The sequence below is a fragment of the Mucilaginibacter corticis genome (assembly GCF_007558865.1).
GTDB lineage: Bacteria > Bacteroidota > Bacteroidia > Sphingobacteriales > Sphingobacteriaceae > Mucilaginibacter > Mucilaginibacter corticis.
The window spans coordinates 977607-1035277 of the sequence record NZ_VLPK01000001.1; the positions used below are offsets into that span (position 1 = coordinate 977607).

Consider the following 57671-nt stretch of genomic DNA (forward strand, 5'->3'; position numbering starts at 1 on the left):
AACAAGCCGACTCGGTAACCGTGCGGGGCAAGGTGATCGATATAAAGGGACAACCTGTACCAAACGCCTTGATTGTACTGGCCAACGGGCTTTATAAAACCAATACAGACCAGTTGGGCTTTTTTAGCTTTAACCTGCCTGTAAAGGATGGCACCGAGCTACCGGTGAACATTTACCGGGATAACAAACTGCGCTACAACAATACACAGATCTTTTCGCCCAAGGTACCGCTTACCCTTCAGCTGACCAGGTTATGAGAGCGATAGCCGGCATACTTGGTTTTTGTATGGCTGCCTTAAGCGGTTACGGGCAAACTATTGTTTTTACCGGGCAGCTGTTAAACAACAATACCGTAGTTAAAAACTATACCGTCATCATTAACGGCAAGCCGGCCACAACTAATGATTCGGGCGTGTTTACCACCGCCATCAGCAGCAGCGCCACACAATTAGATATCAAGGCATCCGACAAAAGCTATATCATAGCTTACCCCACAAACGGCAGGGTGTTGGTGCCTAAAGATCCTTCACTGTTAACCCAGATCGTGCTGGAACCCTTTCAGTCAAACGGACAGCTCAAGAATTACCTGGCGTCTGTGTCAGGCCTAAAAGAAGCTGCTAAAAAAGGGCAATCGGCAACCAAGGCTTTGCAGGCAAAGATCGACTCGTTAGCCGCCAGCCTGATAAAAATCGGTTACACTAATGACGACTTGCGTGCAGAACGCGAAAGGCAGGATGGCATTGACCTGTTTTATCCCGAGATCAGCAGTGCGTTGCAGGATTATATTTACCAGGGCCAAATGTTAATGAGTGCGTTTAAAACTATTAGTACAGATGCTTTTAAAAATCCAAGTGCGCTTACACAATACGGGCAAACACAAAACTCATTTAACCAGGCATATGAAAAATTGTATTCTAACTATCCTACTTATTCAAAAAAAATGGATGATTACTGGGGGGACCCGGCACTCACTGCAGAATTTGGAGGCATAGTTGATACATTATTATACGGTATCGGCAAAAACAAGATACAACCGTTAAATGATGTTAAAAATCAGGTTAATCAGTATTTTCAGAGCAAGCTATCTAATAAAGACAAGAATAATCTTAAAACTAAAATCCAAGCCCAGATTACAGCACAAATTCCAGGGATTACCAATCAGCTAAACGTGACGGATCAACACATAAAACAATTTCTTGACAGATTAAAGAATTAATATTTGTTAAATTTAATAACACAGATTATGAAAAAGCTAAACGTCTCATATTATATCATCTTAATAGCAATTGCAACTTTCTTTATTGCAGGTTGCAGCAAAGACAGCGACAGCGGAACAGCTATTTTTTTAGGCGATCTTGCTGGTTTCTGGCAAAGCGGCAATGACTCGTTTACCTTCCAGCAGGATAACGGACAGCTTGATGGCTCCGGTGAGATCGGCGGCAGAAGCGGTGAGGTTACAAACGGCGTATTCAGCAAAACAACAGTTACTTTTAACCTGGTATTTGATGATGATAAATCGGTTAGAAGCTACAAGGGTACTATTGACAAAACCAAGAAGATCTTAACGCTAACCTCATCAGCCGGTAAAAGTACGTTTACCAAGCAGTGAGTTGATGTGTTATTTCTTTAGTTAGTTTAAGCCCTTTGTTGTGATAAGATAATCCATCTATACAGCAAGAATGTCCATTGGGTATTAACAATTGGTTTACCAGTTTTAGCCTTTGCCTAATGCCTGTAACCATTAAACCAATTGTATCCCGATGAAGAATCTTATCTTTTGTTTTGCAGCAGTGCTTTTTGTTGTGCCCAACAGTAAGGCGCAAACAACCATCTCATTAAATGCGAACGATAACGGGCGGGTTTTTGAAGGCATTGGCGCGGTAAGTGCCGGGGCGTCCAGCCGTAACCTGGTTGATTACCCCGAAAAGCAACGTGCCGAGGTGCTTGACTATTTGTTTAAACCAAAATTTGGCGCAGGATTTCAGCATTTAAAAGTTGAAATAGGCAGCGGCGAAAATTCAACCTGCGGCGCCGAACCTTCGCATGCCATAACGCGCGACGAGTTGCTTGATCCCAAACCCCGCGGCTATGAATTTTGGTTAATGGCCGAAGCGCGTAAACGGAATCCGCAGGTGATACTGGATTGTCTTCCCTGGGGTTATCCTGCCTGGGTGGGTAACCGTTTTTCGCAGGCATCTGCCGATTGGTTCGTGTCGTTCCTTGAAACTGCAAAAAAACACTATGGGCTGGATATTAACTGGATATCGGCAGCCCAAAATGAAAACGGAACCGATCTGAATTGGATAGCCAATAATTTGCGCCCTGCTTTAGATGCACACGGTTTTTCAAAAGTAAAGCTGCAGGCGCCAGATGATGACAGCGAATTTTGGCAGGTATTTGATAAGTTAGAAAAAGACCCAAAGCTTGACAACCAGATCAGCGCTGTAGGTTATCATTACGTGGATGGACGTGAGCCCTGGGAAATAGACCAAAAGACCGGCCATAACGCCACTGAAAAAGCCAAAGCCTCGGGCAAACCGCTATGGGCAAGCGAAGAATGGAGCCAATCGGGACAGGAATGGGGCGGCAAAGGCGCGCTTTACCTGGCACGTGTGATGAATAAATTATATACCCGCGACCGGATCACAAAATTTGAGATCTGGTGCCCTTTTGATGGTATTTATGACCAGATCATTTGGGCAAGCACCGGTGCGCTGCAGGCCGACTCGCCATGGAGCGGCCATTATACCGTATGGCCTTCGGTATGGACCATTGCACATACCACACAATTTGCAGAACCGGGCTGGGTGTATATGGATAATGCCTGCGGACAATTTGACGCGGCTACCTGGCGCGGCAGCTATGTTTCTCTGCGCGACACAAAAACCGGCGACTGGTCGGTTGTTATGGTAACCGGCGAAAAGAAAAAGGTAAAGCTAAATATCGGCAAAGGGCTTAAAAACGGCACTGTCTATTTATGGAAGTCAACCGAAAAAGAGCAATTTATCAAACAAAAACCGCTTAAGCTAAACAAGGGCTCTGTAGAGGTTGAATTGGATGGCGATGCGGTTTATACCTTAACCAGCACTACCGGGCAAACCAAAGGCACATTTGGCACACCGCCTGCAAGCAAGCCGTTCCCACTGCCTTACAAAGATGATTTTAGCAGCTATAAACCCGGCGAAACACCTAAATATTTTTCAGATCAGAAAGGCACATTTGAAACTTATCAATACCCCAACGGCGGCATGTGTTTGGCACAAGTGGTACCGGCCCAAGGCATTTTATGGTATGGCAACTGGTTGCTAAAACCGCATAGCTTATTTGGCGATATCAACTGGAAAAATTACAGCATTGAAGGCGACGTTTTACTTGATGGCGGTGATGTTGAAATAGGCGGGCGCTACGCCGAACGCGATAAACTGGGTTTTCGCTGGATCCTTACCCGCGACGGGCGCTGGCAACTTAACTGGCAATACACCACCCTGGCATCGGGGCAGATAGCAAGCTTCAATCCGGCAGACTGGCACCACCTGCGTTTAGAAATGAAAGGCGACCAAGTTACCGGCGTGGTAGATGGTAAGAAACTGGCATCTGTAACCAATCAATCAGGAGCAAAAGGTATGGCCTTTATTGCCAGCACCTATGACCATAACCTGTTTGACAATATCCATGTTGAGCCGGCAGAATAAGGGCAAGTAGTTATGCAATATTTATCACCATTAACTACCAACTGTTAGCCCTTCGCTGGGTGCTTTACCGAACCGCTTTTTAAATGAATGCGAAAAGTGCGACAGGCTTTCAAAACCCAGATCAAGATAAATGGCCGATGGCTTTTTGTTCTTGTCCTCTATTAAGTGGCGCGCCTCGGTTAGTCGTTTTTCCTGCAACCAATGCCGCGGCGATGTGTCAAACATTTTTTGGAAATCGCGTTTAAACCCGGCCAGGCTTCTGCCTGTTAGCTGCGCAAATTTTTCGACAGGGATGTTGAAATGAAAATTGCTGAGCATAAATTTTTCCAGGTCTATTTTATACGGTTCCGAAAAATCAAACAAGAAATCTTTCACTTCAGGCAGGGCGTGCAGCAGTAACAGCACCGCTTCCCTCACTTTAAGTAAGCCCACAGTATTTGCTATTGTTTCGTCAGAATGGCGCACATAAGGGAGTACGGATTGAAAGAATGCCCGCAGAAAATCATTCCCCGGGATAAGGATATTGGGCGGCCCGCTATATTTTTTACCGGCTTCTATTTTTTCTTCCAGGGCTATCTGCCTCAATAGGTCTTCCTTTAGGCAAATAACAATAGTTTGATAATCCTCGCCGTTCAGGGGTGTTTTGGTAATTTCTCCCAGTTGGTTCCTGCGGATCAGCAGCATTTGCCCCTGCTCCATTGAAAAGGTTTCGTTGGCAGTCTCCATAGAAAAGCGGCCCGAAACCTGCATTACCAGCGTGCTGTGTTCTAAAAAAGCCACCTTATCTTTTCTTACCGACGAATGATAAGAGTAAAATACAACACCCGGAATTATTTCAGCTGGATTGATCATTAAGTAAAGATATAAAAGAGGCGGGGCTAATTTGTAAGCCCCGCCTTATATTATCGTTGCAGGTAAGTGCCGCCCAGTATGGCGCCCGGCGCAAATTCCGTGTTCAGCGTATTCAGCTCTTCTGGGCTTAAAATTACTTCCATCGCCTGTATATTCTCCGGCAAACGCGGCCTGCGGCTCATGCTTACTAATGGCATAATATGGTCGCCCTGCGCGTTCACCCAGGCAATGGCCAGCTGGGTTGGAGTCAATCCTTTTTCTTTTGCCAATGCTTTTAACACTTCAACTTTCTCCAGGTTCTTGATCAGGTTATCGCCCTGGAAGCGCGAGAAATGGTTATGGTAATCATCAGCCGCCAACGGCGCTTTCATGTCGCCGGTAAGTAAGCCTTCGGCGGTATTTGCAAATGCAACTACGCCAATGCCCAGTTCTTTTGCTGTGGGAAGCAGGTCGCTTTCTATCTGGCGGTCGGCCAGCGAATAGCCGATTTCCAAAGCGCTTACCGAGTGTATGCTATGGGCTTTGCGGAGTTGGTCGGCTGTTATTTCTGATACACCAAGATAACGCACCTTGCCCTCTTTGATCAGGTCGGCAACGGTACCTATCACATCTTCAACCGGCACGCTGTTATCCAGTCGGCAAGGCTGGTAAAGATCAATGGTATCAATACCTAATCGCGTTAGCGAATAATTGATAAAGTTTTTAATCGCGATAGGGCGCAGATCCAGGCCCAGCCATTGGCCGTTGTAAAAAATAGCGCCAAACTTTACGCTGATAAAGGCATCGTCCCTGCGGCCTTTAATGGCTTTGCCCACCAGCATTTCGTTGTGGCCTGCGCCGTAAAAATCGCCTGTGTTTAAAAAGTTAATGCCGTTGTCTAAAGCTGCCTGTATGGTGGCAATGCTTTCACTTTCGTCATTAGCCTTGCTTCCCCATACTGACGACATGCGCATACAGCCCAGGCCAAGTTTAGATACAAGCGGGCCATTATTACCCAGATTTATTTTTGTTATATTTTTCATAACTGATATTTTGTCTTTTAACAATACAAAGATCAGCCGTTTTGTTTAAGCGCCATATCTTTCACGGCTCAATTTACTTGCTTGTATGGCTCAATGAGGAGGCGTTTATTTTGCGCTGTCAGCATAAACCAGCGCCTCGTCTACACCTTTCGCATAGTTTTTAACGGAATAGGCAATAGGTACATCCGGCCTGAGCGGTCCGTCATAGCCTTTCCAGTTTTCCCAATAATGGGTAGAATAGCCGATTGCAATTTTTGTATGGGGCAGATTGAAACCCCTAACCTCGCCGTAATGGTTAACTGTGCCACTGGTAGGCTGGCCCAACAAAATGGCGTTGGTGTTCCGTTTAAATTCTACCGCGTTCATTAGTGCCGATGAAAAGGTTTGTTTGCCGATCAGCACAAAAAACTTCCCGTCAGTGTTCAAATAGCTTTTTGTAATGCGCTCGGCAAATGGAGTTAAAACACCCGAGTTGCCGCCGTCATTATCCCGCAGGTCAACAATAAGGCGTTTGGGCTTATTGTTGTCGATGACGTTAAAGAGACTATCGTTAAATTTCGCGAACGGGCGCCCATCCTGTTCCTGGCAGTTGTTGTAGTTAAAATAAAGTGTGCCGCTTTGCGGATCATAAGTGTACCAATAATTTCCTTTGGATTGTTGAGATGTCAGTTTGTTTTTAGATACAAGCGTGAGATTTGCGGCATCATTGCCGTTTACGGATCTGATAACACGTTTAATTGTTTTACCATCAGGACTTGTCAGATCAAAAGTGGTTTCGTCAATGCTGCCGCTCAACCGCAGGCCTTTCAGCATAGCCGGATTATTGATAAAATGCAGGAACCTTGAATCAAAGAATGAAAGGTTTTCGCTTTGGATAATTTCTTTAAACCGGCTGATCACATCCGTTATGGGATGACCGTTTACGCCGGTCAGCTTATACAGCAGGATATCGGCGTTGGCACTGTCTGTCGCTGTAACATAGATCCCTTCGGTAAATTTGTTAAACCTTACGGGGGCTATTTTGGTAAAAACCGGCTCAATATGCGTGTGCTCATCGCCTATGGCGACAACAAGTTTAAACAGCTCAACTGTAAATGTTTCGTAATCAGGGCTGGATAGACGGGAACCGATCTCATCGATCTTTTTATCAAAATCAGCCTTCGGGATCTTTGCATATAAATTAATATGCCTTTTGGGTAAAGTGTCTTTTAAATATTGCAGGTCTGCCAGGTAATCGGCCTTTGATAATCGCTGGCAAAAACCCGGCACACTGCTCATAAAGATCAAACAAAAAATGAGCGCTTTTTTCATAGTATACCTGCAAGATACTAAACAAGTTAAATACTAACAGCCAACATTTAAATAAACACGCTCTCTAAGTTTTTGCAGATGACGCAACTACCAGCTTACCTCGCCGCCATCTTTAAAAAACTTCGCGGTGGTTCCCGGCAGTGGTTGTGTAGCCAGCTCAACTATCGGTATCGCGCCTTGTTCTATAGTTTTTGCACCCTGGAACTGGTTAAGGTCTGTAGCGGTGTACCCCGGCGTGACGCTGTTAACACGGATACCGTCATTGTAAAGCTCATTGGCCAGCATTACCGTAAACGCGTTCAGCGCGGTTTTTGAAGCGCCATAGGCATTGTATTTATCCCTGTTGGTGTTTCGCCCAGCCTCGATACGCAGGGCTATAGAACCAACCTCGCTGGAGACATTGATAATAGCGGCTTCCGTGGATTTCCGCAGCAGCGGCAAAAACGCGCGCGTGGTTTGCACCGTACCAAAAAAGTTGGTGTCGAAGATGTCGCGCAGGTTTTCCATATCGCCGTTAACAAAATCCTGAGGCATATTGCCTGCAATACCGGCATTGTTGATCAAAATATCTAAAGCGTCGATCTTTGTTTCCAGCTCTTCTTTAGCCTGCTGTACCGAGTTATTATCGGCTATATCAATTACAAGCATTGCGACATTGGTAATACCCTGCCCATTCAGTTTTTTAACGGCATCAAGTCCGTGTTGTTTATCGCGGCTGCCTAAGTATACAAAGTAATTAAGTTGCGCCAGTTGTTTCGCGGTTTCAAATCCTATACCCTTATTGGCGCCGGTTATCAATACTGTTTTCATGGTTATTATTATTTCAGGACAAAGAAACACGATCAATGCCTATGCCACAATGCACTATCAAGGGTAAGTATTGGATTAATCGCCGGAGTTTACCTTTCAGCGGCTTTTGATTATATTTAGGCATTAATCGCTTTGCTATGAAAAGACTTTTGTTGGTATCAGCATTTATCGCTACGTTTTTGCTGGGATATGGATTCAGCCGTTTAATCCATGTTGCAGATAACCGCCCGCGGGTAACGGGCATAGGCGGCATCTTCTTTAAAGCTAAAGACCCGGCGGCACTCAGGGCATGGTATACCAAATACCTGGGCATCCGCACCAATGCTTACGGCGCCAACTTTGAATGGCACCAAGGCGCAGACAGTACTAAAAAGGGCTTTACAACCTGGACTCCGTTTAAAGAGACCACCAAATACTTCCAACCGTCTGACAAGCAATTCATGATCAATTACCGGGTAGAAGGCCTGGACCAGCTACTGGCCAATATGAGAGCCGCGGGTATTGTGCCCACAGACAGCGTGCAAAAAGTAAGCTACGGCAGTTTCGTCCACATTATGGATCCCGAAGGCAACAAGATAGAGCTTTGGGAACCCAATGATGTGGAATATGCTAAAATGGGTACGGCAAATACCAAATAGCTATTCTTTCGACGCCACCACAACAACGTCCTTCGCCCTGATTGCCGGTATCACCTGTAAGTTTGATAGCTTACCTTTTTCAACATGCCCCGCCACGGTGGTGTTGCCCGGCGCGTGCAGTTTAAAGTCGGCGGTCCAGTCGGCAGGCCATGCCGGGGTTAGCTGGATGCGTTTGCCGTCGCACTGCATCAGCATGTTTTGAAGCGTGATCATACCCGCGCCGCCGTTATCAAAATCGGGGATCCAGTCATGGCTGGTGCTCCAAAACCATGGGAAAAGTTGGTTGCCATAATTGGTAAACTCGGCAATGGCGGCTTTCTTTGCCACGTTGGTTAACCCTAAGATAGATGCCTGGGTACCGTCCTGTCCCCAGCAGGTGTTTTGCGGGAAGATGCGGGCGGCAAATGTGTTAAGCGCCAGTTCAAGGTTTGGTTTACCTACACCGTATATCCGATAAGGGAACGCTACATATAGCTCGGGGTTTTCACTGTTCTCTGTTTTACCATACTTTTCAGAAGGCAGAATAACGGTCTTGCCGTCCGCGTCACCTTCGCCGAAGGCGGGAGATTTGCCCCTGACGGTTTTACCCATCGGCAACGGCGGCAGGTCACGTAGTACGCGCGACCAGTTATCGCGCTGTTGTTGGGTAGTCAGCTTATGCGGCAGCGCCAGTAAGCGCGGGATGACACTCATCAGCCCGGCAATGTCCGGAGTTGGGTTTGCGGCGGTAAGCTGGTAGGTCTCTAACGACTGTATGGGCGACATATAGATCTTGCCCTTGGCATCTCTTTGCCAGTGTTTATCATAAAAGGTAATGATGGCATCGGCAAAAGGCACTGTCGATTCTTTTACAGCCGCTTTATCGCCATAGTAATCATATTGGTCAAGCATCTCGGCAATAACCTCAAGCGTACCCTGGATATGGTAGCGCTGCCAGCGGCTGTCTATCTGATTGGTTGGGTTGTTCGTGCCAAAATCTTCCATTCTTGGCACCCCAAAGAACTCCATTGTTTCGGGGAAGCTTGCGCCGCCATGCTGGTAATATACACGGTTACGTGCTATGGCAAAATCCAGCCGCTTCAGGTACATGCCAAACCAGGGTTTAAGCAGGTCGTTGTCGCCGGTCATTACCAATGGCCAATACAGCAGGCGGTTGTTCTGGTGCCAGTAGCTCTCGCCCCACTCGCGGAAATCGGCGTTGTGCTCTTTAGCACTTTGTTTAACGCCTTCGGCCATATCATGGCCTACGGTAAACAGGCCGCCGTTAAACTTAACAGCAGATTCGCCGCGCGATGATGCCGCCATCATATAACGCTGCATGGCATAGCCCTGCGATACCTTTTGCGCGTCGCCGGTGCCGGTTACGTGGATCCAGCTGCGGTTCCAGAAGTTGGCCCACCATTGCTCATGCGCCTTACGCAGGCTACTGATATCCTGTTTTGAGATGGCATCAGTCAGTGTATTGACCTGTTTGTTCCAGTCGGCGGGCGATGCTGTTTTGGTATCGGCAAGGGCCACAATATCAAGCCGTAGTTGTTTTGCGGCTTTTGCCGATTTTAACGTGCGGTCATCTTGTTTAACAAGCCCCGGGCCGTTCATCAGGGCGCCAAAGCAACGCTGATAAAGCGGATCAGGGTATTTACTGATCAGGCTTTCCAAATGCTGTTGCTTCAGCACGTAAGGGTAATAACTATCGGCATTGTAATGGCACCAGGCTATGCGGTTTTGTTTTACCGGGAAGATAACATCGGGCTTTAGTTTCGGCTGGCGGTCGCCGGCCATTATGGCTGCAAGGTCGGGCCCGGTGGCCGAGAAATCCGCGGCGGCCTCTGTCTTGCGCCAGATCTCGGCTGCGGCAGTAAGCGTGCCGGCACCGGAGAGACTGGCCTGTACGTGCACCACCGGGTGATTAGCGTCTATCCATACCCATACCTTATTGTTGCCGCGTTTAAGTTCAAGCATGCCGCTTTCCAGGCGCAGCACGTGGGTAAACCCGGTGCTGTCTGCAAAGGGGTTGGGGCTTAACTTTACCCTTACGCGGCCTATTTTAAGGAGATTGCCGGTCTCTGCCCAGGCGTTTGATTTAGCGATGAGCAGCAGGATATCGCCGTTCTTCTCTGTCCAGACATTGGCGGCGATGTCGCCATTACCTAAGGGCATCGAGCTGTTCTCGTCATTGCCAAGGCTATGCCATTCTACATTGTTTGACGCGGCCATGGCTGTAGCCGAGGGCTGCCTTACCTGCGCTTGCGACAGCGTGGTTTTAATAAGAAACAAACTCAATAACAAAGGCACAAATTGTCTGTTCATGGCTGAAAAGGTAAATGGGTTTATACTGTTAAAGGTGTTATGTTAACACCAATTGGTCAATACCAAAAATAGATGATTTATAAGCTGTTATTGTTGCGGGGTGCAACAATTTTGACAATTATTTATGCTAAGTTATAAGCAACTTTAACATAAACAGTAATGCAGCATGCAAATAACACAGCCCTGCAGCAGGTGTACCAAACTGAATGTGTCCCGATGATACAACTTGATACACCTGTTTTTGTAACGCGCTGGTAATTAACAAACTGACTTTTTGAAATTGCTTTCATGATACAGTTTGGTACAGATTTTCTGACTTATAAGTAGTTTTTGGCAAGGACGTTTTCTGACGAAATGGTGCCACCATAAATTTGGAAAATGGTGTCTGAAGCGATCATCATGTAAGCCAATCCGGGGCGTTTAGGCGTTTGCGCTCTTGGCTTGCCCCGCTATGGCCGCGGAGGCCTTTGTTCTTTTCCTTGATGAAAAGAACCAAAAATCAAGTCAGCAAAGAGGCTTCTTTTGCCGCACAGGCCTTTGCCCGGCAAAACTGATAAAACCACGGGCTGCATAATTTTGCCGCAGCCACTCTTGCCCAACGCTCATGGCAAAAAGACGCTATGCCCTTTCCGCCCGCAAGCCCAAATGTTTTATCATTTTTCACCCGAAGCTTTTTTGCTGACACTTTGGTTATGAACAATAACTGCGTATTTGTACAGAATTAAAAGAAGCGCAAAGGCCTGTCAGGGCGCGCGGCCGGAAGTCTGGCCTGTGCAGTGGCAGCGATCGGCCTGACTTGATTTATTCACTTGTTTTTTCTTTTTTTAAGAGGTGTTCATGAGGTCGCTACGCTTAGTTTTTTGGTTACTTTTTGTATCAAGACAAAAAGTGACAAGGCCTCCGCGGCCATAGCGGGGCAAGCCAAGCGCGCAAGATAAACTGATAAGGCAGGCTTTTGCCCGACGTGCTTGCGTCGGCTTGGGTTTATTCGTTTACTATTAATCCCTTGTTTTGCGCTTTAAATAAATAAGAACATTCCGATTTATTAATTTCATCTTTCTTTTCTTGGTATACCGACAGTACGCTTGCAGATACGCCGATGGAGCCAACAATAAGCCCGGCGATCGGTTTAATTGGAGTGGTCACAGCGCCAATTAAAGACAAGGATTGAAATAATTTTGGTGTTTCTAACTTTAGCAATGATTCGAAAGAACTTAAAAATGTCTTTATTTTATTACGATGATATAAAGCATTAAGCGTATTCAACTCCTTTTCAATATGTTCTTTTAATTCAATCTGATATTGTAACGCATCTTGCTGAGATTCGGATTTTTTGAGCTTGTCTTGAGTGACCGTCAGTAACTTTCTAAATTCAATTAAATCGTTTCGATGAGCTTTTTTGAATTTAATAATTTCTTTTAGTGAAGTTCCCGGAACTGGCACTGGAAGGCAATTACTCAGTATAAAATTCATCGCGGGGATTTTTTGCCCGGTAGACTGAAATGCAATATCCTCATATGTTTTTTTGTCGGTAGAAGGTATGACCAATGCGTCTTTGGTCGTTTTTGCTACGTACTGCGCAAGTATCCCCATATAAAAAGTCCCAACTATTTCGTCTGTTACAATTGCCCCATTGGTTTGCTTAGTTATAAACCCCTTGTCTTTTAAATGTTGCTGGATATTGTAGGTTAGCTTTTGATTGTATAGCTCATAATATCGCTGGTCCGAGATATAACTAGGCCGAACCATCCGACGTTCAAACTCAATAGAATTTGTAGTATCTATAAAAAATCTCTCAAATTCTTGAAATTCTTCTGTGTATTGACTTAATAATTGCTTAATAAAAACCGGCTTATATTGCTTTTCATCTATTAGAAACTTAAGTGTATCAGTAAATCGCGTATCATTAATCCGCTCATAAGGAACAATAGAAGAAACTGTATCTGTATACAATAGCGCTGAACATAACCAATTGTCTGTAGGAATATCTATTGTGGGATAATACAATAATGTTCGGTCCATACCTAAAAGTGATTCGGTTAATGATTTAATTAATTGTAAATCTAAATAAAAACAATATAATTGCTCATCGAAAACTCATCAAGGTATTAATTAAATTAGTCTTAACTAAATTTCTTATTTATGAATATCGATGATAAAATATCAGTGTTTGTACCAAGAAGCAAAAAACTACTCTCAACGTAACCACTAATGAGTAATTCAGACTAATAAGCTGTAGTCTATGGCTATCAAACAAAAAACCCCTCAGAAATAATCCGAAGGGTTTAAAAATGTGCTTATATAACCTATTTTATGGCTATTTCTTCGCGATCTTGTATAATTTGCCGTTATCTGTAGCTGCATAAATAGCTCCGTCTTTGCCGGTGGCCATGCAACGCCAGCGTTCGCCTTTATCAGCCAGTAAACGCTCTTCGCCTACTACTTTATTGTTTTCAATAACCAGGCGCGCAATGTGGTTACCGCTCAGGCCGCCTACAAACATGTTGTTTTTCCACTCGGCTATATTGCCTGTATAAAACATCATGCAGCCCGGGGATATTACCGGGTCCCAATAGTAAACCGGCTGTATGGTGCCTTCTTTTTGTTGGATACCATCGTAAACCTTTTCGCCACTGTATTCAATGCCGTAAGTAACATAAGGCCAGCCGTAATTACCTCCCGGTTTAATTAAATTAACCTCGTCGCCTCCGCGTGGGCCAAATTCTGTTTCCCACAGGTCGCCGGTAACGGGGTTAATAAAAAGGCCGTCCGGGTTACGGAAGCCATAAGCATATATTTCAGGTTTGGCATCAGCCTTTCCAATAAAAGGGTTATCAGCAACCGGCTTTCCTTCTTTGGTGATGTGGATCATCTTACCGGTGGTAGTACCTAGGTCTTGCGCCTTAACCCGGATATCATTAGCCTGGCGGTCGCCTGAGCTTACAAACAGGTTACCCTGCTTGTCAAACACCAACCTCGACCCAAACTGGCCAGCACCTTTATAGCGCGGGAAAGCTTCCCAGATCACCCTTACATCTTCCAATTTAGTTTCATCGGCAGATAATTTTCCTTTTGCTACGGCCAGCGTTGCGCCTTCGCCCGGTTGGGCATAGGTCCAGTAGATCATCCGGTTTTTAGCAAAATCCGGATCAATATTTACATCCAGTAATCCGCCCTGGCCCTGAAACTGTACCTCGGGGAAACCTGTAATGGTTTTAACAATTTGCCCTGCGGTAGTTACAATCTGCATTGTCCCCGGTTTACTGCTGATCAGTAAACGTCCGTCGGGCAAAACATGCATGCCCCAGGGACCCTTTAGCGTGCTGTTGATAACGGTAACGGTATAAGGTGTTTTGGTGGTGACGCTGCCGATACGGGTTTGCCCCTCGAAAGCAGGTTTATAGTCGCTGTTAGCTTTGTTTTTTTCTACCGGTTCGCCTGTTTGGGCCGAGGCCGCAAGAGTTGTTAAAACAAGCATGGCCCCTATTGACAAAGGCTTATAAATTTTTGATAGCATAAATGATCTGATTAATGTTCAACGTAATTTACAATGTTGAATGGTATATGTTTGATTATCACCTTTTTTTTACAAATAGCGGATATTGGTTAATAAGGTACATTAGCTTTTACACACAGGCTTTTGCCCGACATCCTTGTGCCGGCCTGGGATTATCAACTGAGGTAAGCTTAGTTAGCCCCAAATAGTAAATAAGTTGTTGGTTGTTAATTAATTATCTACCTTGTGTATATTCAATAAACCAATATCTTATGAAACCGCAACATCACTTATTCCTATTGATGGCATTTGCCATCTGTGTACAATCCTGTAAAAAGAGTTCAAAGAACAGCGGGCCTTCTACCGCTAAAGTAAAGTATCTTACGCAAGCAATCACTATTACAACTTCATCTAATGGCCCTACTTACAATTCGATAACTACTTACACATACAATGATAAGAAACGATTGAGCACGACGAAGCAGGCAGTCCAGGGAAGCAATGGACAGATCAATATAAGTACTTATACTTACAATGGGGATCAACTATACTCGATCCACGTGACATATAATGGGATAGTTTCAAGTGATAAAGTATTCGCTTACAATAATGATGGTACGCTCAAAACAGTCATATTAACAACCTATAGGAATGGCTCAGTATTCAATACTGTGGAGTACGGCTATGTTTACAAGGATGGGAAGGTTTCCGAAAGGCATCACGAAATGAATTATGAGTTATTTACCTATGACAGCAATAATAACCTGATCAAATCGGATGGCCACGGACAATTCAGCATAGTTGTTACTTACACCTATGACAATAAGAAAAGTTTGTTTACCGGTTTGACTACCAAAATGGAGTTAGGCGGTATAGACATAGACCCTGCAGGCGATCGTTATAATACCAATAATGTAGTGCAGCAATCTATAACCGTTGATTCAGGGACCACTAATACCAGTAGTTTTGTTAACCTTGTTTATGACAGCGATGGCTACCCAACCGGTGGCACCACAGGTGACGCAACCAATGGCAGTAAGATTAGTTATACCTATAGCACACTTGACTAATGCGCTAAATATCCCTGCTGTTCGAAGTTTTTCAACTTCGAACGATTATGCCTGTAGTCTGTGATTACCGAAAACAAAAAGCCCCTCAGAAATTAATCTGAAGGGTTTTAGCCCGGCAAATCGTGCCGTTATTTATCGTACATTTTTTGATAGTATTCGTCGGCCATTCGTGCTGCTTCAAATGCGGGCGCTACATCCGCGGCAGCTTTTTTGACTATGTTTAGCCATTGCTGCTGATCATGGTAATACATAGGTATAACACCCTGCTCCAACATATCCATCAGGCTTTCGTTTTCCAGTTTATCCGCATCGGGCGATCCCTTAGGCGCGGGTTCAATAACAAAGCAGTTTTCTTTGTCTTTAGCAAATTCTGGTACCCAGCCATCCGGTAAAGAAAGGTTGATAGCGCCGTTCATTGCCGCCGTCATCCCGCTGGTGCCTGATGCCTCGCGATACATTCTTGGGTTATTCAGCCAAACATCGGTACCTCTTTTTAATAATGCCGAAAGCTCAAGCTCATAACCAACCAATACCGCACAGTTAGCAATGGGTTTTGCCCGTTCTATAATATGGTTAAACAGGTCGATAGATCCATGATCCTCGGGGTAAGGCTTTCCGGCCCAAATGATCTGCACCGGGGTTTCGGTGTTGTTTATCAGTTTTAAAAATCGCTCCCAATCATACATGGCCAGGTCGGCACGTTTATAGCCTGCAAAACGGCGTGCCCAAACAATGGTAAGTACATCCTCATGAAAAAGTTTGCCGCACTGGTTGGCCACCTCTTTAAACAATTGTTTTTTCAGCTCCTTTTTTCGGGTGCTTATTGCTTCGTCGTTACCGGCTTTAATAGCATCATCTAACAGGGTATCTTTCCAGTATTTTTTATTTTGCGCATTTGTTATCGCTATGATCTCGCAGATGCCGGGATAACTGCTCCACATTTCTCTTGACACCTCGCCATGTAATTGCGAAACGCCGTTAGCTCTTTTGGCAAATTTGAGCGCGGCAAGCGTAAAGTTAAAGTTAGGGTCGTTCATCCCCAGCAAAGACCTTACCTCATGTTCCTGCAGGTGGTAAAAAAACGACATGGCGCTTAACTCGCTGAAACCATGCTCTTCGTTACCGGCCATCTCGGGTGTGTGGGTTGTAAAAACTACGCGCTTTTTGATCTCATCCAGGTTTTGATATTTAGCATACAGGTAAAAGTTAAGCGGTACGGAATGCCCCTCGTTCATATGATAAATATTTGGTTGGATACCAAGCGCGTCAAGCAACATGGCGCCGCCAATACCCAATATCATGCTTTGCGCCATGCGGGTAGGCTGATGCGGATCATACAAGTGCTGGGTAATGGTGCGCGACAAATAATCATTCTCCGGGATATCTGTGCTCAACAAAAACAACGGAGCCGAGCCAAAGGTGTCCGGTTTTAAAAGATAAGCCTTAACGTGCACCGGCGCGTTATGCACCTGCACGGTAACCATAATCCCGGTATCTTCAAGAAAAGCGTACTCCTTTTCAACATAAGCGGGTTTCATCAAGGCGTTCTCGTCGCGTTCCTGGTCGTAATAACCATATTTCCATAAAATGCCCACCCCAATCAGGTTTTGCTTTAATTCATAAGCACTGCGCAGGTGCGAGCCGGCTAAAAAGCCCAGGCCGCCGCTATAAATTTTGAGCGCCTGATCGATAGCAAACTCCATGGAAAAGTAGGCTACGGCGGTTTTGTATTTAGGGTCGATGTTATAGGTAAAAATAGCGTCTTTACTGATCATGAGTTTAGATTTTAATACCGGTAAGATAACAGCAGATCAATAACTGGCGATTGGCTGTATATTATGATTATATAAACAATCCATTTAAAATAACAGACGCCGAACAGCGTATTTTGTTTTTCGGAATAAAGCAATTTAAAACCCTTCAGATATGACCTGAAGGGTTTTAAATTGTTGGAGCTACCGGGTTAGAACCAGTGGCCCTCTGGCTTGTTAACGGATAAGCGGGGCATCTACCCGTCTACATCTGGAGTATCTTCGCAACTTTACGGTCTTAATTGATAAACTGAATAATAAACCCGCCTTTAACCGGTAGCGTGTATGACCAGGCCGAACTGACAGGATACGTTTGCACGTTAAATTCCATCAGTTTATCTTTTCCTTCTGATATTAATCTGAATTTAGAAAAGCCCTTGCCCCATTTTTTGAGATCAAGTTTAATAGCTTGCGCGCTGTTGGTGCCGTTTATCCCCACAATATAATGAAGCGCGTCTTTTTGCCGGTAAAGCACTACTGATTTACCAGGGTCGGCTATGATACATTCTGTTTTATCCCAGGTGGCAGGCATGTCTCTGAATAAATTTTTAACCTCGTCAGGGAGTGCATCAAATACCTCTTTTGAATCCGCAAAATGAATTATCCCTGATGTATAGATCATGGCCATAGCAAGTTCATGCACGGCAGTATTTAAACGTGGAAATTTTCTTATGGTTAACGCAAATGGTGTATAGTCAACCGGGCCTGCCACATTCCTCGTAAAAGGCAGTACTGTGTTTTGCTCTGCAGCTTTGTCCGGGAATCGTGGTTCATAAAAATAGCTTTCTGTACCCAATATGGCTTCGGCCGTTACATAGTTTGGCCATGTTCTTTGCCAGCCCCTCGGGGCGGTAGTGCCATGAAGATCAATCAATAGGTGTTCATTGGCGGCGTCTTCAAAAACGGATTGTATAGCGGCCATTACTTCCTGCCTGTCTGAACACCAGAAATCTATCTTAACCCCAACAACTCCCATTTCAGCCAGCTGTTTAAATCTTTCCTTCCTTTTTTCCGGATCAAAATACTGCGATGAATAACCCCAAACCAATGGTTTAACCCCTTTAGATAAAGCATGGTCAATAATCTTTCCCTCTTTGTTAGCTTTTTCCCACCCGGCATCAAAAAGCGTGTACTTAAAGCCATATGAGGCTGAGAGGTCTGTAAATTCATTATAAATTTTTGGCGTAAAATCATCGGGGTGAGACCACCAAGACCATGCGGCTTTACCCGGTTGTATCCATGAAACATCTTTGATTTTTGAGGCAGGCGCCAGATCTGTGATCAATGTTGACAGCAATATATCTCCGGCCCGGTCGCCTATAATAATAGTCCGCCATGGCATGGTCCATGGAAGGGTTGACTGCGGATAAGCATGTTCTTTTTCGGCTAAAGGAAGGGTATACTTCTCATCCTTTTCAGCAAATGCAATCCGGTAGATCCCGCCTTTAGAATCCGGCTGTAAGTGGCAGCCGGGGAATGAACCATCCGTACCTGATTCTGAAATCAACACCCAGCTTTTATGATCATTTACATTAAACAGAGCAGGCATACACCAACCAACTGCAGGGTTGCGTGAGTTAGCAACGGGGTCGCCCGAATTTACAGGCAGGTAAAAATCTTCATATCCCGGTGTATATGGCCCCGCCTTATCATAGGGTTCCATCCAGCCATTTGAATTTTGTGTTATATGAAAACCTGTAAGCTCATCTTTTATTGACCTCATGTGTTTTTCCGCATCCTGAAACCGGTAACGAAAAGCTACACCTTCTTTTCCGGCAACAAGATCCAGTATCATCAACGCCCCTTGTGCGTTTTTTAAAGTTATACTTCTGTGTTCAAGAACATGGTCTACACTTTTGTTATTAGCAACAATTAATTGATAATGCTCTCTTGTTTCTTGAACGGGCGAAACTTCAACTACTGACAATGCCGATGTAAAATCCTGATCGTCGCAACTTAAACCAAGCGGGGAGTCGGCAATTATTATTTTATTTCTTCGGGTTACGTTATAAGACAACTTTCCGTCTGTGGTTAGCGACAACGTAATTTTATTAAGGTGATCTTTAGACGCTAAGTACAGCTCCTTTGTTTGTGCAAAGCTGTTTGCAGTTAAAAAAAATGCTTCAAGCGCTAATAAGCAATAAATAAATTTGTTTTTCATATGTTATTATCAAAGCGAATATTAATCAGGTTTATCTAAATAATGAAGCGATGAAATTATAGAATTGCCATTTTAAAAAAATGGACGATGTAACTAAATCCATGGACGTTATTACCATGGTAAACTTTACGTGAAATTGTTTCATCCTTTGACCGGTGCTATCCGTAACGATATAAACAAAAAACCCCTTAGAAATTGATCTGAAGGGTTTAAAAAGTGTGGGAGCTACTGGGTTCGAACCAGTGACCCTCCCGATTATAAATCGGGATGCACTGTACCAGCTATTTTTGTTCTTTTATTAATTTTTCAATAATCTTACGGCTTTTCCATCCTTTAATCTGGCGCTCTCGTTTTATTGCATCACTCTTTGTTGGATGTTTTTCGATCCATTTATTTCCCAATCCAACACACCACCCGTAAAACCCTTGTGATTGGTGTTGTGTTTAATAAGTCTTTTAGCAACATCCTCACAGGAGCCTACGTAATATTTGTCTTTTGTGGGCGAATAGATTATGTAGACGAAATACATGTTGAGAAAAAGATTTAAACAGAAAAGCCTGACATTTCTATCAGGCTTTTTGTGGGAGCTACTGGGTTCGAACCAGTGACCCTCTGCTTGTAAGGCAGATGCTCTGAACCAGCTGAGCTAAGCTCCCTTGCTTTTGGGACTGCAAATATAGGCGGATTGCACAATTCTTCAAAATAAAAATTAAATAATAATGCTATTTGTTGATTTACAGGCATATACATTGCATTTATTGATCATTGTTTAACCAATCGCACTACCTGCCCGCCCCCGCAACCAAGCGGAGCAGTTAAAATATCCCCGTTTTTAAGTGTACTATTTTGTTTGGTGAGGTGATTCGGGTCTTTAGTGGTTTCGTTATCATCCTGGTAAACCTCTGCTTTGTAGGTTCCGTCAGGCAGGAAATTTAACGGGATGGTTAATTTACGCGGCTGGCTGTTATTAATGGTGCCTATATACCAGTCGTTACCATGGCGGCGGGCAAGGGTAAGGTATTGGCCGGGTTCGGCATTTAAAACTTTGGTTTCATCCCAAACGGTCGGCACATTTTTCACAAAATCAAAGCCGGGCTGTCCTTCATAAGCCTGCGGATAGTCGGCAACCATGTGCAGGTAACTTTCCATCACCACATACATGGCCAGCATATGGCAGCGCGTACCAATCATCATCGGCCTGATAAAATGTGTTTTAAAATCGTTGGGCGGTACGGCCCTGAAGCCCCCTAAATGGTAATCTGTAGGGCCGGCCAAAAGGCGGGTAAAGGCAATATCCAAATCATGCTCTGGCGAAATACCTGTTGTGCGCCATTTATTGTTCTCGTAATTATAACTTCCTTCGCGGGTAAATTCGTTGGGATATGTCCGGCTTAAGCCGGTTGGCTTATAAGCACCATGAAACTGAATGAACAAGTGGTGCTGTGCTGCTTTCTGCAAGATCTCTTCCTGGATCTTTACCATCAACTGATCGTCGCGGTTTAAAAAGTCAACCATCATGCCCTTTATACCCCATTTTTCAAATTGAGTAAAAGCGCTGTCCAGCTGCGGGTATAGCGCATGCCAATGTACCCAAACATGAATACCTACGCCTTTCTGTTTTGCATAATCACAGACCCTTTGCATATCCAATGAGCCTACGGGTTTGGTCACATCGGCGTAAGTACCAGGTTCGCCATAGCCCGGCCAGTTATTGCTGTACCAGGCAAACCCGCCATAGCCAATTACCGAATGATATTCGATATGGTTACGCGCGCAAAAATCAATGTAGTATTTGTTAGTCTCAAAATTTACGCCCGGCATAAATGAGGTGTCGGGCAATACATCCCCATTCCACCAGTGAAACGATGTTTTACCGGGCTTTATCCATGATACATCTTTAATTTTTGAGGGCTCGTTTAAGCTGGTCAGGATATTTGACTCTATCAGCGCGCCCACCCTGTCGCTGATCATCATTACCCGCCACGGAGTATGGTGCGGGATGATAGCCTTTACCTTAATTTCCTGCTGCCCCGGCAATGGCGAGAGTTTGCTGATCAGTCCGTTATTGTGTTTGCCTAAATACATACCGGAATAATCGCGCAGGTTGGCTTCGGTAACAGCCATGTACACTTTACCTGGAAACTCGAACAGGGCCGGCAGGTCAACCAGTTTATTTTCTTTTAGCTCGTTAAAGGACATTTTATCATACAGGCCCTCGTGGGCGCTGATATAATTATCAAATTGCAATACACGTAGTTGCGGGTTGCCTGCTATATTAAACTCGGTGTTCTCGTCGGTTAAGGTATAGGCAGTCCAGTTTTTTTGCTGCGGAAACTCATAACGAAAAGCCAGCCCGTCATTAAATGCCCGCACTACTATATTGATGGTTCTTTTAGCCGCTGCTGACTCAACCAGCGGAATTGTAACTTCCTGGTAGTTGCTGTTAACGTGTTTGGTTTTGCCCAGCACAAGGTCATACTGCTCGTTGCCGGTTTTATAGATTGGTTTAAGCATATTCAGACCGGCAGCAAAATTACCGCTGTCTTTAAATGCCAGACCCAGGCCGGAGTTTTGAATGAGTTGCTTGCCTTTATAGCTTACCTGGTATACGGGCTTCTGTTTGGTTACCGTAAATGAAAACAAGATGTTTCCATCCGGCGATTTAAGCGTAACACGCTTTTGCGCCATAACAGGCAAGCTTATAAAACACAGGGCAACCCAGTACAGATTTTTAAACAACTTCATCAGGAAAAATATAATTGGTGGTTACGCTAATGTATCAAACAATTTTAACGTGGCGAAATTGTATATACAAGTTCAGGCTATAATTTGCCTCCTGAACAGGGAAAGCATTTATATTGAAAAACTTTTATATCATATTGTCTGTCTATGACGTTTCATGAAGGATTTTAAATATGTTTGTTTCCGCTAAATCATCATCCTTTTGTAACAAATTTAGTTTTTTGTAAAAAATTGGTGATATAAACCCTTAACTCTCAACAAAAACCTGTTTTTATTGCTATCTTTCCAATCAAATGTTATGCGTAAACGTTTTTTACTTTCAGGCTTACTAATAGCCGCTACATTTTTAACAGCTTCGGCCCAATCAACTGTTAAGCCCGAGGACAACCGCTTTACAAAAGTGGTACTGGCTCAACGTATAGAAGAGCCTATGCAATTTCAAATTTTAAAAGACGGTAAAGTGATCTATGCCGAGCGCAAGGGCAAGCTAAAATTGTATGACCCGGCCACTCAGAAGATCTCTATCATCCATGAATTTGCCGTGAGCACCAAGTATGTAAGCCAAACCGGCGAAGTAAGCGAGGCCGAAGATGGTTTGCAGGGTGTGATCTTAGACCCGGATTTTTACAAGAACCACTGGATCTACATTTACTACTCGCCTGCCGGTAACGACCCTAAAAACTCTTTAGACAGGTATACCTGGGATGGTAAAGGCCCGCTGGATGAAAGCTCACGTAAACACCTGTTAGATGTTGTTGTACAACGTTACGAATGCTGCCACGTTGGCGGCGGTATGGTGTTCGATAAAAACAAGAACCTTTATTTAAGTACAGGTGATAACACCTTCTCGCGCGCGTCTGACGGTTTTAGCCCGCTTGATGAGCGCCCGAACATGTCGCCTGAGGATTCGCAAAAAGGCGCGTCAAATACTAACGACCTGCGCGGAAAAATCCTGCGCATTCACCCGGAAGCTGATGGTACTTACAGCATCCCGGCAGGAAACCTGTTCCCGAAAGGAACACCAAAAACACGTCCCGAAATTTATACCATGGGTAACCGTAACCCATGGCGCTTAACTATAGACAGTAAAACCGGCTGGTTATACTGGGGCGAGGTTGGCCCGGATGGCAGTACCGACGATTTTCAAAACCGCGGCCCGCAATCATACGACGAGTTTAACCAGGCTAAAAAGCCGGGCTTTTACGGCTGGCCATATTTTGTTGCCGATAACCTGGCTTACAACCATTATAACTTCGAGACTAAAAAATCGGGCGAGTGGTTTGATGCCGCGCATCCAAAAAACACATCTCCCAACAATACCGGTTTAACAGACCTGCCTCCGGCAACTCCGGCCTTTATTTATTATTCCAAACAAAAAAGCACCAAGTTCCCGCTGCTTGAAAGCGGCGGTGACAGCGCGGTTGGCGGCCCGATATTTCATGCTGATGATTTTACAGGCGCGCCAAGGCCGTTTCCATCATACTATGAAGGTAAATGGTTCATTACTGATTGGGTGCGTGGCTGGATAAACGTAGTGAGCATTGACAAGGATGGTAATTATGTGGGTATGGAACGCTTTTTACCTGATTTTAAATTGCGCGGCCCTATTGATATGAAGTTTGGCCCAAGCGGTGATCTTTATGTTTTAGAATATGGTAACGGTTATTTTAAAGATAACCCCGAAGCAGAACTGATCCGCATTGAATATAACGGCGGTAACCGCAAACCACAGGTACAGGCCGCTGTTGATAAAACTGCCGGTGGCGTACCGCTTAAAGTTAGCCTGTCATCAGCAGGAACAACAGATGCCGACGTAGGCGACAAACTAACTTACTCCTGGAAGATAACCCGCAATGGCGCTCCGTTTAAAACCATCGCGCAGGCAAATCCATCGGTAACATTTATCGCGCCGGGTACTTACAAGGCCCTGCTTACTGTAACCGATTCAAAGGGCGCTAAAAATAGTAAATCTGTCGAGGTTAAAGCGGGTAATGAACCGCCTGTGGTTAAGTTTAACATTACGGCAGGTAACTCAAGTTTCTTCTTCCCGGGCAAAACGTTAAGCTACAATGTAAGCGTAGTTGATAAAGAAGACGGCAGCCTGGCCAACAAACGTATCGCGCCGGCAAAAGTAGCGGTAACTGCCGATTATCTTTCTGAGGGCTATAACATGACCGCCATTGCCTCTAAACAAGGCGCTGCTGATGCAAATGCCGACGCATCCGGCGGATGGGCTATCATTGCTAAAAACGATTGCCGCTCATGCCACTCGGTAACAGAAAAAGTATTGGGGCCATCATTCACCCAGGTGGCGTTGAAATATAAAGACGATGCCGGTGCCCCTGACAGGCTGGCTAAAAAGATAGTAACCGGCGGCTCGGGCAACTGGGGCGACGCGATGATGCCTGCACACCCCGGCTTGTCTGACGGTGACGTGAAATCTATTGTAAAATATGTATTGAACCTGGCTTACGCACCGCCAAAAGCCAAACCGCTACCGGTTAGCGGCACTTATACTACTACCGTTCCCGAAGGAAAAAACCAGGATGGAAGCTTTATACTCCGCGCAGCGTATACTGACCGTGGCGCTAAGGGCATGCCGGCACAAAGCGGCGAACAGATAGTTGTTTTAAACGCGTCGACATTGCCGGCAAGCAAAGCAAGCGCATCAAGCGGGGTTAAATTTGTTGAAAACAATGCCAACATTAAAGGGCAGGGCGCATGGTTAAGCTTTAACCGCACAGATCTTACCGGCATTAAGCATATAACCTTTGTTACCGGCGGCAGCAGCGGCGCGGTTGAACTGCGTGCAGGCTCTGCACAGGGCAAACTGATAGCAACAGGCACTTATGAAGGCGGTATAAGCATACCTGCCGGACAAGGCATAAACGACTTATATTTTGTGTTTAACGGCCCACCGGTTGCGGTGCGTTCCATTAAATTCAACGACGATAATTGATAATACATTAACATTAAATTTTGAAAACAATGAACAAGCGTAGGGACTTCCTTAAAAACATGGGGGCATTAGCCGTAGGATCGGTTTTGTTATCCTCTTATAAATTTGCACCAAAATCTGTTAGTAACCCGGGCATACAGCTTTACACATTTCGCGACGAAATGCTGGCCGACCCAAAAGGCACATTGAAAGTAATTGCTGACCTGGGCATTAAACAGGTTGAATCGGCAGCAAGCAGCAAGGGTTTATTTTATGGGTTAACACCACAGGAAATGAAAAAAACCTGTAAAGATTTAGGTTTGACCCTACGCAGTGCTCATTGTACAATTGACGATAACTGGCAAAAAACAATAGCCGCAGCGGCCGAATCAGGACAAGAATACCTGGTATGCTCTGTAATTCCATTTGCAGGCGATACAGTTGAGAATTACCAAAAAATAGCCGAGCGCTTTAATAAAGCCGGCCAGGAATGTGCTGATGCCGGTTTAAAATTTGGCTATCATAACCACGATTACGAATTTAAAACCGATCAAGGCCTGGTATTATATGATGTATTGCTTGCAAATACAGACCCTGAACTGGTACACATGGAAATGGACCTGGGCTGGGTAGTTGCCGCCGGTAAAGATCCTTTGGCTTACTTTAAAGAGTACGGTCAGCGTTTCCCGCTATGGCACTTAAAAGACATGAAAGGCAAAAACAGCGTTGAGTTTGGTAAAGGCTCATTAGATATAAAAGGTTTATTGGATCACAGCAAAGAAGCCGGTATGAAATATTTCTTTATCGAGCAGGAAGAGTATCCTGCAGGCTCGGCATTAGCCAGCATGAAGTTAAATATGGAATACCTTAAGTCTGTTTAAGGCTTAATTATTAATTACATTGCTACACTATGCCCGGGGCGTGGGTCCTCGGGCAATATTTCCATATCCGGGTATTCAATATAGTCGGCATACCATTGTATAGCGCCTACCACATCAAGCGCGTCTTCTGACGAGATATCTATCGTTTCAAAAGCATACAACTTGCTGTGCGCATACCCAAACAATTGGATCTCGTTAGGGTTAGGTTGAAAACTGTCTTCACTCAGGCAATACACCCTGATTTTTAAATCTGTGTCCCTTGAATGAATTACATCTCTGCACGGGTTATTCGGATCGGTTGCTAACAGATATACATTGTACTCCATAATCATTTAACAACACTATTATGCAATAGTTTGAAGTTTCTGTCTTTTTGACCAGCTATCAATTATTTGGTATTTAGTATTGCTTAATATTTCCGGCTTAATTTTGCTTTTGGGGAAATTTTCTGTTGCCTTTTCGTGTAAAATTCTCCATCAATGGGGAAATTTTTCTTCATCAAAATTTTTATTAGGAATTAAAATATCTTTTTTTACCTTTATGTAACAGCCGTGTTACAATTGGCATTTCTTTTGACTAATCAATAGTAGCCCTCCCAAAGGGTTGTTTTTCATAGGTAGATGTAGGGTCGAAATACTGCGAGAGTCTTTCGGCCCTTTTTTAACCAAATGAGGACATTTTTGGAATAAATTTTGCCCCTAATTAATATCCACATACAGAAAACAAGGCCGCATATAACAATGCGGCTTTGTTGTTTTTAATTAACCTGTAATATTACTCCGCGTTGTTTAATTGACTGAAAGTGGTCGACCTCCTTTTCTCTTCGGGGATCTTTAAAAAGTCCTGGTAGCTTTCGTTGATATAAAGGCTTAGATTAAATTTTTTGTCGTAATAGGTTTTGATATCGGGCGTGTATTTAAATATGAAGTTGCTTAGCTCCTGGCCGGTTATGGGCACGTAGTTCTTCAAATTTTGCGCATTAAAGACTTCCCTGATCTTTCTGTCTTTTTCGCCATCACGTTCCAACCGTTCAATCTTCTCCCGCTTTTTAGCGTCCGAATGCGAATCGAAGATCTTAATTGTTACTCCGCCGCCTTCCTGGTATTGTACCGTATGGCTGCCCAACGGGCCGGTTGTTACAATATGTCCGAATGACCCCACGTTTGCATCACCCGTACTGATCTGCACTTCGTTAAGTTGATTGAGTTTTAACTGCAGCAAAATTACCTGGTATTTCAAGCTGGTTAAGTAAACCGTATCGGTCATATAATTTAACCCGGAGAAACAGAGCAGGTCGCCTTTTTTTGCTTTGATCAAAAAGTTGCCATGTGGATCGCTGTAGGTACTGATATTTTGGGTTTGATTTTCAACCTTAATACCCGATAGCAAGACATCATTATGCAGCTCCATAACACGTCCTTTCAGGATGCTTTGCGCATGGGTTAAGCCTGTGGTAAAAAGAAAAAGTATAGCAAGGGCTGTTAAACGCATCTGTTTCGATAAGACTTGATTAAGCTTAGCTAAAATAACGCATTAAAAACAGCCCCGGTTAAGTTTAACATATTTTAACCTGTACGTATTTTAACACTTAAACCGCATGCACCACCGGCGGTGCAACTGCTTCAAGCTTACGCTTGGCTTTTAATTTTTCGCGGTGCAGGTAGCGCCAGTGCAGCATGCCTATTAACAGGGCTGCAATGCCTTCGCCCATCAGGGTGTCGGTAGTTCCTACCCATTTTGATATAGCACCAACCAGCAAGCCGCCCAATGGCTGCATGCCGAAAAATGCCATGGCGTAAAAGCTGATCACCCGGCCACGCATATCGGCTGCGACAGTAGTTTGAATCAGTGTATTGCTCACCGTTATCTGCGACATCATACCAAAGCCGGCAATAGTGACAAACAACAGCGCGAGCGCGTAGTTATGCTCATGCGAAAAAAGCACCAGGCCGGTACCAAATACCAGCGTATTAATGAATAAGATCTTTTTAAGGTTGGCGCCCGTTTTTTGCGAAGCCAGGAAAATAGCGCCCGAAAACGCGCCTAAACCGATAAAGCTGTCGATAATGCCAAAGGTTGTCGCGGTGCCTTTAAAAACGTCTCTTGCGTAGTAAGGGATCAATGTACTGAACGGCAATACCATTAAACTGATCAATGCCAGCATGATCAGCACAAACATGATGGACGGCGTACGTTTAATGTAGGCAAAGCCTTCGCGCAATTCGCCGAATACATTTTTGGGGTGCGGTTTATCTACATATTTGGGCAAGCGCATCATCAGCAATGAGCCGATAACGGCAATAAAGCTGATGGCATTACCGATAAAACAAGCGCCGTCGCCCAAACCTTCCAACACCAAACCCGCTATGGCCGGGCCTATCAGCCGCGATAGATTTACCATGGACGAGTTAAGCGCCAGTGCATTCGGCAGATCGCTCTTATCCTCTACCATCTCGTAAACCAACGATTGCCGGGCGGGTACATCAAACGCGTTAATGATCCCCAGCATAACGCTCAGTGTCAATATCTCCCAAACCTCGTAATGTTTCAGTAAGATCAAGGTGGCCAGCAGCACGGCTTGTATCATGGATGCGATCTGGGTCATTAATAAAACCTTATACCGGTTATATCTGTCTGACACCACGCCGCCCATCAGCGAAAATAAAAACGACGGGAACTGGCTGGCAAACAGTGTTACACCTAACATGAAGGTAGAATGGGTAAGCGTATAAATAACCCAGCTTACAGCGGTTTTTTGCATCCAGGTACCAATTAATGATACGGATTGCCCTGTAAAATATAGTCTGTAGTTGCGGCTTTTAAAAGCCCTAAAGGTAGTGATGTCCATTTCTTTCTCTTCTTATCGCCCGCTCAAACCGGGTTTACTCAAATTCAACAACTTTGGTAAGTATGCTGATTGATGTTTTTAAAAATTCTTGTTCTTCGGGTGTGCAGGTAGCGGTAATGGCCTGGGTTAACCAGTGATCGCGCTCACTGCGCATTTGTAATAATATCTTTTCGCCTTCGGCGGATAAACTGATGTTTACCTTTCGCTTATCCTGTTCAGAGGCGGTACGGGTGATAAAGCCCAATTGCAGCAAATGCCTTAAAATATCAGACATGGATTGATTGGTGATCTTCTCCGTAGCAGCAAGTTCGCTTGGCAGCATAGATTGATACTGGTAAAGCAGGCCCATTACCGACCGCTCGGTTAAAGAGAGCAACTGCGCCGTCTGCGACTCTTTGCGGAGTTTTTTTATTAACCGGCCCACAACAGTGCGCAGGTCCGAAACAAATTCTAAATTATTGTTATCCATTATAGTAAGATAAACTAATAAGTTTACCTTACAAATATAATGCAAGAATTTAGGAGGTTTATCACACGACGGTAAATTTGGTTATTATGAAGTTGTTTTTAACCCGGTCATTCACGGCCGTTTCTTTTTAGGCGAAACAGATTTGGTAACGGTTGTTCCTTTTGGTGCTTTGTGCACGTCTTTGGCTTTATCAACGCAGAATTGGTAAGCGTTAGCCATAAGTTCCTTAATGTATTGCTGTGGAAGGTCTGCCTTTTCTTTAATACGGACATAGCGGTATTGGTTACCGTCGCCTAAAAGAATTTTCTGCGGGTCGGCAATATGCGCGCCCCAGTAAAAGCCAAAATGAGTGGTTTCGTTACTATAAACCCCTATTGAACAAAAGGTGTCGCCCAGCTTATGCGATAACGACCAGCCAAAAGCCAATGCGTTGTAATTATCATAGATGAGCTCATTGCAATCAAGATATTCATCCCAGACAAAATCACGCAGCCACAAAGCCAGTTCCTGCATTCGCGGCGAAAATGGGCGAAGGAAAACTAAAAGATCGGTATTGTCTGCTTTTGCCATTGTACTAAAATTTAATACTATTCGGTGGGCCCTTGCCATTCCCAATGCTCACCAAAAAATCCGGCGCTTACTACTTTTCCGGGATGCACGGCGTCAGGCGGTGTATTCAGGTCAATTATCGCCCAGTCGGGCAGCATAGGGATCTGTTTTGAATTGTTTAAATACGCGTCTTCTCTAAAAGTGAACCCACTGTTTAAAACAATATAATGCTCTTTATTTAAAGGGTTGGGATAGATCATTGCCAGGGCATGGTCTTTAGCCGGGTATTTATATTGCTTGTTTAGTATGATTTCGGTATTGTTGATAATAAAGGGCAAGTCGTACTCTTTAAATTTAGCTAAAAATTTATTGCTCTGTTTATCACCAAAAACTATCAGGTTCGATTTCATATCTTCAGTCGTGATAGCGGTGTCCATTTTTACAATAGCATCACCTCTAAACTGTGCCCGCCATTGCTCAATAAACCGGTTCATTTCGGCCTTGCTCCATTTATCAAACAACGCGTTGCTGCTGGTGCCCGATGGCTTAACCACAATAAATGCCGACATGAAGGCGTCGTCTATCGGGCCTTGAAGATTATGCCTTTTAGCAAGTTTAGCTATTGCCGGTCCCTGTATCCATTTCCCATGTTCCACGTGGAATGATAATTCAGCATCTTTAAACGCATTAATTTTCAATGTCTCATCATCTATTTTCAAGTCGAATGATCGATTGTTTTTAAACGACTCCGGTAATTGCTGATTGATTAAACTTATAGCCGCTACGTTCTCTGTTTTAAGTGTAATTGTGTTTCCTTTAATGTTCCCATCCACTCGTGCTTTATTCCAGTGCTGACTCAGCGCGTCCAAGCGCAGCCAATACAAGCTGTTATACTTCAGTGTATAAGTGGTAAAATGAATTTCTGCCGGTGGCGGATTTTTGCCTTTCGCCTGGTCTATGGCCAGCAGGCTATCCACAGTTTTAGCAGCGGCTTTGGTATATCCATGGCCCATATCTTTACCCCAGATCCGGTTAAGCTTTAAACCTTCCTTTTTCATGGCAACTTCCATAATATCCGCCGCTTGCTGCTGCGGGTCTTTGTCGCCATTGTAGGCATAAAGCGGAAGGTTTGATAAATTACTTGCATAGTCGGTGCAATCATACAAATGCCATAAGGTTTTTTCATACCCGGTTGGGTGTAGCTCTTCATGCCCGTATTTCAGCATAAAATCAAACGTTTCAGAAAAGCCGGCACCGGGATTTGCTGCCAGCCACATGTCCTGGTAATGCACGGCAAACTGCCAGGCCGCAGCTCCGCCCATCGAGAAGCCGCGGTCAAACAATCCGTTTTTATTGATTTTATACTTTTTTTCCACATCGGCCAGCGCTTCCAGCACATCCACCTCGCCGGCAAACTTAAAGGCATTGCAATAACGGCCGTAGGGATAAAGCATAATGGTGTTTTTCATAGAAGGCATTGATCCCGTAAAACCTTTGCCATCGGCAATAAAATTTACCTCGCTTAGGTTCTCGCCTCGCCCGTGAAACCATAACGAAAGATCGAACGCCGGTCCATTTGCTTCGTAATTATCCGGCACGGTTACCCCGTAAGGTTGCACCGATCCATCTATCTTTGAAATATATCCCCTTACCACTTCGCCTTTCTGCGTGGTCCACGGCGCTTTTTTGTCCTTAAGCGCGGCAGCCCTCTCCAAGCCCTCCTGCAAAAGCTTCTTCCCGGAAATAACATCCTTAGCTGCAAAAAACTCCTGGTATTTGAGCGCGTAGTCAACCGCTTTGAAGTAGATAATTACATCAGGTAAAAGCGAATTTATAAACGGATCTTTTCTTTGCTTAAGCGAATCAATTGCCTTACCTAATTGCAACAGGCCGACGCCCAATTCATCACGATCGTTATCGTTTATTATAATACCCTCCGGCGGAATGCGTCGCACAGCCTGTGCAGCAGTTTTAAGGCAAAGCATCGAATTAAAACATAACACTAATACGATCAAAAAAGCGTTGGATCTGTTCATGGTTGACGGTTCATCTTAAAGTAAAAATAGTGCATAAATTTGCCTTTATTCTCTTTTAATTTTTGCTTATATTAGTTTCGTCTATAAATCCAACAGCCCAATATTTCAGGTGAGTTTATTAGTTATAAGTTAATAAATGCTATTTTAGCGAGAATTTATGCATTCGTCAGAAAATTACGACGTACTTATCGCCAAGATCAATACTTTCATCAGGAAGTATTATCTGAACAAGCTTTTGCGGGGGCTGATATTTTTGTGCGCGGGACTGTTTTCTGCCTATGTTGTAATCACTTTAAGCGAGTATTTCGGCAATTTTAATTCGTTTTTTAGGGGGGTACTTTTTTACGGATTTATCCTGCTTAACCTGGGTCTTATCGGCTGGCTGGTCATCCCATCTTTAATGGCCTGGCTAAAAATGGGCAGCACTTTAACACATGACGAAGCCGCTGAAATTATAGGCAAACACTTTGCCGATATTAATGACAAACTGCTTAATACACTTCAACTCAAAAAACTGGCCACCGAAGACGAACGCCACCGCCTGCTGATAGAAGCCAGTATAGACCAAAAGATAGAGAATTTAAAACCGGTACGCTTTCCATCGGCCGTTAACATAAAGGATAATTCAAAATATTTGAAGTGGATCCTGGCCCCGGCGGCGGTTATTATCGTTATCGGCCTGGCCGCACCGTCTATCCTTACTGAAAGCACAAAAAAGATCATCAGGCATAACGAATACTTTGCGCCGGTAACACCCTTTCAGTTTGTGGTGTTAAACAGCAGCCTTTCAACCGTACAGGGCGATGACCTGAAACTTGACCTGAAACTAACCGGCAACCAATTGCCTGCTGATGTTTATGTAGAAACGGCCAACAACACGTTTAAGCTGGATAAAGAGAATGTAAGCAAATTTCATTACCTGTTTACCAACCTGCAGCAAAACACCGGTTTCAGGTTAGTTGGTAACGGCTTTACATCGCCGCTGTATGAAATCAAGGTAAACTTACGCCCGTCTTTACTGCTTTTTGATGTCGAGCTTAAATACCCCGCTTATCTGCATAAAAAAAATGAAACGCTGGCCAATGCCGGCGATCTGACCATCCCGGCAGGTACAACGGTTAGGTGGTTGTTCCACACGCAGAATGCAACCACTTTGTCTTTTGAAATTAATAACCGCCGGTATGAGCTAAGCCCTGCGGGCAGTGATGTTTTTGAACATACCGAACAGGTTAACAAGCCATCGGTTTACAAGTTAAACCCGCAAAACGCGGTGGTTAAAAAAACAGATTCGGCATCATACCGTATCAATACCATTGCCGATGAGCCGCCAACCATCAATGTTGATGAAAAGCCCGACTCGGTTAGCCACCAGGCATTTTATTTTAACGGTAAGATCCAGGATGATCATGGTTTTTCGTCACTCACCTTTCATTACAGGATCGGTGCGCCGGGCGATAAAAACGCAGAGCACGACTTGGTTAAACCGGTTAAAGCAAACCTGAACCAATCGCTGTCTGATTTCTTTTATTTCTGGAACCTGAAAGAACTGGGTATAAAACCCGGCGACCAGGTGACTTACTTTTTTGAGGTTGCCGACAATGACAACGTTAATGGACCTAAAAAAGCCCGCAGCACCGAGCGCACCTTACATGTGCCGGATGCCAACGAAATGCGGGCAGAGTTAAACGCAGGCACAGCCGGTGTTAAACAAAAAATGCAATCGGCTATTAAACTGGCCGACCAGGTAGAGCGCGACGCGAAAAAAATGGACCAGATGCTGTTGAATAAAAGCACCCTGTCATTCGATGAAAAGAAACAGGTAGATGATCTTTTGCAAAAAAGAAAAGAATTAGAAGATCTGGTTAAAGAAATACAGAAAGAAAACAGAAACAACCTTTATAATAGGCGCGAGACCGAGCAGCAAAACAAGGAATTGTTAGACGAGCAAAAGCAAATTGAAAATTTGCTGAACAATGTGCTTGACCCTAAAACCAAAGAATTGCTGCAAAAATTACAGCAACTGATGCAGAACGAGCAAAAAGACGGCACCCGCAACGAATTATCCAAAATGCAGATGGATAATAAATCGCTTAAAAAGGAGCTTGACCGCATGCTTGACCTGTACAAAAAGCTGGAATTTGATCAAAAATTAAATCAAAACATCAACCAGTTAAAAAAGCTGGCAGAAAAACAGCAAAAATTAGCAGAAGACAGCAAGCAGGCCGACGCTCAGCCCAAAACAGGTAATGATAAAGAACAAACCGACAGGCTGCAGCAGCAACAGCAAAATCTGAATAAAGAGTTCCAGGATATTAAGCAGAATTTAAAGGACCTGGACAACGCCGAGAATAAGCAGGATTTTAAAAATCCCCAGAGCGAGGAAAAAAATATTGAGGATAATATGAACCAAAGTTCAGATCAATTGTCTAAAAATAATAAATCAAAAGCGTCGGAGTCGCAGCAGGAGTCGGCAAAACAAATGCAGCAGCTTGCCCAAAAGATGGAACAGGACCAGGAGGACCAGGATTCAAAGCAAACCGAAGTGGATGTAAAACAACTGCGAGAGTTGTTAAAAAGTTTAGTGAACAGTTCTTTCAGCCAGGAAAAAGTGATGGAATCTTTTAAAGGGCTTGGCATGGCAGACCCTAATTATGTAACTTTAACGCAAACGCAGAAAAACATAAAGGATAACCTAAAGACCGCCGAGGACAGTTTATTTGCATTGAGCAAGCGGATCCCGCAGATCCAATCGACCGTTAATCGTGAAATTGGCGCAATTAACACGCAGATTGATAACGCGATAGATAATTTAAGCGACAGGCGCACGGCCGAAGCAAACCGCAACCAGCAGTATGCCATGACATCTATGAACAACCTGGCTTTGATGCTAAGCGACGCTTTATCGCAGCTGCAAAATAAAATGAACTCGAAAAACGGTAAGGGTAAATCCAAGCAGATGTCGGTTTCGCAGTTAAGGCAAATGGAAGAGAAGCTTGGCCAGAACATGCAGAAAATGCGCGACCAGATGCAGAAGCAGGGCAACACCCCGATGGGGCAAAGCCAGCATGGCCAAATGAGCGAACAACTGGCAAAAATGGCCCGCGAGCAGGAAATGATAAGACAATCTTTACAGGAAATTAACAATGATTTAAGTAAGGATGGCGGTGCCGGGATCAAGGATGCTGATAAAATATCGCAACAAATGGAACAAACTGCCAAAGATATCGTAAACAGGAAAATAACCGATGAGGCATTAAACAGGCAAAAGGAGATCCATACGCGCTTATTGGAGGCCGAAAAAGCCGAACAGGAGCGGGAACAGGATAAGCAACGGGAGAGCCATGTGGGAACGGATATGCCGCCGGGTTATATTAAAGCGCTGCAGGACTATCAGCAACTGAATGAAAAACAAACAGAGCAAATTAAAACCGTGACCCCGGGTCTTAATTTGTTCTATAAGCAAAAAATAAAATCGTATTTTGATCAACTTAATGCCAAATAACATGGACCCGGTACCTATTCAATCAACCGACTTATATACTTTGCAACTTCCTTCTGTAAGGGAGAGTATTACGGTATTGGAAAACCTTATAGAAGAAATTGCTGACAAATATCATGTTAGTGACGATATCTTTGCCAATATGATGACCTGCCTTAATGAGGCGGTTACCAATGCTATTGTGCATGGTAATAAACTGGACCCTGCTAAACTGGTAATTGTAAACGTTGAGGTTGATCCAAAACGATCTACCTGGACCATTACAGACGAAGGCGAAGGCTTTGATTATAACCACCTGCCCGACCCAACCGCCGAAGAAAATCTTGAAAACCTGACAGGCCGCGGTGTTTTTATTATTAAACACCTTGCAGACCAATGTGTATTTAACACCAAGGGTAACGAGGTTGAACTGCTATTTAAATTATAATGCCCTCTGTACAGTTTTTTGAAGAAGATATAACCTACAAGCTTAAAAATAAAATAAAGGTACGCCAATGGATCAATGACACCATTGTTGCCGAGGGTTTTAAGCTGCAGGATCTAACTTATATTTTTTGTTCGGACGCTTATTTGCTGCAGATCAACCAGCAATACCTTGATCATGATACTTATACGGATATCATCACCTTTGATAATTCTGAATACGAAGGCGAAATAACGGGTGATATCTTCATTTCTATCCCCCGTATCCAGGAGAACGCAACCATCTTTAAGGTGCCTGAAACAGACGAACTGCACCGCGTTATTATCCATGGCGCATTGCACCTGCTGGGCTACACAGACAAGTCGCCGGCCGACAAGAAAAAAATGACAGAAAAAGAAGACTACTATTTGGCTAAACGCTTATTTATTAGCTAATTTTACTGTATTCAAATCTGAAACCCAATTTTATTACTATGAAAATATTAGCAATTTTTTTCGCGCTACTGTTTGTCAGCGCGCCGGCATCAGTTTATGATTTTAAACTGAAGACCATTGAAGGCAAAGACTTCTCTTTGGCCAAATTTAAAGGTAAAAAAATATTAGTGGTAAATACCGCCTCAAAATGCGGATTTACGCCACAGTACAAAGATTTAGAGCAACTGGCCGAAACCTACAAAGACAAATTGGTTATAGTAGGCTTCCCGGCAAATAACTTTGGCGGGCAAGAGCCCGGTACTGATGCCGAGATCAAAACTTTTTGCTCAGACCTTTACAAAGTATCTTTCCCCATGAGCACCAAGGTAAGTGTTAAAGGTGATGACATTGCACCACTGTTTAAATACTTAACCACTGCAGAAAACCCTGATTTTACAGGCGAGATCAAATGGAACTTTGAGAAATTTTTGTTAGATGAAAACGGCAAGCTTATCCACCGCTTCCGTTCTGCGGTAAAACCAATGGACCCGGCTATTACCGGCAATTTGTAATCACGTTTAACATACCATATAATAAGAAAGCCACCTTTTCGGGTGGCTTTTTTGTTTAGTCCTTCTTCGCATTCTTATCGGCTTCTTTCTGTGCTTTCTTTATCGAATCCTGCCGGGCCTTTTCGGCTTTCTTTTTCTTGTTGAAGAAACCTTTCAGCAGGAAATTATGCTGAGCCGCGGTTAAATCTTCATTTAGCGTGCTGGTGGTTTTATGTACCGTTTGCATGGTTGTTTTTGCCTGGGCTACTGTCTTTTCCATTTCGCGGGCCATTTTATCATTATTTAACAAACGACCAATGCTGCCTTTACCGCCGTTTACTTTAGCTACAATTTGCGATAATCCGTCAATCAGCGAGCCTGCATTATCGGCCATTTTGGTAAACTTGCCTATTATCTTATCCACATCAACCGGGTTCACAGAGCCTATCTTGTCGCCGTCTTTAACCATATCTGTGGTATTAGCGCCACCCGGCATCAGCACGATCAGCTTATCACCCATCAAACCATCGCTGCCAATACTCATTTTTGCATCTTTTTTAATGAACTTTTTAACATCATCATCAATGGTAAGTATAACCTGTACAGTAGTATCATTAATTATATTGATATCATTCACCACACCTACGTTTATACCGGCAAAGCGTACGTTATTGCCTACCTGTAAGCCGTTAACGTTTTTAAAATTTCCGCTTAGCTTAATGGTGGCGCTAAACAGGCTTTTTTGGTTACCGATGAAAAATATGGCGGCTATCAGTACCAGCAGACCAATAAATGTAAATAGTCCTATTTTCCATTTCTGCGATGAAGTTGTTTTCATGATATATCTTTAAAAAATGACTGTACAATTTTGTTCTTTGATTTTTGAAGGCCGTCAAACGAGCCCTCCTCAATATATTCGCCATCGTTCATTACTACTACCCTATCCGCAGTGATGCGGGCGCATTCCATATCATGGGTAATGATGATAGAGGTTGTTTTATATTTCTTTTGCATGTTCAGGATCAGCTCGCTGATCTCGCGCGAGGTTATCGGGTCAAGTCCTGTTGTTGGCTCGTCATACAGCATGATTTCGGGTTTGATAATGAGGGTTCTTGCCAGTCCGGCGCGTTTGCGCATACCGCCTGACAGGTCAGACGGCATTTTATCGATAGCATCCGCTAAACCAACACCCTCCAATACCTCTTCAACACGTTTATCTATCTCTGCCTGGTCTTTTATCTTTAATACCCGGGTAAGCGGAAACTCCAGGTTCTCGCGCACGGTCATCGAATCATATAAAGCCCCGCTCTGGAACAAAAAGCCGATCTTTATCCGCAGTTCTTTTAATTCTTTCTCTTTTAAACCGGGCACTTCTTCGCCAAATACTTTTAAAGTTCCGTCATCAGGTGTCAGCATACCAACAATACATTGTATGGTAACAGATTTTCCCTGTCCCGATTTACCCAGCACCACCACGTTTTCGCCGCGATGCACAACCAGGTTAATGTCCTTTAAAACATCCTTATTGCCGAATGATTTCTTGAGATGTTTGATCTCGATAACCACCTCCTGTTTATCATGGGTTTTCTTTTCTTTCGGCTCCGCAGTTGTTGCTTTCTCTTCCATGGCCTATTTATAAAATAATATACTGGTGATCTGTACAGCAATAGCGTCTATCACGAAGATCCACAGCGAGGCGGTTACTACGGCCGAGTTGGCGGCAAGGCCTACGCTCTCTGTACCTTTGCTTGAATGGAAGCCTTTGTAGCAGCCCACAAAGCCAATAGCCAGGCCAAAGAATATGGTTTTAATAAAAGCGGGTAAAAAGTCGGTATAATCAAGCGATGAGATCACTTTAGTGGCATAAAGTGATATGTTGATATGGTCGCGCAGGTTAAGGGCCAGGAAGCCACCAAATAAGCCTATAGCATCACCTATTACCGAAAGGATGGGCACCATTACTGTTGTAGCCAAAATACGCGTTACAACCAGGTATTGCAACGGATTAGCGCCTGATACATCCATAGCATCCAGCTGCTCGGTAACTTTCATACTGCCCAGCTCGGCGCCGATGCTTGACGCTATCTTGCCGGCACAGATTATGGCAATGATCACCGGGCCTATTTCGCGGATAAAAGATACTGAAAGGGTTTTGGGCAGCATGCTTGCCGCGCCAAAACTAACAAGGGTGGGCCTTAATTGTAAAATTAAAACCACACCCATGATAAATGATGTTATACCAACCAACGTCATTGACCGGTAACCTATTTCATAACATTGCCTTACAAACTCAGACCATTCAAAACCGCCCGCAAAAATATTTTTGAAGAACCGGATAAAAAAAGATACTTGTTCGCCAATGTCTTCCAGCCATTTTTTCCAGCCGGGTATAGTGATCTCTTCTGCCATAGGTAGTGATATTAGTGTACTAACAACAAATTTTTTATTAATTGTTTTTAGCCCTCAATACACCATCCCGTGGCAGCAGGTTCTTATTATTGTAGCATCGGCACGTCTATGATGAGTAGGCGGGTATCTGCCCCGGTTTCAATGGTAATTGATTCAGTATCATAAACACCCAGCGCGTCCTTTTTGTTTAAAAGCTCATTGTTTATTTTAACCGAGCCATCCAAAACAAATATGTAGGCACCGTTACCGGCATTTTTAATATCGTAGGTAATTGTCTTTCCCGCTTCAAACTCGCCCATAGAGAAGGTGGCATCCTGGTTTATCCATAAAGCATCAACGTTTTTATCGCCGGTTACCAAATTGGTTAACTGGTTAAGTTTAAACTGATCTTTATAATCACGTTGATCATAACGTGGTTCAATGTTCCGCACCTTAGGGAACAGCCAGATCTGCAGGGTATTTGCTGCCTGAGTTTTTGAATGATTATATTCAGAATGCTCAACACCTGTACCGGCCGACATTACCTGCACTTCACCTGCGTGGATCACGCCAATATTGCCCATGCTGTCTTTATGTTCTAACGCGCCTTGTAATGGGATAGTAATAATTTCCATATTATCATGCGGATGTGTGCCGAAGCCCATACCTCCGGCTATGATATCGTCGTTTAATACCCGCAATGCGCCAAAATGAATTTTATCGGGATGATAAAACCCGGCAAAACTGAAGGAGAAATTGGCTTTTAACCATCCGTGGTCGCTTGTGCCCCGCTCATTGGCAGGATAGAATATACTTTTCATATCATCAAATTTATATGTTTAAACACACAATATTTATTCCACTAATTATTATTATGTATTTTTGCCGGGATAATATGTTCATTAATGACAAAAAAAGCAATAATTGTAGGAGCAAGCGGACTAATTGGCAGTAACCTGCTTAGCATCCTGCTTTCGCACCCCGATTATAGCGAGGTTTTAATAATAGCGCGTAAGAAAACAAAGTCGACCAATTTAAAGCTAAAGCAGATCATTACTGATTTAGATCATCTGGATGAGCATGTTGATGAAATAAAAGGCGATGTGATATTTTGTTGTATAGGCACAACAAAAAGCCAGACACCTGACGAAGACGAATACCGGAAGATAGATCATGATTACCCGGTGAAGCTGGCAGAGATAGCCTTAAAAAACGGCATCACAGAGTTTCATTTGATCTCGGCTATCGGCGCCAATGAAGCTTCGTCAAACTTTTACCTGAGAACCAAGGGTGAAACAGAGCGCGATGTTAAAGCTGTTGGGCTGCCGGTAACGTTTATTTACCAGCCTTCTGTACTGGATGGCCGAAAAGTGAAGCAACGCCTGGGCGAAGAAATAGCAGTGGTTGTTTTAAAAGTGATAGGCCCGTTATTATTTGGCCGATTTAAAAAGTACCGGGCTATAAAGGCAAGCGATGTTGCCAGAGCAATGTTTAATCAATCATTAAAAAACAAAACGGGTGTATTTACTTATACATCTGATAAAATAAAGAAAAGAGCGTGAGCACTTATATATCTGTAGAAAACCTGGGCCATTCATTCCATGACAACTGGCTGTTTAAAAATATTACACTTGGTATTAACCGCGGCCGGCGCGTAGCGCTGGTGGGTATTAACGGCGCGGGTAAATCAACTTTATTAAAATTACTGGCCGGGCAGTTTTTACCCACAGAAGGCAAGGTGGTACAAACTAAAGACCTGCGCATGGGCTATCTTGAGCAGGACCCCGGGTTTAAAGATGCCGTCACCATAAGCGATTATATTTTTCATGCCGATAACGTGCAGCAGCAAGCCATTCGTAAGTACGAAGAATTACTGGAGAATGACCCTGATAATACCAAAGCGCTTGACGCGGTAATGGAAGAGCTAAGCGAGGTTGATGCCTGGGAGTATGAATATAAGATCAAGACTATTTTGGGCCGGTTGGATATTCACCATCTTAACCAAAGCATCACTACCCTATCGGGCGGGCAAAAGAAAAGACTTGCGCTTGCCAAGCTTTTAATTGAAGACCCGGACCTGTATATTTTAGATGAGCCTACCAACCATTTGGACATTGATACCATTGAGTGGTTAGAGAAATTGCTGACAGAGGGCTCAAAGACCATCCTGATGGTTACGCACGACAGGTATTTCCTGGATAACGTATGTAATGAGATCCTGGAGATCGACCGCGGGAAGATCATCCCCTACGTTGGTAACTACGGCTATTATTTAGAGCGCAAAGCCGAGCGTGATGCTTCAGACGAAGCTACTTTTCAGAAAAACTCTAACCTGCTTCGTAAAGAGTTGGAGTGGATGCGCCGTCAGCCAAAAGCGAGGGGAACAAAATCTAAAGCAAGGATAGATGCTTTTTACGATCTGGAAGCTAAGACACAAAATGGCGGGCCAAGACAAACCGTAGAACTAAGCGTTAAAACGGCGCGGCAGGGTAACAAGATCATGGAGATTCATGATATCAGCAAAGCTTTTAATGGCAATACCTATATAGATCATTTTAACTACGTATTTAAAAAAGGCGACAGGATAGGCTTGGCCGGCAAGAACGGCGCTGGTAAGTCAACGCTGCTAAATATGGTTACCGGGAATCTATCCCCGGATAGTGGGCATATTGAAAAAGGCGAGACTACCGTTCTGGGCTATTTCCACCAGGCGGGTATAACCTTTAAAGAGGATGAACGGGTAATTGATATTGTAAAGAACGTTGCGGAATTCATTACCATGGCCGATGGCAAGATGATCTCTGCCTCTGCCCTGCTTACCTTGTTCTTGTTTCCTCCTGCCAAGCAATATGGCTTTATATCCAAGCTAAGTGGTGGTGAGAAAAAGCGCTTACAGTTGATGAGCATCCTGATGAAGAACCCAAACTTCCTGATCCTGGATGAGCCGACTAATGATCTGGATATTGATACCCTGAATGTATTGGAAGAGTTTTTAACCAATTACGGCGGCGTATTGATGATCGTATCGCACGACAGGTATTTGCTGGATAAGCTGACCGAGCAGCTATTTATTGTGGAGGGCAAGGGCCATGTGCGTATTTATAACGGCAATTATTCATCTTATCGTTTAGAGCAGGAAGACCAAAAACAGCAAGACCGTGCAGATAAAGCGGCGGGTGTAACACCAGGGACAACACCGTCTGCGCCGAAAAACAAGCTGAGCTTTAAACAGCAAAAAGAGATGGAAACACTGGAGAAGGATATTACCGTTATAGAAGATCAACTCAAAGAATTAAACAAAAAGCTGAACTCCGGAATAGACAATAGCACTATTGTAGACACAGCTAAAAAGATAACCGACCTGACCAACAACCTGGATGAAAAAAGCCTGCGCTGGTTAGAACTATCAGAACTAAAAGAGGCCTAATGAAACTGTCAGACGTTATTGCATCAGTAGGCGTTATTATATTATTGATAGCGTTTTTATTAAATTTATATAAGAAGATACCGGCCAACAGCCGCACCTATTGCTTCATGAATTTTGCAGGGGCAGCACTTTGCGGCTTCTCGTCATACCTGATCAGCTTCTACCCTTTTGTGGTTTTAGAAAGCATTTGGGCGGGATTTGCACTGGTATCATTCTTTAAAGTTCCACGTGGAACATCAGAAAAAGTGCAATAAATTCATGTTCCACGTGGAACATGGTGAATAAAGAAGAAGAATACATTAGTGTTCCACGTGGAACATGGAGGTTAAAATGTTTAGGAAATACGATGTAATTGTAGTGGGTGCCGGCCATGCCGGATGTGAGGCAGCAGCAGCAGCGGCTAACCTTGGGTCGTCTGTTTTGCTGATCACTATGAATATGGGCACCATTGCACAGATGAGCTGCAACCCCGCTATGGGTGGTGTTGCCAAGGGACAAATAGTGCGTGAGATTGATGCGATGGGTGGTTATTCGGGCATAATAACTGATAAAACATCTATCCAGTTCAGGATGCTAAACCTATCAAAAGGCCCTGCTATGTGGAGCCCCAGGGCACAAAGTGACCGGATGCGCTTTGCAGAAGAGTGGCGTTTAGCATTAGAAAAAACGCCAAATGTTGACTTCTGGCAGGACACTGTTAATTCCTTATTGATAACAAATAACACCATTAAAGGAGTCCGGACATCGCTCGGGATAGAAATAGAAGCCGATGCGGTCGTGTTGACCAATGGTACTTTCATGAACGGTGTGATCCATATTGGTGAGAAAAAGTTTGGCGGCGGCCGAGCAGCAGAGAAAGCAACAACCGGCATAACCGAGCAACTGATCACCTTAGGATTTGAATCCGGAAGGATGAAAACCGGCACTCCCCCACGTATTGACGGCCGTAGTTTAAACTACTCGGTTATGGAAGAACAATGGGGAGATGAAGAACGCGAACGTTTCTCCTACACCGAGGTTGAGCAAATACAAGAACAACGTTGCTGCTGGATCACCTACACAAACACCAAGGTACACGAAACTTTGAAAGAAGGCTTTGAAAAATCGCCTATGTTTACCGGGCGTATCAAGGGGCTGGGGCCACGTTATTGCCCGTCTATAGAAGATAAGATCAATCGCTTTGCGGAGCGCGATCGTCACCAGATCTTTGTAGAACCGGAAGGATTAAATACCGTAGAGATCTATGTAAACGGTTTCTCTACCTCCCTACCCGAAGATGTACAATACAAAGCATTGACCCAAATACCGGGTTTTGAAAACGCGAAAATGTTCCGTCCTGGCTATGCTATAGAATATGATTACTTCCCGCCGACCCAACTAAGCCTGACCTTAGAAACCAAATTGATAAGCAATCTTTACTTTGCCGGGCAAATAAACGGAACTACCGGTTATGAGGAAGCGGCATCACAAGGTTTTATTGCTGGCATTAACGCGCACCAAAAACTGAAGGATAAGCATGAGCTGATCATGAAAAGATCAGAATCATATATCGGTGTATTGATAGATGACCTGGTGACCAAAGGCACAGAAGAGCCGTACAGAATGTTCACCTCACGGGCAGAGCATCGCTTACTACTGCGTCAGGACAACGCGGATATCCGCCTTAGCCCTATCGGACATCAGTTAGGATTGATCAGCGATGAGCGTTTAGAAAAGGTAAACCAGAAAGTAAAAAACTCTGACGCCATTGTAGCCTATACACGCACACGGTCTATTGATCAGGCCACCATTAACCCACTCCTGGAAGAATGGGGCACTTCGCCGGTATCACAGGCAACTCGATTGTTCAATTTATTAGGAAGGCCGCAAGTGTCAATTATCGACTTGCAAAAAGCTGATAACACGTTTGGAGAATATCTTTCAAACTATGATAAAGAAACTATTGAGCAGGCTGAAATAAAAATCAAATATGAGAGTTATTTTGAAAAGGAAATGGATATTGTTGAGCGAATGAAGAAAATGGAAGACAAAGAAATTAATCCGGATTTTAATTACCAGCAAATGCAATCACTATCAAAAGAAGCACGTGAAAAATTGATGAAGATAAAACCACGTACTTTAGGCCAGGCATCCCGTATTTCGGGCGTGTCGCCGTCTGATATCTCCGTTTTAATGGTTCACATATCAAAATAGAATTTAAATTACTGTTATTCAAGCATTTATAAAATATTAATTTTAAGCCATTATTTTTAAATCTGAATGATAATCTTCATAAAAACAAAAAAATCGTTTATTTCGCTTAAAAATGACGTTAAATAAAAAAGGCTGGTTTTTTCATAAAAAATATCTGTTTTTAATGCTGGTTTTACTGGTTTTGGGCTGCGCGGTACAACAAAAACCGCAAGGCGGGCCCAGGGACCGCAATCCGCCAAAATTATTGAAGGCTACCCCCCCCAACCTTACCCACAATTTCGCGGCAAAAGAAATACGGCTTGAGTTTGACGAATATTTTAAACTGAACAACCCGTTCCAGGAAATTACTGTTTTCCCGGCACCCGATAAAAATCCGGATTTTAAAACACGTACGAAAACTTTGGTGATCACCTTAAAAGACACCTTATTAAAAAACACCACCTACGTAATTAATTTTGGCAAGGCCATTGGCGATGTTAATGAAAACAATATTTTAAAAAACTTTACTTACGTCTTTTCAACCGGTAGTCATATCGACTCGCTCACCATGTCGGGCACGGTAACCAATAACGATACGCAACAGAAAGAAAAAGAGGCAACTGTTATGCTCTTTACTTTAAAGCAGGATTCGATGCTGTTTGGTAAAAAGAAACCGAGCATTTATACCACTACCGATTCGGCAGGTAATTTCAGGCTGAGCAATTTAAAAGAGGGCGTGTACAAGATCTATGCACTGAAAGAACAAGCGCCCAACAAGATCTATGATAATGATAATGAGCTGATAGGTTTCTCAACAAAGCCCATTAAGTTCACGCATGATACATCAACCATTAATTTAAGAATATTTAAACAGGAGCCGGCTAAGATCCGCTTTGTTGAAAAGAAATTTACATTGGATGGGGCCATGTCATTCTTTTTTAACAAGCCTATTGAAAAACCATCCGTAAAGATCCTTTATCCAAAAGGGCTGGACGAACAGAAATTAGTTGATTTTAATAAGACCGGCGACTCGGTAGTTGTCTATTCGAAAAATATGGATTTCGATTCTGTGCGGTTTGCATTTTACAGTAATAACAAACCGCTGGATACCACTTACCTGCGTAAGCAACGTAAAGAGTCGTTTACGCGCACGCTCGGTTTTAGATATGGTTTATCTGTTATGAACGAATTAAAACCCGGCACCGACCTGCATTTGTACACCAGCCTGCCCATTGATTCGTTTGACCCATCATTGATAACTTTAAAGGAAGATTCGACTGTTGTAAATTATACTTTAGTAAAGGACACCGGCGCGGTATCAAAAAACTTTACGATGAAATACCGATGGAAGCCAAAAGCAGTATACCAGCTAACCATTGAAGATGGCGCGTTTACTACCATATATGGTGACAAAAATAAACGGCAGTATAAAAAGTTCAATATTGGTAAGCCTGAAAATTTCAGCAATTTAACGTTAAGTGTTTCTGTGCCCGACTCTGCTAAAATGTACGTAGTTCAGCTCTTAAACGAACAGAACATTGTGTTAAGAAGCGATGTGATCACCAAGAAAACAAAAATAGCTTATAACAATTTTTATGTTGGAAAATTTACCGTCCGTGTAGTTTATGACGACAATAAAAATGGTAAATGGGATTCAGGCAGTATCAAGGAATTAAGGCAACCGGAGAACATGTGGGTAAACCCCAAGGTGATCACGCTAAGGCCAAACTGGGATTCGGAAGAAACAGTAGATATACCCAAAGAGGTTATTGTCCATTAAACCAGCCGGAGTACATTACATAATTATTGGGTAATTTGTCTAACATGGCGCGCTGTTCGTCGGTTAAGGGTTTTATCTTTTTGGCGGGTGTGCCGGCATATAAATATCCCGACTCGCATATAGTTTTCTCTAATACCACAGAACCCGCGCCTATAATTACATATTCTTCAATCACGGCATTATCCATTACTATAGCACCCATGCCTACCAGTGTATGGTCCTTTAAAACGCAGCCGTGTATCAGGGCGTTATGGCCTATTGATACATAATTACCAATATCAGTAGCCGCGCCATTATACGTACAATGGATCACTGCACCATCCTGGATATTTGAATTATTACCAATCCGGATATAATTTACATCTCCCCTGATCACCGCGTTAAACCATACCGAACATTTATCACCCATACTAACGTCACCAACTATAGTAGCGTTTTCGGCTATGAAACAGTCTTGTCCCCATACAGGGCTTTTATCTTTAACAGGTAGTATTAATGGCATATGCTAATTTGATTTTGTAGTTTTTAAATTTACTATATTTGATCAAACCTGCCTTAATTATGAAAAAGTTTATCACTATACTTTTATTTGCGCCGCTTGCTTGTTCTAGCTTATTCGCACAGGAAGTTATTCAGGCTAAAGATACTTCTGCTTCAAAAAATACGCTTCCATTCTTAGCCAAGCCCGATGCGACAAATAAATATAATGTTGCCGTTTTGACACCTTACTATTTGCATAAACTGAATAAAGACACATCAGATTTGGCAAAAAAGCAGCTTTATTTTTATAAGATTGATGGAAGTGACAGAATTTATACTGCTGCAGCGTCGATAAATTTAGTAGACCAGGGAAGTATATCGGCCATGAATTTTTTGAAAGATAAATCTGCAACCGATCAATTTGGCCCCAAAGCAACAAATGGCGTCATTATCATCAGCTTATTGCAAGGAACAGATATATTACAAGCAGATCAGCTTTTAGATAAATATAAGATTGCCAGGAAAGACAGAAACCTACCTTTATATATAGATAGCTGCCTTAATAGAAATTCAGATAAACTATTTTATCCTACAAAAAGCATCAAATCTGTAACCATTGCTGCAGAAAAAGAGACCGGGATGAACTATATCAGTATCCTGACTAATAATGATAAAATAAACCACTAACTTAACTTTAAAATATGAAAAATATAATCCTTTTACTCTTGTTGTTTTTAGTGACAACGTACTATGGTTTTGCTCAGCAAAATAATCCATATAAAGATTCGATTATACAGAATATAAGCGGGAACCCGGGCCTAAGGCATCAAGCGAAACCATACAAAGGCCGGGTACTTTACACCACCGGCAATGGTTATCGCCAACAGGGCAAACTTTTAAAGGATACAAACAGATTTTCGTCAAAGTCACCCTTTTACCTTATAAAATTAAACGATCAGACCATTCCCTACTCGGCCTGGTCAACTCTTAGTCTAATAGGGCCTGAACAAATTTTCGATATGAACATTTATTCAGGAAAAAAGGCGGATTCATTGTATACGGGGAGTGGTGAAAAAGGATTGATCATTATCCGAATAAAAAAAGACCTTCCAGCGTACACAAGAGCAGACTTTTTTAAAAAATATAATATAAAAAAGAAATACGATAACCTTCCTGTTTATATTGATAGCGCCATTGCTTATCATACGGAAAAATTCATTTTCTCCGAAACTGCTATTAAGAGCGTAACTATAGCAAAAGACAAGGAAACAGGTTTTAAGTTTATTAATATATTAACAACTTTCCCCTACATAAAATATAACCCAAATGAGTTGTATATTCGTGGCTTAGCCTCAACGGGAAAATAACTAAGAAATAAGCGGAAATAGCTCAGCTGGTAGAGCATCAGTTTCCCAAACTGAAGGCCGCGGGTTCGAATCCCGTTTTCCGCTCGACCTAATTTTTTATGTCATTTCGAAGCATAGCGAGAAATCTTTAACAATTGCTTAGTAGTATGATGTATAAGATTTCTCACTCGTACCTCTTTTCGAAATGACATGTAATATAAATATGTGATCTAAAATACCGTATCCTCCAAAACATCCTGGTGTTCAGCATAATCGGTCGTGTAATGTAATCCCCTGCTCTCCTTACGTATCATAGCTGATTTTACAACGATATAAGATACCTGGATCAAATTACGCAACTCGCAAAGTTTTACCGATAGCTTGGTTTGTTTATAGAATGATTCTGTTTCTTCATATAATAAACCCAGGCGGCGCATGGCCCGTTCCAAACGGAAATCAGAACGGACAATACCTACATAGTCGTTCATCAATTTCTGCATCTCGCGGATATTGTGCGTAACCAGGATATCTTCGTTTGACAATTTTACGCCATGTTCATCCCAGTCGGGTATATTTTCGGGGATAGTAATAGTATTAAATTGTGCTATGGCGCTTTCATAAATGCGGTGCGCAAATACCAATGCCTCTAATAACGAATTGGAAGCTAAGCGGTTAGCACCATGTAATCCTGTTGATGAACACTCGCCGCAGGCGTATAACCTGTGGATAGATGATTGCCCATAATGATCTACCATTACACCACCGCACATATAATGACATGCCGGCGAAACCGGGATCATATCCTTGGTCATATCAATGCCTATCTCTAAACATTTTGCATAAATATTGGGGAAATGTGTTAGCAAGTCTTTTTTGCTACGGTGACGAATATCCAGGTAGACATAATCTTCTCCTGATTTTTTTATCTCGGCATCAATAGCGCGGGCGACAATATCACGCGGAGCTAATGATTTACGTTCATCATATTCCTGCATAAATTCTTCTCCGTTAGTACGCTTCAATATTCCTCCAAAACCACGTACGGCTTCAGAGATCAGGAAAGACGGATAATCGCCGGGGTTATATAATGCTGTAGGGTGAAACTGGATAAACTCCATATTTCTTACCTTTCCTTTAGCCCGGTATACCATGGCCACACCATCGCCGGTAGCTATGGTTGGGTTTGTAGTTACCGAATAAATATGCCCCGCACCACCCGATGCCATAACTGTAACCTTCGAAAGAAATTTTTCAACCTCGTTAGTGACTGTATTTAATGCATAGATACCATAGCAAGTAATGTCGTCAGATGATTTATCAACAAACTCTCCCAAATGGTGTTGAGTGATCAGGTCTACCGCAAAATAATGCGTCAATATCTCAATATTGGGGTTTTGATGGATCTGCTCTAATAAAGAGCGCTCAATTTCAAAACCTGTAATATCTTTATAATGTAATACCCTGAATTCTGAATGACCACCCTCTTTTGCCAGGTCATAAAGTCCTTCATTGGTCTTGTCAAAACTGGTTCCGTAATCAATAATTTCATTAATTCTGTCCGGTCCTTCCTTTACCACAATTTCAACAACTTCCTTGTCGCATAGCCCATCGCCGGCAATTAAGGTGTCATTTATATGCTTTTCAAAAGAATCTTCTTTTTTATCCACAACCACCGCGACACCACCCTGGGCATACTTAGTGTTCGACTCGTCTTCATTTGATTTTGTAACTATCAGTACCTTACCATGCTTTGCCGCTTTTAGTGCAAAACTTAATCCGGCAATACCAGAACCAACTACCAGGAAATCCACAGATTTGGACATAGAATATGTGTTAGATGTGTAAAATTATAAAGTATGTTAACAATAGCGTTCAAAGATGTTAATTTTGTGTAAGCAAAAAACTAACAAGTAATTAATTAGTGGATAACCTTACTTTTTAGTGATAATGGTAACATTTTTTAAGCGACTTTTGCGCCGTTTTAACAACGAAACTAACATTAAAATCACTAAGAAAATATTAACAAATAAGTTTTTAAAATAAATATTGATTTACAGATTATTCTAATTATCAGTTAAATGATTAATCAAAAGTATCAGCAGTTTGTTAATAAGTAATTAGAAAAAATATTTTATAAAAAACTTCACCTTATTTTTAAACATAATTAACACACCAATAACAATAGTTTCTTTTTATATAAAAAAATGATTGTTATTAATTGAATTGTTGAAATGGATATCTTCGAAGAAATAAATCTGAAAGGCTACGCCGAGGAATATATAGACCCAACGCTTGACCTTTTTGACGAAATAGAAAAACTTAAAAAAGAAAAAAATGCGGTTATACTTGCTCACTACTATCAGGATGCTGATATACAAGATATTGCAGATTATATTGGCGATAGTTTGGGATTATCGCAGCAAGCCGCAAAAACTGATGCCGATATTATCGTATTCGCCGGCGTACACTTTATGGCCGAAACAGCCAAGATCTTATCACCAACAAAAAAGGTTTTACTGCCCGACGCAAAAGCGGGGTGTTCATTAGCCGACAGCTGCCCGCCACATTTGTTTAAAAAGTTCAAGGAGCAATATCCTGATCACCTGGTGATCACCTATGTAAACTGTACGGCCGAACTAAAAGCTTTAAGCGATATTGTTTGTACATCAAGTAATGCGATACAGATTGTTGAAAGCCTGCCGCCCGAGCAAAAGATAATTTTTGGCCCTGATAAAAATTTAGGAGCTTATGTTGCTAAAAAAACAGGCCGCGACCTGGTATTATGGAACGGCGCCTGCATGGTGCATGAAATTTTCTCAAGAGAAAAGATCACCAAACTAAAAGAAAGGCATCCGGATGCTAAATTGCTGGCGCATCCGGAATGCGAGGATGTAATACTGGAGATGGCTGATTACATAGGATCCACCACAGGGATATTAAAATATGCCACAAAAAGCGATGCAAAAGAATTTATAGTGGCTACAGAGCCGGGAATTATTCATCAAATGGAAAAAGATAACCCCGCTAAGGTATTTATCCCCGCCCCGCCGAATAATAATTGCGCTTGTAATGATTGCCCCCACATGAAAAGAAATACGTTGGAGAAGCTTTATTTATGCCTTAAAAATGAGTTGCCGGAAATTGAAGTTCCTGAAGATATCATAGTAAGAGCAGTAAAACCGATTGAAAGAATGCTGGAGATCTCGGCTAAGTTAGGCTTGTAAATGATTTCACTGATTTTAGAAAAGATTCCACCGATTAATATTAATCGGTGGAATCAATTTTTAAATCTGTTTCATCTGGATAAATTATATACCCGCATCCTTTTTAACCTCTATTGCATCCTGAATATTTTGGGGTAGATTTGATAGTAAGTTATAACCTGTTGCCGTTTCAATATCACGCACAGAAACAATGTACTTTGTCCAGTCGGCATCTATTGAATTTACGTTTGGCGTGTTTACTGCGATAACTCTTGTTGCAGCGGTTATACGGCTGATATCGCCTGTACCTGCAGGTATAATAACTGCCACTTTCCAAACATTACTTGGTACATTGATATGCGCGCTGCCTGCCGTTATGTAGTTAAACTGGCCTGTCGCACCGGTACCGCCTGTACCATAGCTACCCATAATGATGTAAACCTCATTTCCACCGGCAACCTGTTCGCGTAAATAGTTTTCTAAATTGGCCCAGGTATGTTCATTATTATTAGGTGCCTGGGGTATCATATTGGTCATTAAAAATGTTGAAGAATTGGCATCTGTAGAGCTGGTTCTGTCTGCAGATGGGCAATTATGTCCCCTGTCAAAACCATAAGTAGCAAAACTATAGCTGTTGCTTTGTACAGCAAAAAAATCGGGCGGCAAGCCGCTAAAAGCAGCAAAGTTGTTCAAACGATCAACAGATCCAATATTACCGGCATCCAGATGCCAGCTTACCCAGTTAGGTTCGTCTTTTGTGCTGTTGTAAGATTCTACGTAATAACCCTGGTCTATCAAATAGTTATCAGCAAAGGTAATTGAAGGAGTAGCGTTTGATGGATTACCTAAAAATAAGTTGCTGTTTTCGCCGGTGGCGGGTGGCGCATCCGGCCCGACAGTAACACCACGGGCTGATGTAGGATTAGAAGTAGCAGTAGTATCCGGTCCTGTAGGACCGGTAGTGCCGCCACCTACAGTTATACCAGGATCACCCGTTCCTTTAAAAATAATGTCGTCAATATTAACACGCGTTGTGCCAACGGCTTTTTTAATTTCAAATCTTACTTTACCGGTTACCGTTACTTTAAATGAGTCGGTTACCAGTGTTGTGCCGGTTTCGCTGATATCGGTGCCTACCTGTGTATAAGTAGTACCACCGTCGGTAGACATTAATAATTGCCAGGTTGAATTGGCATCGGTACCATATTTTGCGTGTTTAATACTGATTTGGCTTAAGCCACTGATATCAAAGTTCATGGCGATATCGCCGGTACGTAAGCGTACAGATTTTAAACCATCTTTTACATCAGGAGCGGTGCTGCCAATTAACGCGTCATTAAAATTCCATGATCCGGTAATTAAGTTGATATCCGCGGCAGCATAAGCGGTTTTACTGCCTGCCTCAAAATCCTCTGTTATAGTGTAAGGAGTTGGTGTTGTTCCTGTGGTTCCGGTTGTACCCGTAGTTCCGGTACTGCCGGTCGATCCTGTGCTGCCATTATTGGGTGTAGATTCCTTCTTACAACCAACAGTAATTATCACGGATGCGAAAACTGTATAAATAAGTAATTTTCTGATTTTCATAAGTAAATGTTTTTTGAGTAAAGGTCGACCCTAAATGTTAATTGTATATTAATATTTTAAACCTTAATTAAAATGTTACAATGGCTTTAATATAATGTTTGCTTAAAAGATTGTTTAGGCAGTATTTGAAATAAGCTTTCGTATTTTTGTTGGATTAAGATTACACTGGTTTTTAAAGATGATTTCACAGATTGATGATGGTCATTTATAAATCTGTGTAATCACAAAAAAATCGGTGTAATCCAAAATAAATATGTTCGACAATAAAGAGAAAACCAATATAGAAGCCCTGGGCGAGTTCGGCCTGATCAATCATCTTACAAAAAATATTGAGCTGGTACAAAAAAGCACTATAAAAGGTGTGGGTGATGATGCTGCCGTACTTGATTTTGAAGGTAAACGGATGCTGGTATCAACCGATATGTTATTGGAAGGCATACACTTCGATTTGGCTTACACACCGTTAAAGCATTTGGGTTATAAAGCTATACAGGTTAACCTGAGCGATATCTACGCTATGAACGGTACCCCTACCCAGGTAACGGTAGCCATAGGTATGTCGAGCAAGTTCCCAATTGAAGCTGTGGAAGAAATATATGAAGGCATTTATATCGCCTGCGAAAAATATGGTGTAGATCTAATAGGCGGTGATACTTCATCATCAAAACAGGGGTTGGTATTAAGCGTAACGTCTATTGGTTATGCCGATGCGGAAGATGTGGTTTACCGTAACGGCGCGCAGGAAGGCGACCTGATCTGTGTATCCGGCGATCTGGGTGGTGCTTATGTTGGTTTGCAATTGTTAGAACGCGAAAAACTGATATACCTTGAAAACCCCAATATCCAACCCGACCTGGAAGGTAAAGACTACATAGTTGAACGCCAGTTAAAGCCCGAGGCACGTAAAGATGTAATTGACCTGCTAAAAGAAATTGATGTTAAGCCTACTGCGATGATAGATATATCGGATGGTTTGGCATCAGAGATCATGCATATCTGTAAGCAAAGTAGTAAGGGCTGCAGTATTTATGAAGAAAAAATTCCGCTGGACCCGATGACCTTTGAAACCGCACGCGAATTTAACCTTGACCCAACAGTTTGTGCCTTAAGCGGCGGCGAAGATTATGAACTGCTATTTACCGTAAAGCAGGCCGATTACGAAAAGATTAAATTTAAAATGGATATATCCATTATCGGCCATATTACAGAACCTGCATCGGGTTGTAACCTGATCACAAAATCAGGTAATGTACACCCGCTTAAAGCGCAGGGATGGAACGCTTTCCCAAATAGTGAATCTGCTGACAAATAAGTAAGTTTTAATAATTTCTGAGGTTATCAGTAACATTTACCATAGATTTATATCAAATTGTAAACGTCTAAACCTATGAAAAAATTTACCTACCTGGCAGCTTTAATGTTATTTTCTGTAACAGTAAACGCTCAAAAATCCATTCTTTTTAAATTTAGGTACCTGCCTGCGCATACCTACAAATCCAACATAAAAATGGATATGGACATGCACATGGATATGAAAAACGACTCGTCAGCCGCCGGTAATTCGCCGGTTAGTCAGCCTGTAGATATGAAAATGGATGCTTTAACCGCTGTTGAAATAAAAACAGGCGCTTTAAAACAAAATAAAACCTTCCCTTTTACCATGACACATGGCGATGTACATTCTGTTATGGTGATGAATGGTAAAGAAACCCCGACGCCAAAAAACCCGATGGTGGGTAAAAGCATATATGGCCAGTGTACTGCCGACGGAAAGTTGCATATAGATTCAATGTCGTTCAAAGGAATGCCGGAACAATTTAAAGCGGTTATGACTGAGATGATGAATAAGGCGCAGGGACAAATAAAATTCCCTGAAAAACCATTAGCCATAGGTCAAACCTTTACACAGGAAATACCATTTAGTATGCCTGCCGGCGGTATAAAAATAGATATGAAGATCAAAACCATTTACAAACTTATAGCTGTAAAAGATAACCTTGCCTATTTTGATACGGATATGTCCCTGGGCTTTGATCTGGATAGTGAAAAGAATGGCACCAAAATTACGGGTAAAGGAACCGGGAAAGGCACAGGTAAATTAACGTTCAGCCTGGTAAAAAGCTACCCTGTAGCTATGGCAAGTAATTTTACCATGCAGTATACCATGAATGTAAAAACCATGAGCATAGCCGCTAACATGAAAATGGTATCTGATGTAAAAAATAATATTAGCACCAACTTAAAATAAGCTTGTTTGCTTGCCGCCTTTTGGTGTAAATAGCGTATAATCATATTCCGGCATTTCCCTGCCTGCTAAAAAACGGTTGCAGGCCATTTTATAAAGCTGATGGATAGATTGTGCCACCTGCCCTTCGCCACGCATGCGGCGGCCAAAATCACTGTCGTTCAGTTTGCCGTCATGGCAGGCCCTGATCATATTCAGCACCTTTTCGGCGCGGTCGGGATAAGCTTTATGGATCCAGTCTGTAAATATTTCGCCAATGCTGCCGTTTAACCTAACTATGGTAAAACCGGCTGATCTTGCACCCCTGTCGGCAGCGGCCTTTATAATATCGGGGATCTCGTTGCTGTTTAACCCTGGTATAATAGGCGCTACCATTACCCTAACCGGGACATTGAGTTCAGACAATTTCTGAATAACCGCCAGCCTTCCACTGGCCGTAACAGTGCGCGGTTCCAGCTTTTGCCGTATCGATTCGTTAAGGGATGTTATAGATACGTTGACATGCACCAGATTAAGTTTGGCCAGCTCAGTAATAATATCGAGGTCGCGGATAATAACATTGTTTTTGGTGATGATGCTTACCGGGTTTTTATATTGCAAAAACACCTGCAGCAATCCCCTTGTTATTTTAAGCCTCCGCTCGATAGGCTGGTAACAATCTGTATTGCCCGATAGCAGGATAGACACCGGCTGGTAATTTTTCTTATTGAAATACTTTTCCAGCAGCTCGGCGGCGTTACGCTTTACAATGATCTTACGCTCAAAATCAAGGCCGGCGCTAAAGCCAAAATATTCATGTGTATTACGGGCATAACAATAAATACAACCATGTTCACAACCCTGGTAAGGATTTATAGAGTACATGTGGCTCAGGTCGGGGCTGTTTGATTCGCTCACTATCTTTTTAGGCGTTTCTTCAAACAGTTGCGTAGCCGAGTTTTCCAATAACGGCTCATCCAACCCCTCAATATGATCAAGCACATATTTGCGCTTTAAAAACTTGTTATCCGTATTAACCTGCGCTCCGCGCCCCTTAAAAAACTCCGGATTCTCCTGATGTGCCATAAATCAAAATTGCTAATATTTTTAGCAAATAACAAAAGTGTTGATTAATTTTTATTGTTTAATTTCGGGGCATATTTCGTCCATCCATGAAAAAATACGTCTCCAAATTCCATTATCTCACGCAGGACCTGCCCAATCGTACGCATATCGAACAGGCACAAATTGCCTGCGAAGCGGGGGCAAATTGGATCCAGTATCGTTGTCTTACCAAAAGCGATGAAGAACTGATCGACGAGATCAATCAAATTGCCGGGATCTGTGACGATTGGGGCGCTACATTGATCATTACCAACCATTACCATTTACTGCATAAAGTTGATGCACAAGGTGTACATATTGAAGATTTTAATGCTGATTTCGTCGGTATCCGCGCAGAAATAGGTGAGGATAAGACCCTTGGCGCATCGGCCACAAATATTAAACAACTACTGGCAAAACAGGCAACCGGTGTTGTTGATTATTGTGGCTATGGCCCATTTGCCCATACGGATACTAAACCTAATGACAAACCCTTATTGGGTTTTGAAGGATACCGGTTATTGCAACGCCACCAGGTAGATCTGCCTGTTATAGCTGTAGGAGGAATCCAATTAGCTGATGTTGAGCCGCTGCTGCAAATAGGTATTTATGGAATTGCCGTATCGGCCGCGGTTAATTTAGCTGCAGATCCGGGTCAGGCGTTTAAAGAAATTTATAGGAAGATATATTGATAAACATTGCAACTAATCGCTAATCTCCAATTAACTAATCTCTAACCACCATGTCATCACATCATATCGTCCGCGAAAAGCAAGAGCCCGCCCTGTTGGTACTGGGGCTGGACGGGTTTGATGATGAGCAACTGGGGCAATTACTGGAGTGGAGCCCAACAATAATAACCACACCCATTACTGCGGAGAAACTAAACGTACAGGGGATTAAAATAGACTGGATCATTACTGACGAAACGGATGGCGACCTGCAATCGGATATTAAACATTTGCCTGTTGGCGATAAAACCATCATCGCGGCCGCGATGGATCATTTGATAGAAAAAGGCTATCCGGCTGTTAATATAGTGACGGACGAGTTTGAACTTGCAGAATATCTCCCCTTTGCTGATAAAATAAACCTGGTGATCTTTTACCGCCAGCAAAAAATATATGCGGTCCCTTCGGGCTTTAACAAATGGAAACCGGGAGGCGAGGAAATCCGGATCTTATCTTCAACCGATCAGCTTAAAACAGCGGGCCTTGAAAAATCAGATGCTGATGTTTATATCACATCTGCTGACGGGTTTTTTAGCCTTGAATTTAATGAGCCGTTCTTGTTTATTTCTGAAAAGCTGTAGCCTTTTGGTGGTTAAATACGTTTTACTATTTATATTTGATACTGCAGGATACGTCAGAACAGCAATGATTAAACCTTTGTATCTTTGTTAGTCTAAAATATAACAAGCGGCATTAACTATGCCGGCAT

Annotated in this window: 49 protein-coding genes and 2 tRNA genes (1 of these 51 only partly in view); 25 read left to right on the forward strand and 26 right to left on the reverse strand. The window is 43.0% G+C overall.

The features are described from left to right. The 4 genes from FO440_RS04195 to FO440_RS04210 all read left to right on the forward strand — a co-directional run. Positions 1-257: the 3' end of a carboxypeptidase-like regulatory domain-containing protein gene (locus tag FO440_RS04195; RefSeq protein WP_144246966.1), read on the forward strand. 571 nt of this gene lie to the left of the window's left edge; only the last 257 of its 828 coding nucleotides appear in the window; the start codon falls outside the window, past its left edge; the stop codon is at positions 255-257. Beyond that, entirely contained in the window at positions 254-1216 is a 963-nt protein-coding gene (locus FO440_RS04200) for a hypothetical protein (protein ID WP_144246967.1), read from the forward strand. Before FO440_RS04195 ends, FO440_RS04200 begins: the two co-directional genes overlap by 4 nt. A gap of 27 nt (positions 1217-1243) precedes the next feature. After that, on the forward strand, positions 1244-1609 hold the full coding sequence (locus tag FO440_RS04205) for a hypothetical protein (protein ID WP_144246968.1): 366 nt from the start codon (positions 1244-1246) through the stop codon (positions 1607-1609). A 151-nt stretch (positions 1610-1760) separates the two neighbouring features. Further along, positions 1761-3692 carry a glycoside hydrolase family 30 protein gene (locus tag FO440_RS04210; protein WP_144246969.1) on the forward strand — a complete coding sequence of 644 codons (1932 nt, stop codon included), beginning with the start codon at positions 1761-1763 and terminating at the stop codon, positions 3690-3692. Positions 3693-3722: 30 nt separating this feature from the next. Here FO440_RS04210 and FO440_RS04215 read toward each other — a convergent pair whose 3' ends face one another. The 4 genes from FO440_RS04215 to FO440_RS04230 form a co-directional block, all read right to left on the reverse strand. Then, a complete protein-coding gene (locus tag FO440_RS04215; protein ID WP_144246970.1) occupies positions 3723-4544 on the reverse strand; it encodes a helix-turn-helix domain-containing protein in 822 nt (273 codons plus the stop codon). Positions 4545-4594: 50 nt separating this feature from the next. Next, positions 4595-5566: an aldo/keto reductase gene (locus tag FO440_RS04220; protein WP_144246971.1), complete on the reverse strand. Its 972-nt coding sequence runs from the start codon at positions 5564-5566 to the stop codon at positions 4595-4597. 105 nt (positions 5567-5671) lie between these two features. After that, complete coding sequence (locus tag FO440_RS04225; RefSeq protein WP_144246972.1) at positions 5672-6877, reverse strand: S41 family peptidase; 1206 nt, start codon at positions 6875-6877, stop codon at positions 5672-5674. Positions 6878-6964: 87 nt separating this feature from the next. Next, positions 6965-7687, reverse strand: a complete 723-nt coding sequence (locus FO440_RS04230) for an SDR family NAD(P)-dependent oxidoreductase (protein WP_144246973.1) — start codon at positions 7685-7687, stop codon at positions 6965-6967. Between the two features lie 137 nt (positions 7688-7824). On the opposite strand from FO440_RS04230, the gene FO440_RS04235 reads away from it, so the two are divergent. Beyond that, positions 7825-8325, forward strand: a complete 501-nt coding sequence (locus tag FO440_RS04235; RefSeq protein ID WP_144246974.1) for a VOC family protein — start codon at positions 7825-7827, stop codon at positions 8323-8325. Here FO440_RS04235 and FO440_RS04240 read toward each other — a convergent pair whose 3' ends face one another. The 3 genes from FO440_RS04240 to FO440_RS04250 all read right to left on the reverse strand — a co-directional run bounded on the left by FO440_RS04240 (position 8326) and on the right by FO440_RS04250 (position 14152). Next, the gene (locus FO440_RS04240) at positions 8326-10635 is read right to left on the reverse strand and encodes a DUF5703 domain-containing protein (protein ID WP_144246975.1); all 2310 of its coding nucleotides are present in this window, start codon (positions 10633-10635) and stop codon (positions 8326-8328) included. 984 nt (positions 10636-11619) lie between these two features. Continuing rightward, complete coding sequence (locus FO440_RS04245) at positions 11620-12657, reverse strand: DUF6236 family protein (RefSeq protein ID WP_144246976.1); 1038 nt, start codon at positions 12655-12657, stop codon at positions 11620-11622. A gap of 295 nt (positions 12658-12952) precedes the next feature. Then, a complete protein-coding gene (locus FO440_RS04250; protein ID WP_144246977.1) occupies positions 12953-14152 on the reverse strand; it encodes a PQQ-dependent sugar dehydrogenase in 1200 nt (399 codons plus the stop codon). 251 nt (positions 14153-14403) lie between these two features. Here FO440_RS04250 and FO440_RS04255 point away from each other — a divergent pair, with 251 nt between their 5' ends. Next, on the forward strand, positions 14404-15201 hold the full coding sequence (locus FO440_RS04255; RefSeq protein WP_144246978.1) for a hypothetical protein: 798 nt from the start codon (positions 14404-14406) through the stop codon (positions 15199-15201). 128 nt (positions 15202-15329) lie between these two features. On the opposite strand, the gene glgP is transcribed toward FO440_RS04255, so the two are convergent. The 5 genes from glgP to FO440_RS04280 all read right to left on the reverse strand — a co-directional run bounded on the left by glgP (position 15330) and on the right by FO440_RS04280 (position 21861). Further along, positions 15330-16976 carry an alpha-glucan family phosphorylase gene (gene glgP, locus FO440_RS04260; protein WP_144246979.1) on the reverse strand — a complete coding sequence of 549 codons (1647 nt, stop codon included), beginning with the start codon at positions 16974-16976 and terminating at the stop codon, positions 15330-15332. Positions 16977-17250: 274 nt separating this feature from the next. Next, positions 17251-19173, reverse strand: a complete 1923-nt coding sequence (locus tag FO440_RS04265; RefSeq protein WP_144246980.1) for a glycoside hydrolase family 97 protein — start codon at positions 19171-19173, stop codon at positions 17251-17253. A 352-nt stretch (positions 19174-19525) separates the two neighbouring features. Continuing rightward, positions 19526-19702: a GIY-YIG nuclease family protein gene (locus FO440_RS25075; protein ID WP_222103924.1), complete on the reverse strand. Its 177-nt coding sequence runs from the start codon at positions 19700-19702 to the stop codon at positions 19526-19528. Positions 19703-19754: 52 nt separating this feature from the next. Beyond that, positions 19755-19829, reverse strand: a tRNA-Val gene (locus FO440_RS04275). Between the two features lie 106 nt (positions 19830-19935). Continuing rightward, positions 19936-21861 carry a glycoside hydrolase family 97 protein gene (locus tag FO440_RS04280; RefSeq protein ID WP_222103925.1) on the reverse strand — a complete coding sequence of 642 codons (1926 nt, stop codon included), beginning with the start codon at positions 21859-21861 and terminating at the stop codon, positions 19936-19938. Positions 21862-22213: 352 nt separating this feature from the next. On the opposite strand from FO440_RS04280, the gene FO440_RS04285 reads away from it, so the two are divergent. Then, positions 22214-24874: a PQQ-dependent sugar dehydrogenase gene (locus FO440_RS04285; RefSeq protein ID WP_144246982.1), complete on the forward strand. Its 2661-nt coding sequence runs from the start codon at positions 22214-22216 to the stop codon at positions 24872-24874. A gap of 29 nt (positions 24875-24903) precedes the next feature. After that, positions 24904-25734 carry a sugar phosphate isomerase/epimerase family protein gene (locus FO440_RS04290; protein ID WP_144246983.1) on the forward strand — a complete coding sequence of 277 codons (831 nt, stop codon included), beginning with the start codon at positions 24904-24906 and terminating at the stop codon, positions 25732-25734. 14 nt (positions 25735-25748) lie between these two features. Here the strand turns inward: FO440_RS04290 and FO440_RS04295 are convergent, their stop codons facing one another. From FO440_RS04295 to FO440_RS04320, 6 genes are all read right to left on the reverse strand, one after another. After that, positions 25749-26060 (reverse strand): hypothetical protein, encoded by a 312-nt coding sequence (locus FO440_RS04295; RefSeq protein ID WP_144246984.1) that lies wholly within the window; start codon positions 26058-26060, stop codon positions 25749-25751. Positions 26061-26508: 448 nt separating this feature from the next. After that, the gene (locus FO440_RS04300; RefSeq protein ID WP_144246985.1) at positions 26509-27225 is read right to left on the reverse strand and encodes a hypothetical protein; all 717 of its coding nucleotides are present in this window, start codon (positions 27223-27225) and stop codon (positions 26509-26511) included. A 97-nt stretch (positions 27226-27322) separates the two neighbouring features. After that, positions 27323-28582: an MFS transporter gene (locus FO440_RS04305; protein ID WP_144246986.1), complete on the reverse strand. Its 1260-nt coding sequence runs from the start codon at positions 28580-28582 to the stop codon at positions 27323-27325. A 34-nt stretch (positions 28583-28616) separates the two neighbouring features. After that, on the reverse strand, positions 28617-29051 hold the full coding sequence (locus FO440_RS04310) for a MarR family winged helix-turn-helix transcriptional regulator (RefSeq protein ID WP_144246987.1): 435 nt from the start codon (positions 29049-29051) through the stop codon (positions 28617-28619). Positions 29052-29162: 111 nt separating this feature from the next. After that, positions 29163-29621 carry a hypothetical protein gene (locus FO440_RS04315; RefSeq protein ID WP_144246988.1) on the reverse strand — a complete coding sequence of 153 codons (459 nt, stop codon included), beginning with the start codon at positions 29619-29621 and terminating at the stop codon, positions 29163-29165. A gap of 17 nt (positions 29622-29638) precedes the next feature. After that, on the reverse strand, positions 29639-31636 hold the full coding sequence (locus FO440_RS04320) for a hypothetical protein (protein ID WP_144246989.1): 1998 nt from the start codon (positions 31634-31636) through the stop codon (positions 29639-29641). 157 nt (positions 31637-31793) lie between these two features. Here FO440_RS04320 and FO440_RS04325 point away from each other — a divergent pair, with 157 nt between their 5' ends. The 4 genes from FO440_RS04325 to FO440_RS04340 are packed head-to-tail and all read left to right on the forward strand — an operon-like array spanning position 31794 to position 36544. Next, entirely contained in the window at positions 31794-35138 is a 3345-nt protein-coding gene (locus FO440_RS04325) for a DUF4175 family protein (RefSeq protein ID WP_144246990.1), read from the forward strand. Position 35139: 1 nt separating this feature from the next. After that, positions 35140-35562: an ATP-binding protein gene (locus FO440_RS04330; protein ID WP_144246991.1), complete on the forward strand. Its 423-nt coding sequence runs from the start codon at positions 35140-35142 to the stop codon at positions 35560-35562. Further along, positions 35562-35993: an rRNA maturation RNase YbeY gene (gene ybeY, locus FO440_RS04335; protein ID WP_144246992.1), complete on the forward strand. Its 432-nt coding sequence runs from the start codon at positions 35562-35564 to the stop codon at positions 35991-35993. The genes FO440_RS04330 and ybeY overlap by 1 nt, the downstream gene beginning before the upstream one ends. 38 nt (positions 35994-36031) lie before the next feature. Next, positions 36032-36544: a glutathione peroxidase gene (locus tag FO440_RS04340; RefSeq protein ID WP_144246993.1), complete on the forward strand. Its 513-nt coding sequence runs from the start codon at positions 36032-36034 to the stop codon at positions 36542-36544. Between the two features lie 55 nt (positions 36545-36599). Here the strand turns inward: FO440_RS04340 and FO440_RS04345 are convergent, their stop codons facing one another. The 4 genes from FO440_RS04345 to FO440_RS04360 all read right to left on the reverse strand — a co-directional run bounded on the left by FO440_RS04345 (position 36600) and on the right by FO440_RS04360 (position 39732). Continuing rightward, complete coding sequence (locus FO440_RS04345; protein WP_144246994.1) at positions 36600-37361, reverse strand: MlaD family protein; 762 nt, start codon at positions 37359-37361, stop codon at positions 36600-36602. After that, on the reverse strand, positions 37358-38149 hold the full coding sequence (locus tag FO440_RS04350; RefSeq protein WP_144246995.1) for an ABC transporter ATP-binding protein: 792 nt from the start codon (positions 38147-38149) through the stop codon (positions 37358-37360). Before FO440_RS04350 ends, FO440_RS04345 begins: the two co-directional genes overlap by 4 nt. Before the next feature lie 3 nt (positions 38150-38152). Next, a complete protein-coding gene (locus FO440_RS04355) occupies positions 38153-38932 on the reverse strand; it encodes an MlaE family ABC transporter permease (protein ID WP_144246996.1) in 780 nt (259 codons plus the stop codon). 86 nt (positions 38933-39018) lie between these two features. Further along, the gene (locus FO440_RS04360; protein WP_144246997.1) at positions 39019-39732 is read right to left on the reverse strand and encodes a pirin family protein; all 714 of its coding nucleotides are present in this window, start codon (positions 39730-39732) and stop codon (positions 39019-39021) included. Positions 39733-39816: 84 nt separating this feature from the next. On the opposite strand from FO440_RS04360, the gene FO440_RS04365 reads away from it, so the two are divergent. The 5 genes from FO440_RS04365 (at position 39817) to FO440_RS04385 (ending at position 46290) form a co-directional block, all read left to right on the forward strand. Next, the gene (locus tag FO440_RS04365; RefSeq protein WP_144246998.1) at positions 39817-40473 is read left to right on the forward strand and encodes an NAD(P)H-binding protein; all 657 of its coding nucleotides are present in this window, start codon (positions 39817-39819) and stop codon (positions 40471-40473) included. Then, positions 40470-42338, forward strand: a complete 1869-nt coding sequence (locus tag FO440_RS04370; RefSeq protein ID WP_144246999.1) for an ABC-F family ATP-binding cassette domain-containing protein — start codon at positions 40470-40472, stop codon at positions 42336-42338. Before FO440_RS04365 ends, FO440_RS04370 begins: the two co-directional genes overlap by 4 nt. Continuing rightward, entirely contained in the window at positions 42338-42592 is a 255-nt protein-coding gene (locus tag FO440_RS04375; protein ID WP_222103926.1) for a CBU_0592 family membrane protein, read from the forward strand. The genes FO440_RS04370 and FO440_RS04375 overlap by 1 nt, the downstream gene beginning before the upstream one ends. Before the next feature lie 76 nt (positions 42593-42668). Then, positions 42669-44531: a tRNA uridine-5-carboxymethylaminomethyl(34) synthesis enzyme MnmG gene (gene mnmG, locus FO440_RS04380; RefSeq protein WP_144247000.1), complete on the forward strand. Its 1863-nt coding sequence runs from the start codon at positions 42669-42671 to the stop codon at positions 44529-44531. Between the two features lie 112 nt (positions 44532-44643). Then, entirely contained in the window at positions 44644-46290 is a 1647-nt protein-coding gene (locus tag FO440_RS04385; protein WP_144247001.1) for an Ig-like domain-containing protein, read from the forward strand. On the opposite strand, the gene FO440_RS04390 is transcribed toward FO440_RS04385, so the two are convergent. Continuing rightward, entirely contained in the window at positions 46277-46792 is a 516-nt protein-coding gene (locus tag FO440_RS04390; protein WP_144247002.1) for a gamma carbonic anhydrase family protein, read from the reverse strand. The two genes, FO440_RS04385 and FO440_RS04390, sit on opposite strands and share 14 nt — an antisense overlap. A 59-nt stretch (positions 46793-46851) precedes the next feature. On the opposite strand from FO440_RS04390, the gene FO440_RS04395 reads away from it, so the two are divergent. The 3 genes from FO440_RS04395 to FO440_RS04405 all read left to right on the forward strand — a co-directional run bounded on the left by FO440_RS04395 (position 46852) and on the right by FO440_RS04405 (position 48221). Further along, positions 46852-47457, forward strand: coding sequence for a hypothetical protein (locus FO440_RS04395; RefSeq protein ID WP_144247003.1), 606 nt, complete (start codon positions 46852-46854; stop codon positions 47455-47457). 14 nt (positions 47458-47471) lie between these two features. Next, positions 47472-48137, forward strand: a complete 666-nt coding sequence (locus FO440_RS04400; RefSeq protein WP_144247004.1) for a hypothetical protein — start codon at positions 47472-47474, stop codon at positions 48135-48137. A gap of 11 nt (positions 48138-48148) precedes the next feature. Then, positions 48149-48221 (forward strand) — tRNA-Gly (locus tag FO440_RS04405). Between the two features lie 125 nt (positions 48222-48346). Here FO440_RS04405 and nadB read toward each other — a convergent pair. Continuing rightward, positions 48347-49939, reverse strand: a complete 1593-nt coding sequence (nadB, locus tag FO440_RS04410; RefSeq protein WP_144247005.1) for an L-aspartate oxidase — start codon at positions 49937-49939, stop codon at positions 48347-48349. A 408-nt stretch (positions 49940-50347) separates the two neighbouring features. Here nadB and nadA point away from each other — a divergent pair, with 408 nt between their 5' ends. Next, the gene (gene nadA, locus FO440_RS04415; protein ID WP_144247006.1) at positions 50348-51340 is read left to right on the forward strand and encodes a quinolinate synthase NadA; all 993 of its coding nucleotides are present in this window, start codon (positions 50348-50350) and stop codon (positions 51338-51340) included. An 84-nt stretch (positions 51341-51424) separates the two neighbouring features. On the opposite strand, the gene FO440_RS04420 is transcribed toward nadA, so the two are convergent. Then, a complete protein-coding gene (locus tag FO440_RS04420) occupies positions 51425-52903 on the reverse strand; it encodes a DNA/RNA non-specific endonuclease (protein WP_144247007.1) in 1479 nt (492 codons plus the stop codon). Positions 52904-53156: 253 nt separating this feature from the next. On the opposite strand from FO440_RS04420, the gene thiL reads away from it, so the two are divergent. Both thiL and FO440_RS04430 read left to right on the forward strand, forming a co-directional pair. Beyond that, positions 53157-54215 (forward strand): thiamine-phosphate kinase, encoded by a 1059-nt coding sequence (thiL, locus tag FO440_RS04425; RefSeq protein WP_144247008.1) that lies wholly within the window; start codon positions 53157-53159, stop codon positions 54213-54215. Between the two features lie 75 nt (positions 54216-54290). Then, entirely contained in the window at positions 54291-55151 is an 861-nt protein-coding gene (locus FO440_RS04430; RefSeq protein ID WP_144247009.1) for a hypothetical protein, read from the forward strand. Here the strand turns inward: FO440_RS04430 and FO440_RS04435 are convergent. Continuing rightward, on the reverse strand, positions 55143-56213 hold the full coding sequence (locus tag FO440_RS04435; RefSeq protein WP_144247010.1) for a PA0069 family radical SAM protein: 1071 nt from the start codon (positions 56211-56213) through the stop codon (positions 55143-55145). The two genes, FO440_RS04430 and FO440_RS04435, sit on opposite strands and share 9 nt — an antisense overlap. 86 nt (positions 56214-56299) lie before the next feature. Between FO440_RS04435 and FO440_RS04440 the strand changes: the two genes are divergently transcribed. Then, a complete protein-coding gene (locus tag FO440_RS04440) occupies positions 56300-56923 on the forward strand; it encodes a thiamine phosphate synthase (RefSeq protein WP_144247011.1) in 624 nt (207 codons plus the stop codon). A 50-nt stretch (positions 56924-56973) separates the two neighbouring features. Next, positions 56974-57543 carry a thiamine diphosphokinase gene (locus tag FO440_RS04445; protein ID WP_144247012.1) on the forward strand — a complete coding sequence of 190 codons (570 nt, stop codon included), beginning with the start codon at positions 56974-56976 and terminating at the stop codon, positions 57541-57543. The last annotated feature ends 128 nt before the right edge of the window (positions 57544-57671 follow it).

Excerpts from the sequence above, each read along its gene's own strand:
- FO440_RS04290 (WP_144246983.1), top strand. The coding sequence starts at position 24,904 with ATGAACAAGCGTAGGGACTTCCTTAAAAACATGGGGGCATTAGCCGTA.
- FO440_RS04225 (WP_144246972.1), bottom strand. The coding sequence starts at position 6,877 with ATGAAAAAAGCGCTCATTTTTTGTTTGATCTTTATGAGCAGTGTGCCG.
- FO440_RS04265 (WP_144246980.1), bottom strand. The coding sequence starts at position 19,173 with ATGAAAAACAAATTTATTTATTGCTTATTAGCGCTTGAAGCATTTTTT.
- FO440_RS04200 (WP_144246967.1), top strand. The coding sequence starts at position 254 with ATGAGAGCGATAGCCGGCATACTTGGTTTTTGTATGGCTGCCTTAAGC.
- FO440_RS04300 (WP_144246985.1), bottom strand. The coding sequence starts at position 27,225 with ATGCGTTTAACAGCCCTTGCTATACTTTTTCTTTTTACCACAGGCTTA.
- FO440_RS04295 (WP_144246984.1), bottom strand. The coding sequence starts at position 26,060 with ATGGAGTACAATGTATATCTGTTAGCAACCGATCCGAATAACCCGTGC.
- FO440_RS04395 (WP_144247003.1), top strand. The coding sequence starts at position 46,852 with ATGAAAAAGTTTATCACTATACTTTTATTTGCGCCGCTTGCTTGTTCT.
- FO440_RS04320 (WP_144246989.1), bottom strand. The coding sequence starts at position 31,636 with ATGAACAGATCCAACGCTTTTTTGATCGTATTAGTGTTATGTTTTAAT.
- FO440_RS04400 (WP_144247004.1), top strand. The coding sequence starts at position 47,472 with ATGAAAAATATAATCCTTTTACTCTTGTTGTTTTTAGTGACAACGTAC.
- FO440_RS04235 (WP_144246974.1), top strand. The coding sequence starts at position 7,825 with ATGAAAAGACTTTTGTTGGTATCAGCATTTATCGCTACGTTTTTGCTG.
- ybeY (WP_144246992.1), top strand. The coding sequence starts at position 35,562 with ATGCCCTCTGTACAGTTTTTTGAAGAAGATATAACCTACAAGCTTAAA.
- FO440_RS04255 (WP_144246978.1), top strand. The coding sequence starts at position 14,404 with ATGAAACCGCAACATCACTTATTCCTATTGATGGCATTTGCCATCTGT.
- FO440_RS04205 (WP_144246968.1), top strand. The coding sequence starts at position 1,244 with ATGAAAAAGCTAAACGTCTCATATTATATCATCTTAATAGCAATTGCA.
- FO440_RS04245 (WP_144246976.1), bottom strand. The coding sequence starts at position 12,657 with ATGGACCGAACATTATTGTATTATCCCACAATAGATATTCCTACAGAC.
- FO440_RS04240 (WP_144246975.1), bottom strand. The coding sequence starts at position 10,635 with ATGAACAGACAATTTGTGCCTTTGTTATTGAGTTTGTTTCTTATTAAA.
- FO440_RS04280 (WP_222103925.1), bottom strand. The coding sequence starts at position 21,861 with ATGGCGCAAAAGCGTGTTACGCTTAAATCGCCGGATGGAAACATCTTG.
- FO440_RS04430 (WP_144247009.1), top strand. The coding sequence starts at position 54,291 with ATGAAAAAATTTACCTACCTGGCAGCTTTAATGTTATTTTCTGTAACA.
- FO440_RS04390 (WP_144247002.1), bottom strand. The coding sequence starts at position 46,792 with ATGCCATTAATACTACCTGTTAAAGATAAAAGCCCTGTATGGGGACAA.
- FO440_RS04385 (WP_144247001.1), top strand. The coding sequence starts at position 44,644 with ATGACGTTAAATAAAAAAGGCTGGTTTTTTCATAAAAAATATCTGTTT.
- thiL (WP_144247008.1), top strand. The coding sequence starts at position 53,157 with ATGTTCGACAATAAAGAGAAAACCAATATAGAAGCCCTGGGCGAGTTC.
- FO440_RS04375 (WP_222103926.1), top strand. The coding sequence starts at position 42,338 with ATGAAACTGTCAGACGTTATTGCATCAGTAGGCGTTATTATATTATTG.
- FO440_RS04365 (WP_144246998.1), top strand. The coding sequence starts at position 39,817 with ATGACAAAAAAAGCAATAATTGTAGGAGCAAGCGGACTAATTGGCAGT.
- mnmG (WP_144247000.1), top strand. The coding sequence starts at position 42,669 with ATGTTTAGGAAATACGATGTAATTGTAGTGGGTGCCGGCCATGCCGGA.
- FO440_RS04310 (WP_144246987.1), bottom strand. The coding sequence starts at position 29,051 with ATGGATAACAATAATTTAGAATTTGTTTCGGACCTGCGCACTGTTGTG.
- FO440_RS04445 (WP_144247012.1), top strand. The coding sequence starts at position 56,974 with ATGTCATCACATCATATCGTCCGCGAAAAGCAAGAGCCCGCCCTGTTG.
- FO440_RS04345 (WP_144246994.1), bottom strand. The coding sequence starts at position 37,361 with ATGAAAACAACTTCATCGCAGAAATGGAAAATAGGACTATTTACATTT.
- FO440_RS04215 (WP_144246970.1), bottom strand. The coding sequence starts at position 4,544 with ATGATCAATCCAGCTGAAATAATTCCGGGTGTTGTATTTTACTCTTAT.
- FO440_RS04360 (WP_144246997.1), bottom strand. The coding sequence starts at position 39,732 with ATGAAAAGTATATTCTATCCTGCCAATGAGCGGGGCACAAGCGACCAC.
- FO440_RS04355 (WP_144246996.1), bottom strand. The coding sequence starts at position 38,932 with ATGGCAGAAGAGATCACTATACCCGGCTGGAAAAAATGGCTGGAAGAC.
- FO440_RS25075 (WP_222103924.1), bottom strand. The coding sequence starts at position 19,702 with ATGTATTTCGTCTACATAATCTATTCGCCCACAAAAGACAAATATTAC.
- FO440_RS04285 (WP_144246982.1), top strand. The coding sequence starts at position 22,214 with ATGCGTAAACGTTTTTTACTTTCAGGCTTACTAATAGCCGCTACATTT.
- FO440_RS04220 (WP_144246971.1), bottom strand. The coding sequence starts at position 5,566 with ATGAAAAATATAACAAAAATAAATCTGGGTAATAATGGCCCGCTTGTA.
- FO440_RS04250 (WP_144246977.1), bottom strand. The coding sequence starts at position 14,152 with ATGCTATCAAAAATTTATAAGCCTTTGTCAATAGGGGCCATGCTTGTT.
- FO440_RS04340 (WP_144246993.1), top strand. The coding sequence starts at position 36,032 with ATGAAAATATTAGCAATTTTTTTCGCGCTACTGTTTGTCAGCGCGCCG.
- FO440_RS04435 (WP_144247010.1), bottom strand. The coding sequence starts at position 56,213 with ATGGCACATCAGGAGAATCCGGAGTTTTTTAAGGGGCGCGGAGCGCAG.
- FO440_RS04440 (WP_144247011.1), top strand. The coding sequence starts at position 56,300 with ATGAAAAAATACGTCTCCAAATTCCATTATCTCACGCAGGACCTGCCC.
- FO440_RS04305 (WP_144246986.1), bottom strand. The coding sequence starts at position 28,582 with ATGGACATCACTACCTTTAGGGCTTTTAAAAGCCGCAACTACAGACTA.
- nadA (WP_144247006.1), top strand. The coding sequence starts at position 50,348 with ATGGATATCTTCGAAGAAATAAATCTGAAAGGCTACGCCGAGGAATAT.
- FO440_RS04420 (WP_144247007.1), bottom strand. The coding sequence starts at position 52,903 with ATGAAAATCAGAAAATTACTTATTTATACAGTTTTCGCATCCGTGATA.
- FO440_RS04330 (WP_144246991.1), top strand. The coding sequence starts at position 35,140 with ATGGACCCGGTACCTATTCAATCAACCGACTTATATACTTTGCAACTT.
- FO440_RS04350 (WP_144246995.1), bottom strand. The coding sequence starts at position 38,149 with ATGGAAGAGAAAGCAACAACTGCGGAGCCGAAAGAAAAGAAAACCCAT.
- glgP (WP_144246979.1), bottom strand. The coding sequence starts at position 16,976 with ATGATCAGTAAAGACGCTATTTTTACCTATAACATCGACCCTAAATAC.
- nadB (WP_144247005.1), bottom strand. The coding sequence starts at position 49,939 with ATGTCCAAATCTGTGGATTTCCTGGTAGTTGGTTCTGGTATTGCCGGA.
- FO440_RS04230 (WP_144246973.1), bottom strand. The coding sequence starts at position 7,687 with ATGAAAACAGTATTGATAACCGGCGCCAATAAGGGTATAGGATTTGAA.
- FO440_RS04315 (WP_144246988.1), bottom strand. The coding sequence starts at position 29,621 with ATGGCAAAAGCAGACAATACCGATCTTTTAGTTTTCCTTCGCCCATTT.
- FO440_RS04210 (WP_144246969.1), top strand. The coding sequence starts at position 1,761 with ATGAAGAATCTTATCTTTTGTTTTGCAGCAGTGCTTTTTGTTGTGCCC.
- FO440_RS04325 (WP_144246990.1), top strand. The coding sequence starts at position 31,794 with ATGCATTCGTCAGAAAATTACGACGTACTTATCGCCAAGATCAATACT.